The following is a 57,671-nucleotide window of genomic DNA, read 5'->3' as shown; positions in this document are numbered from 1 at the left end:
CGCTTCGCTGCCTTCAGCGCGGATGGTAGCCGGCGCGACTCGGGAATTTGGGCATCATCGCTGCTGGAGGCAACATACACCGTTTTTGCCGGACCGCTGTAGCCCTGTAGCATGGCCTTAGCTTGGTCTACCAACTGGCCCTTGTTCCACCACAGGCTAGGGTCAAAGGCAATGTACGTATCGAAGAGCTCGGGCTCCAAAAACAGTGTTTCCAGCACAAACAAGCCCGCTAACGACTCCCCCATGATGGCCGTTTCGGCAGCGGTGTGGTATCGCTCCCGGATTAGGGGCATGAGCTCCGTGCGAATAAACAGCCGAAATGCGGCCGACCCGCCTACCTGAGGGGCAATCTTCCGATCTTCTTCGCTGTTGGTGGGGCCGGTTAGGTCGCGCCGGCGCTGGGTATTTTCAATCCCGACCAATATAAACGGGCGCATGGTTCCATTGCCCGTGAGCACCTGCACCAAACCTGCCACGTGCAGGAAGTCTTCTTGCTGCCCGCCATCGGGCATGTACAGCACGGGCAGCCGGATGGCGGCTGAATCGGTATAACCCGGTGGTACATACACGTTGATGCGGCGCGTTTCGTGCAGCGCCTCCGACGGCAACGTGAAGGTTTGCCCAATGGTCAGGGGCGTGGATGCTGTTTGGGCCTGCGCCGCTGGGTAACAGCTCACAAAGAGCAACAGGGCGCAGAGTGCAAGGAGACGACTAGCTTTCACAAGAAAGAGAATAGTATAAGATACCGGAAGGAGCCGCGAAGGTACGCGAATGAGCCAAGGGCCCGCTAGGCCTCGCGCTTATCCCTTGTATTCTAGGCATGAGAAGAATCGGTTATTGCTGCTAGCCTTTCCCTGCTCGTGCAGGTACACGTCGTACCAAACTACATGCTTAGAGCAAAGAGGCCTACCCCTACTGCGCCTTTCATCTGCTCGGTTTATATACTTTGCCAAAGATTTATCTTCTCGCCTGTATAGCCGATCTGATGCCAGGAACACACAACAAGGAGCTAGCCACTCCACCCCACTACCCCGTCTTAGACGGTCTTCGCGGGGTTGCGGCCATCATCGTGGTTACCTTTCATCTGACCGAGCCACTGGGAACCGGACACCTGGATATTCTGGTCAATCACGGCTATTTGGCGGTCGACTTCTTCTTCCTGCTATCTGGCTTCGTGATTGGCTACGCTTATGATGACCGTTGGTACAAGATGAGCGTAGGCGGTTTTCTAAAACGCCGGGTCGCACGCCTCCAACCTATGGTAGTGCTGGGAATGACCCTCGGCGCCATCGGCTTCTATTTCACTGATTCTACCATCTGGCCACTCATTCATACGGTCCCCGTCTGGAAGATGCTGCTGGTGCTGCTCATTGGGTATACCATCCTACCCGTGCCGCTGTCGCTGGATATACGGGGCTGGCAAGAGATGCACCCTTTGAATAGCGTGGGCTGGTCGTTGTTCTTCGAATACGTGGCGAACCTATTGTATGCCATCTGGATCCGGAAGTTTTCCAACACCGCTTTATGCATCCTGGTCGGCATCGCGGCTATTGCCCTAGCTCATTTGGCCATCACCAACGGCGACGTTAGTGGCGGCTGGACGCTGAATGTAGAGCAGGTCCGCATTGGCCTCACCCGTACGATGTTCCCTTTCAGTGCTGGTCTGTTGCTTTCTCGGGTAGCTAAGCCCACGGGGCGCATACGCAACGCCTTTTTCTGGTGCAGCCTGCTACTGGCCACCCTGCTGTATATGCCGCGCCTGGGCGGCGCGACGCATCTGTGGCTGAACGGACTTTATGAATCGGTATGCATTATTCTCCTTTTCCCGCTCATCGTTTACCTGGGTGCCAGTAGCGCGGTGCAAACGCACCACGAGAGCAGACTATGTAGGTTTCTGGGCGACCTATCCTACCCGCTTTACCTGGTGCACTACCCGCTGGTCTATTTTTATGTTGCCTGGATCAGCAATCATCCAGGCACCACGCTCGCGCAGGCGTGGCCCTATGCGCTACTTATCTTACTAGGCGGAATCGTGCTGGCTTATGTTGCCTTGAAATGGTACGATGAGCCAGTTCGCAAGTGGTTACGGAGAAAACTTGTGTAGGCTCGGACTATTGGAATACGTGTGGCCAAGGCGCTGGCATCAGCCACCTACCGCTGTATGTCCTTATTCTACAGCACTCGTAGCGAGGCGCTTGAACTGCTTTTTTGCTTAGGACTAGTTTCGTAGGCAGCAAAAAACCTGTACCTTCTCCGGCATCGTACCGCAGCGCACGCTTTGTAGCGCGTTGGCTGGCTGGCCTACTCCGGCCACCAGATCACGAAGCCGCTCGTCACTAGGACTACCTTCCCACCCATACTCCACATCCTATGCAAACGAACCACGTTACGTACCGCCCCCACCCCCAGGTCTCCGTGCCTTCTAGCCTAAGGCACACTCTGCGCCGGAGTATTCTGCCAGCCGTGCTGCTGAGCCTGCTTTCGGGCTGTCAAGAGGAGGTTTTCACCGACAGTGACGCAACAGGCGGAATAGCCCCTACCCAGGTCAGCGCGCTGGCCGTCGTGCCCAAAAGTGAAGCCCTGCTGGCGCTGACTAGCTACGACAACAAGTACTACAACCAGTACGGCACGTATGGCCCTACCTTCAAGGCCAACTACTGGTTTGATCTGGCCAAGACCCGGCGCATGGATTTCTGGACCCAGGCCGAAGCCATCGAAACCGTCATTGATGCCTATAATGTAAACCCTACCACTGAGTACAAAAACAAAATCCAGTACCTCTACAACGGCATGCGCGATGCCCACGGCCTGCTGTGGAGCAGCAACGAGTTCAACGACGACATCATCTGGGGCTCTCTGATGTGCATCCGCGCCTACGAGATCTGGAACGACGGGGGCATGCTGGATATGGCCCGGCAGAACTTTGACCTGGTGTGGGCCCGCGGCTGGGACACCACGCTGGGCGGGGGCTTGTGGTGGAAAACCGACAAGCTCTCCAAAAACACCTGCGTGAATGCGCCGGCCGTGATTTGCGCCATGCGCCTCTACAAAGCCACCGGCGACGTGAGCTACCGTAACAAAGCCAAGATGATTATGGACTGGCTGGTGCCGCAGATGTATGTGCCCGCCACCGGCGAAGTGAAAGGGGCGGTGAACAAAGCCGGCCAAATTACGGAAGGCGCTTTGCTGTATACGCAGGGCACCTTCATTGGAGCAGCCAATGAGCTGCGCCCCTACTACAGCAGCCCCGACTACCGGAGTATGGGGCTCCAGGCCATGAACTATGCCCGCACCAGCTTATCCAAGTCGCCCGGCGGTATTTTACAGGACGAAGACGCCGTACTGGACATCCAGGGGGGTAAGTCCATCTTTGCGCGGTGGGCCTGCATCTTCGTGAAAGACACCGGCACCGCCTCCACGTACGGTCCGTGGCTGGACCTAAATGCTAGCCAGGCGTGGTCGATCCGCAACTCGAACGGGTTGATGTGGAATTTGTGGAGCACGCGCACCTCCGACACGGACAACCTGAACTCGTGGCGCACGAATGGCGGCGTGTCTATGATGCTTAACCTCTATCGCTTCCGATAGCATAAGTAGGTAGAAAGTCAGATAAAAGCTACCCCTAAGAGAAGCATGAAAGCCCCTCCGACGAGGGGCTTTCTCGTTTTTATGGTGGAATGATGTGACCCGAAGTAGCGCTTTGTTAGCTCTGAGTTCAATTCCCATTAGATAAGCCCGAGAGGAAAGCTGCCTTAAATGAAGATTACATGAAACATAGTTGCATATCTAACATTAATTGTCTTAATATTGCATCAATGTTTCATGTAATATTCATTCAAGGCAGCTTGCTCTTATGAAATTCAACCTTTCCACCTCTACCTTTTTACTGGCGTTACTTGCCACGGCAACATTGTCTTCGTGCGACGACAACGACTCAGATGCCGCACCTGACGTAGCTGCTACTGAGCAGGAGCATCGTTACGTACGGGTATTGGTAAGCGACGAGCAAGACACCAAGCTCACGCAAATAACTCCCTTCGATGCTTCGGTGACCTCCTTCAACACCAAGTTTCCGCTGGCCAACCTGTACACCACGGCTTCTGGTCGTTTTGCAACGGTGCTGTATCAGAGTCAAAACATGGTGGAAGTATTTGATACGGGGCTAGAGTCGCACGTAGACCATGTGGATGTGAAGGGTACGCCGAAATGGGCTGCCATTACGGCCAATGGCGCGAAGCCTACCCATTTCAAAAGCAAAGGCACTGAGTCGCTGATTTTCAACGACGGCGACGGCACCCTCAGCGTCGGTAATGACGCCGATTTTCATACGCCTGGCGCAACGTTCAAGACCATCAATGCTGGACTACTGCCACACCACGGGGCTATGGCCCAGTTCGACAATGGCAACTACGCCGTCACGGTTGCCCCTACCTCTGGTGCCAGCCCTACCAGTGTGCGCGTAGTCAGCAGCACGGGTAGCCTGGTGCACGCCTCCACGCTGACGACTGGCAGCATCCACGGCAACGCCACCGATGGGCAGAACGCCGTATTTGGCTGTTTTACTACCTCTGCTAATACTTCGGGCAGCGTGTTGGTGGTGAAACAGTCGGGCGAGCAGCGCCTGATTGCTAACCCAGCCGATTTTGGCGCTTTCCGTCTGGCCAGCGTCTATTATGCCAAGGCAGCCAATAAGTTTATTGGCTACGTGGCCACTAAAGGCGCCTATTTCATCGACCTGGGCACCGACCGGATTACGCCCATCTATACTGGCAATGATGCTATACAGTGCAAGGTAGACCAGGCGGGCAGCAACCTGCTAATTCTTACCCTTGATGGAAAGCTGCGCGTATACGACCTCGCCACCGGCACCCTGAAAAAGGAAGGCCAGGCCATTCCCGCTACCCCAGCCGCCGATACCTACAAGCCGGTTTTGGAAGCTACGGAGCGCTACGCTTACATTGCCGTGCCGACGCTGGGCGAGGTGCACCAAGTGAAGCTCACGGATTTTGGCAGCGTGACGAAACATAAAGTATCGGCCCGGCCGGTGCGCCTCACTGTGGCTGGCTTCGAGAGCAGCACTTCACACTAACTCCTCGTGGCCTACCCGGCCAGCGACAGATAGAGTAGTATATTTGGCAAAGACTTCCGTGGCGGAAGGATATAGCAGGCCGTGCCTGCCGTATTCCGCACACGGAAGTCTTTTGCCGTCTACCCTGCCCTTCTCTATTCTATGCTCGAACAGCTTTGGCACCGCTTGCTGGCCCCTTTCCTGGACGCGTTGCGCTACTCTACGCTGACGGGCTACACCTGGCAGGAGCCGCGCTTGTTGCTCCTGGTGCCGGTGGTGCCGCTGCTCTTTGTGGTACGCTGGGCGCTGACCTACCGTCGCCGGGCCCGGCTGGGAGTGGCCTTTGTGGGGGGTAGGGTGCGCCAGGATTGGTCGGCGCTGCTGCGTTTTGTGCCCGATGTGGTGCTGGCCCTCAGCCTAATGTTTGGCCTGGTAGCCCTGGCCCGCCCCCAGCGCACCGACGAGCGCGTGGTGCAAACAGGAGAAGGCATTGACCTGCTGCTGGTGCTGGACGTATCGGGCTCGATGGAGCTGGGCGACCTGCGCCCCAACCGCCTGGAAGCCGCCAAGCGCCTGGCTCGCGAGTTTGTGGACAGCCGCGCCGGCGACCGGGTAGGGCTGGTGGTATTTGCCGGCGATGCCTACTCCCTGGCCCCCCTCACCACCGACTACGACCTGCTGCGCGACGAGCTGCGCAACCTACACTTGGGTATGATTGCCAACGACGGCACGGCCATTGGCTCGGCGCTGGGCGTGGCCACCAACCGCCTTCGGGCTTCGCGCAGCCGTACCAAAGTGTGCATCTTGCTTTCCGACGGCGAGAATACTGCCGGTAGCCTCGACCCACTCACGGCTGCCCAGCTGGCCCACGCCTACGGCCTGAAGATCTACACCATCGGCCTGGGGCGCGACGGCACCGTGCCCTTCGGCACCGACCCCGCGGGCCGCACCCGCTACGTGGAAACCCGCCTCGACGAAACCACCATGCGCCAAATTGCGCAGGCCGGCGAAGGCCAGTTCTTCCGTGCCACCGACAACGCCGGCCTGCGCCAGGTGTTTCGGCGCATCAATCAGTACGAGAAGTCCGAAATCAAGCAAACACGCTACCGCAATACCAAGGATTACTACCGCATCTACCTGGGGTGGTGCGTGTTGCTGTGGCTGGTGTGGCTGGGGCTGAAGAACACGTTTTTGACGAATGCGTTGGAGGATTAGGTAAGCATGCATTAGACCTTATTTATTTTAACTACCTATCTTACAGGATTGTCCTTTTATTCTTATTATCCGATGAAAAAATATCTACTATCCCTTCTCCTATTAGCACCAGGCATAGTAGCCGCGCAGAAACCCGAGAAGCCCGTTTCGTTCGTACTGAAAGGTCAACTAGGCTCACGCCTGAATGCCCCGGATAAAATATATCTGCGTTATGGTAGAAAAACAGATTCGACTGAAATACGAAACGGACACTTTCTGCTGAAAGGCAGCGTAGACGAGCCCAAAAGGGCTTGGCTGTATCTGAGCAGGGACGGCGAAAAGCCAACGGATTACAAGGGGGACTTCTACCTTGAAAAAGGCACGCTCACCTTCACCAGCCCAGACTCCCTGAAAAATGCCACTGTCACTGGTGGCAAGCTCACGGCGGAGTATCAGTCGTTATTCGCAGCTAAGCAGCAGCCCGTGTATGAGGTATTAAAAACGCTGGAGAAAACCTTTTGGGCTGGCACGCCCGAGCAGCGGCAGTCGCTTGAATTCAAGCAAGGGCTGCGGGCGCGCCGAGCGGTTGCCTTGAAAGAGGACGCTCGGTTGGATTCCGTGTTTATTACAACCCACCCCAATTCGTTGGTTAGCCTCGATCAACTAGATGTGGTGAGCGATGACAAAGCCCGTCATCCATTTGTCGAGGCCATGCTCCCTACCCTCTCCCCAGCGTTGCGCGACAGCCCACAGGCCGTGGATATACGGAACAGAATGCGCAAGGCAGCATTGGGGCTAGATGCTGCACCAACGTTGAAGGTGGGAATGCAGGCTCCCGACCTTATGCTACCAACTCCCGATGGTAAGCAAGTGTCGCTGAACGATTATCGTGGTAAGTACGTGTTGGTTGATTTCTGGGCCAGCTGGTGCGGCCCCTGTCGCGCCGAAAATCCGAACGTGATACAGGCTTACAATGCCTACAAAAACAAGAATTTCGACATTCTGGGCGTATCGCTCGACGAGGCGCGGGACCGTGCCAAATGGCTGAAAGCCATTCAGGATGACCAACTGGCCTGGACGCAGATTTCGGACCTGAAAGGCTGGCAAAGCGCGGCTGCTACCGCCTACCTCGTACGGGCCATTCCGCAGAACTTTCTGGTAGACCCTACCGGCAAGATTATAGCCATGAACCTGCGAGGCGAGTCGTTGCAGCAGACGCTGGCGCAACTGGTGAAGTGATCGGGACAGTAGCGCACCCTACCCCACCGCAGCAGTGCCTACCTTTGCCGCATGAGCATTGCCGAGAACATTCAGCACATAGAAACCGAGCTGGCCGGAACGCCGGCCCGCCTGGTAGTCGTCACGAAAACCCACCCGGTAGCGAAGCTGCAAGAAGCCTACGACGCCGGCGCTCGGCTGTTTGGCGAGAACAAGGTGCAGGAGATGGTGGCCAAGCAACCCGAGCTGCCCGCCGATATTGAGTGGCACCTCATTGGGCACCTGCAAACCAATAAGGTGAAGCAGCTGGCGCCCTTCGTGCATACCATTCAGAGCATAGACAGCTTAAAACTGCTGTTGGAAATTGACAAGCGGGCCGCCCAGCACGACCGGGTGGTAAATGGCCTACTGCAATTCCACATTGCCGACGAGGAAACCAAAACCGGCCTCAGCTTCGCGGAAGCCGAAGAAATGCTGCAATCCGACGAGTACCAGCAGCTCCGTCACGTGCGCCTAACGGGCGTGATGGGCGTGGCCACTTTCACCAACGACCAGGCCCAGCTCCGCCGCGAGTTCCAGACGCTGCGCGGCTACTTCGAGCAGCTCAAGAGCCGCTTTTTCGCCGATGCCGACCATTTCCGGGAAATCTCCATGGGCATGAGTTCCGACTACCCCCTGGCCATCGAAGAAGGTAGCACCCTGGTGCGGGTAGGCAGCGCTATTTTTGGCGCACGGGGGTAAACTCGCATGCTTCTAACGATTGTCATTTCGACCAGCGGGAGAAATCTCGCGTGCTGACGCAAGAACGTTATGCTGAGCGTATGCGGAGCCGTAGTCGAAGCATTTCTCCTGTAAGCAATTACTACCACACGAGATTTCTCCCGCTGGTCGAAATGACGCTCTCCCCATTCAACATTCAACCCTTAAAAATCAACACATCAACATGACTGCCCGACTTATTCTACAACTTGCTGCCCTGCTTGGCGCTCTGGGCGTGGGCATTGGCGCGTTTGGCGCGCACGGCCTGCGCGCGATGCTGGAAGCCACCGGCCGCTTCGATACGTTTGAAACCGCCGTGCGCTACCAGTTCTACCACACGCTGAGCCTGTTGGCAGTGGGCGTACTGCTGTACGTGCGGCCCGAGTTGCGCTTACTGGGCACTACGGCTGGGCTGTGGCTGAGCGGCGTCCTGATTTTCAGCGGGTCGTTGTACGTGCTGTGCTTCACGGGTATCAAATGGCTAGGCGCCGTTACGCCGCTAGGTGGCCTGCTGTTCATTGCCGGCTGGATTACGCTGTTGCTGGCTGCCCGCCAGCTGTAGACGGCCACACTACCAATGCAAAGCCCCCTGTACGACCAGTTGCCAATACAACCGGTCGTGCAGGGGGCTTCGTGCTGCCAGCTAGTTCAGCCCTACCTTCCCCTTCACGGATTCAAACAGCTTTTTCGAATCGAACCCTACCCCTTGCTTGAACACGAGTTCCGTGTTGCGCACCTGGCGGATGTCCTGCTCCACGTCGCCAGCCACCAGCACTAGGTCGGCCTGCTTGCCTACTTCTACAGAGCCGATTTGGGCAGCCCGGCCGAGGTAGGTGGCACCGTTGAGAGTCGAAATCTTGATGGCCTGCACCGGCGTAAAACCAGCTTCGACCAGCAGCTCCACTTGGCGGCGGTTGGCGTAGCCAGCCACCGTGCGACCGGCGCCGGTGGGGTCGGTGCCGGCCACCAGCAGGCCGCCAGCGTCGTAGAACATCTTTTCCCAGGCCATCTCCTTTTTGAACAGGGACGCGCTGGCTGAGTCGCGGCCCTGGTTGCGCTGCCAGGTGGTTTGCTCGCGCTCCTGGAGCTGTGGAATCAGCGCTTCCAGGCCGCCACCCAGCACCACCTCGCGGCCCGTGTAGGGCTCAAATACGGGTAGGGTTGATGTGAGGGCCACCTTCTTGCTGATCAGAAACTGAATCAGTTCCTTCATTTCGGGGCTGTTTTGGGGCAGGTTTTGCAGGCCGCGGTGCGAGGTAGGGTAGTCGCACACATCGGGCTGGTGGTTGGGCTCGAAGTCGGAGCTGGCCATGAAGCCGTGCTCCAGGTTGTCGATGCCCAGTTCGGCGGCCTCGCGGTAGGTGATGGCGCACAGGTGACCCGTTATTTTGAGGTGGCGCGGGTGCGCCACGCTTACCACGGCGGCTAGGTCGGCGCGGGTGGCATGCATGTACATCTTGAACGACGTGCAGCCCCGGTCGGCCCAGTAGGTGGCGGTGCGGGCGGCGTCTTCGGGGCCGTGCACCGTGTTTAGGGCCGGAATATCCATGCCGGGCTCCTCAATGTAGGGCGCCGTCACGTCGATACTCGGCCCAATGAGTTTGCCTTCCTCGATCAGGCGCTGGATGGCCAGGTCCGTTTGCGGCTCTACGCTGCCGGCCGTGCGGATGGTGGTAGCGCCTCCAGCCAGGTACAGGCGCGGAAACGAGTAGGGCATCTCGGCAATGTTGAAGAAGCTGCCCGCCGGCATGGTGTAGTAGAGGTGCTCGTGCAGCATCACGAAGCCCGGCAGCAACGTTTTGCCCGCCCCACTAATGATTTCGGCCTCCTTCGGCACATTCACTTTGCCGGCCTTGCCTACCTGCGTGATGCGGCCCTCCTGAAACACCACCGTCTGGTGTGCCTGCGCTGGCCGACCGGTACCGTCGATGAGCTTCACGTCGGTAATGGCTACCACATTGCCTTTCACCTTGATGTATTCGCTGACTTGCGGCGTGAACGTGGTTTGCGCGTGGGCCGACACGGCGAAGACAGTGGCTGAAAGAAGTAGAAGTCGTGCAAGCATAGGAAGAGGGATTTGGCGAGGAAGATAAGGAGCGGAACTCCAACCATGACAACCGACTCGGAACACTGCCACATCGCCACCGAATCAGATTGTGCGTAGAAGCCTACCACGGCTGTTTACAGGCCACCTCTTCTCTCGGCTTATCGGCTTACATGACCATTCCTGTTCTTATTATTTTACTGGGCTTCCTCATCTTTCTGGGGCACTACCTGGCGCAGCTGTTTGAGCGCACACGCATTCCGGATGTGTTGGGCCTGCTGCTCGTGGGCGTGTTGCTGGGGCCCATGCTGCACCTATTAAATCCCGCAGATTTTGGGCAGGCCGGTCGTGTGTTCAGCAACGTGGTGCTGGTGTTCATTCTGTTTGAAAGCGGCCTGGAAGTGCGCTTCGAGCAGTTGCGGGCGGCACTCCGGGGCACATTGACCCTCACCACGCTCAACTTTATCGTTACTACAGCACTCATAGCGGGTCTGGCGCAATTGTTCACCCCACTCGATGTGCTCAGTTCCTTTATTCTGGGTTCTATTTTGGGGGGAACTTCCTCGGCAGTAGTGACCACCCTCGCCCGCCAAGCGGCCGTAGAGGAGCGCACAACGACTACCCTGGTCATGGAATCGGCGCTTAGCGACGTGTACACGCTGGCTATTCCTATTGCCCTCATCAGCTTTTACACGGGCTCAGCGCTGACGGCTCGTACTATCTTCGACCATATACTGGCTTCCCCCGTGGTAGCAGTAATAGCGGGCGTGGGTGGTGGCTACTTGTGGTCGGTACTGCTGAACCGAATTCCTACCCTGCACAAAACCAGCTTCTCCACGCCCGCCTTCGTTTTTATTCTGTACGGCTTGGTCGAGCTACTAGAGTTCAGCGGTCCGATTGCCGTGCTGTTTTTCAGCATCACGCTGGGCAATGTGGCGCTATTGCGCCCTAAGCCCTTGCCCCACTACTTCGCGCCGCGTCAGGTAGAGCTCACAGCGGCTGAAAAGGTTTTTTTTGCAGAAATCGTGTTTTTGCTACGCACGTTTTTCTTCGTGTACGTGGGTGCTTCCATTGTTTTCGACAATATCAACTTACTGCTACTCGGGGTAGGCTTCACGGTGCTACTATTTCTGGTGCGCATCCCGGTGGTGTGGCTGTCAGCCGATGCCACCACGCCTGTATTAGACAAGTCGGTGATGAGCATCTTAATTCCGAAAGGACTGGGTGCGGCCGTGTTGGCTACCCTACCCTTACAGCGAGGCATGGCTACGGGCGCTGCTATTCAAACCATTGTGTTTGCCGTTATCATGGCTACCACTGTGCTGTGCACCATCCTTTTCTTCTTGCTTGAGAAAGGCTGGTTACTACCTTTTTACCGCTTGTTTTTCAAAGCACCGCCCGTTACCGACGCAGCCCAATCGTCGTCTCTACTACCTTGACTAGGGCGCCCAGCCTCCTACTTCCAGTTTTTCAGAAGCCGCCGCATCATCACAATCTCGCCGGTATGGTAGGCGGTGTGGTCGGCAATGAGTAGGGCCTCACGCAGTAGCGTTTGGCCGGTGCCGTGCGGAATGGGCGCCAGCAGATCCTGCGCGGGGTCGCGCAGCAAGGCGATGAACCGCTCCCGGTCTTCCCGAATTTGCGTGAGCGTTTGCTGCCATTGCTCCTCCGTGGCGTTGGCGTCGCGGGCGGGCCAGTACCCATCGGGCCACTTGGGCGACTCGTGCGTTTCCTGCATCGAAAACTCCAGAATATCCCACTGCGCAATGCGCACATGCTCAGCTAATTGCCAGATGGTGTACGGCATATCCGGCACGTGCCTATTGAAGACCAGCAGCGGCACATCGACGCAGGCTTCTTCAAAGGTGATGTGGGCGTTAGCCTCTGTTAGTAGGCTAACTAGGTGGTCTACGAGGGCTTCGCGGGTGTTCTGTTCCATAGCTAAGAAGTTGAAGGAGTGTGAGGCAGTATACGCAAAAACGACCACGACAGAAACCAAAAATGGCCCGACTCATTTCTGAGCCGGGCCATTGGTAGCCACAAGCAGTTGTCTTACGACTTCTTCTTGGCTTTCATTTTAGCGTCGCCGATTTTGGCTTTCTCCTTGCCGTCGGTAGACATGGCAGAAGTGGTCATGGCGGCGGCGTCTTTCACCTCGCCTACCAACGATACCATGGCATTGCCAGCGGCCGAGTTCGACTCGATGGTCAGCACTTTGTTCTGCATGCCCATTTTGCCGGCACTGTTGAATTTGGCCGTTACGGAGCCAGTTTTGCCGGGCATCACGGGGTCACGGGTCCAGTCGGGAGTGGTGCAGCCGCAGCTCACGCCGATGTTGGAAATCACCAATGGCGCGGTGCCCGTGTTCTTGAACTTGAAGGTGTGTTCTACGATGCCGCCTTGCGCCACGGAGCCGAAATCGTACTTCGACTCTTCGAATTGAATATTGGGGCCGGCTACTTTAGCCTGGGCGTTGGCAGGGGCAACTGTTTGAGCCTGAGCCGCGAAGCCAGCCATCGACAGCGACAAAGCAAGGAAGAGTATCTTTTTCATGATGCTAGAACGTTTGGTAGGTAGCGTAGAACAAAGTTAAGATTTTCACACTGACAGCCAAGAACTTTGCCAGTTTGGGGGTGTAACCAAGGTAGGTCGGTTGAAGTTCAGCGAAGTAGGGAAATGGTGAAGTTGTGAATTGAAAAGTATCTGTCATCCTGAGCCTGCGAAGGACCTTATGCCAGTTGACCGACTATCGTAACAACGACTCGTTCTCATGTGATAAGGTCCTTCGACACTGGCTTGATGCGCCACATGCTCAGGATGACAGATATAGAATGACAGACGCTTTCACCACTCCCCTACTCTTTACTCTTCACTCTTCGCATCGGCAATCAGCTTCTGGTTGAAATTCAGCAGAAATAACCGCTCCGAGGCGCGGGTGATGGCCGTGTAGAGCCAGCGTGCAAACTCGGAGTTGACCATATCTTCTTTCAAAAAACCGTGGTCGACGAACACGGCCTGCCACTGGCCGCCCTGGGCTTTGTGGCAGGTGAGGGCGTAGGCGAATTTCACCTGCAAGGCGTTCAGGAACGGGTCTTTACGCAGGGCCGCCGACTTGTCGCGCTTGGTAGTGAGGTGGGCGTAATCTAAGCCCACGGCGTCGTAGAGGGCTTTGTTGCGGTCGGCGGGTAGGGCGGGGCTTTCGGTGTGCAGGGTGTCGAGCAGCAGCTTCACCTCCTGCTCGGGCTCATCGGGGTAGTCCACGAAGCGCACGCGGGCGTCGGCAAAGTGAAACCCGAACTCCTCCGTGCGCCGCACGATTTTGGTGACCTGCACGAAGTCGCCGTTGGCCAGAAAGCCCATTTCGGAGTCGTTGGGCAGCCAGAAGTAGTTGTTGCGCACCACCATCAGGTAGTCGCCCGACTCAATCTCGTCCTCGGCCTCAAACAGAATGCGCCGGATGTACTGGTTGTACTGGTTGGCGTTTTTGTTGGAGCGGCAAATAATGGTGGTGTTTTCGTGGCCGAAGTTCTTGTAAGCCCAGCGCAGACCGTCTTCCAGCTTGTCGCCGCCCATCTTGAAGATGTCGCGGTAGCCACTGGTAAAGAACTGAATATGCGGCGCTTCCTCGCGCAGTTCCTCGCGCAGGATGGTAGCATTCACCAAGATACCTGACTCCTCGGCCTGGCGCATCACCTGGCGCAACTCCACCGAATCGACGGCAGCGCGGAAGCGGTGACGCAGCAGTTCGGGGTCGAGGGCGGGGCTCAGGAGCTGGCCCACCGGCGGCAGCTGGGCCGTATCGCCAATGAGCAGCAGGCGGTTGGTGGGCTTCTCGAACACGTAGCCCAACAGGTCGTCGAGCAGACCGTTTTCGCCGAACGCCTTTTCATCGGAAATCATGGAGGCCTCGTCCACGATGTAGAGCATGTCGGCGGTGCGGTTGGGCTGGCGCTGGAAGTTGAGGCGGTCGGAAGCCGCGCCGCCGGTCTGGCGGTAGATTTTCTTGTGGATAGTGCTGGCTGCCACGCCCGAGTACACGCTCATCACCTTGGCGGCGCGGCCGGTGGGCGCCATCAGGGTGTATTTGCGGCCGCGCTGTTGCAGCCATTGCACGAGGGCGCTTACCACGGTGGTTTTGCCGGTACCGGCGTAGCCGCGCAGCACAAAGGCCTTGCGGCCGGGCAGCTCATCTTTCAGAAACACATCGAGCTTCTGAAAAAGCAGGGCCTGATCCTGGGTAGGCTCGTAAGGAAAATAGTCGCGGACGGAAGGAATTCTGACGGATAGCATAGAGGGCAAAGATACGGTATATAGCAAGGGCAGCTACGGCAGCGGCACCATGTCGATGGTTGCCGGGTACGTGTATTTCTGCCACAACCGAAATCCTTGTTGCAAGCAGCGCTTTAGCATTTTGCGCTCCTGTAGTCTCCAGCGCGGTATCCAGGGCTTCGTAGTAGCGTTACGAAATTCCATTCGTCCTTCCTGATTGATCTGAATGATGCCATCATTCAGGTAGAGCTTGTCAAAAACCCGGTTTCGCACTGGACTTTTCCGGTCACCATCAAATAGATTTCCTACCCCTGTACCCACGTCACTAAACATACCCCAGATAGCTAAACTCTCTTTGGGCGGAAGCTTTTGTGTCTGTTGCAGCCATTGCCGCACAAGATCTAGATCGTGCATGATGAGTTTTTCTACATACACCTGCACGCCTAGCTTTGCTGCTAACGTAACTACCTCATCCTTTGTCGAGAAAAACGGAATACGGCCTTGACTGTCTGTCCAATAAAATTCCTTATCGGGTGTATCTATCCAAAGTGCATACCTATCCTTCCCTTCCCAGCGCACCCAACTCCCGTAAAAAGTTGCTTTCTCTGTTTCCATACTTAACTATATGCTTTCTGCTTTGACAGTGACAAAGTCAGCTATTGGGTTGAGCACAAAATCAAAAGTAGCACTAACGCAGACCGTACAATTCTTGCCCCGCACAGCGGCAGCCGTAACTTGGCGCATCCAACTACTACCCTACCCGCCGCCTAAGCTACAACGTCTCACCAAACCGCATGCAGCAGCCATCAAGAAGAAAGTTTTTGAAGAATAGCACGGGCGCCCTGCTCGGCACGATGGTTCCAGGGCCTATTAACTATGTATGGGGTGCGCCCGTTGCTACCCTCACGGTGCATCCAGACCAGTCTTTAGGGGAAATATCACCCCTTATTTACGGTCAGTTCATCGAGCACCTGGGTAGGGCCATCTACGGCGGCATCTATGACGACCAGAAGCACCGCTTCCGGCCCGATGTGCTGGAAAAAGTGCGTGACCTGCACCCGCCGTTGCTGCGCTACCCCGGCGGCACCGTCACCAAAATCTACCACTGGAAAGATGGGGTAGGCAAGCACCGGCCGGTGCGCAAAAACCTGATTTGGGGCGGGCTCGACAACAACCACGTGGGCACGGACGAGTTTATGCAGTACTGCCGGCAGTTGGGGGCGGCTCCATTTCTGACCGTGAATATGTCGACGGGCACGGCCGAGGAAGCCGCCGAGTGGGTGGAATATTGCAACGGCACAGGCACCTATTACGCTACCCAACGTCAGAAAAACGGCCATGCCGCGCCCTACCAGGTGCGGTACTGGGGCCTGGGCAACGAGGAGGCCGCGAAGGAAGACGCCGGCACCCTGCAAAACCCGCAGGACTACATCAAGAAAGCCTGGTACTACGCCAAGCTGATGAAGCTGCAAGACCCGTCTATCCAGCTGATACTGGTAGGCGACAAACCCGACTGGAATCAGCAGATCTTACAGGAGCTGCACCCCATCTGCGACTACCTTTCCCTGCACCTCTACGCCAGCTCCAAGCCCGGCGACCCGGCCTCGCTGTTCACTTCCATTGCGGCCATGGAAGCCAGCATTAAAGCCACGGCTGCTCAGATCAAGGAGTATGCGCCGGCTACCGTCGAGACGTTCAGCAAGTGGTACCGCTTCCCGCCGCGGCAGCAGCCGGTGAAGATTGCCATTGATGAATGGGGCATTTGGGAAGCCGGGGGCCGCGGGGCCTACAACCTGGAAATGGACTACACCTGGAACCACGCGCTGGGTGTGGCGGCTTTTTTGAACATGTTTCAGCGCCACGCGGCGGCTATTGGCCTGGCTACCTGGGCGCAGACCGTGAACGTGCTGGCCCCCATCATGACCAACGAAACCACCAGCATCTGCCAGACCATTTACTACCCCTTGGCCTTGTACCGCAAGCTGTGTGGCCCTACCAGCGTGGCCGCCACAATTGCAGGCGCGGAGCACCTGGACGTGGCCGCCTCTACCGACGGCAAGACGCTTACCGTGGCCATTGTGCAGCCCCGCGGCCAGGCCATCGACATCCGGCTTGACGCGCCTACCACCGGCAGCTGGACGGCCCACGAGCTAACGGCTCCTTCCCTAGAATCGATGAACACGCTGCAAACGCCCGACACGAACGTGGTCAGCTACCAGAAGCGGGCCCTACCCTATGGCACCACCACCTACACCGTGGCCGGGCACAGCATTGTGCTGCTGCAAGCGCCGCTCCGGTAACCGGAGCCGTATGTGTTGCTACTTCCACTAAGCCTATGGTCTTTCCTGCTCCCGTCCGTGCGTTGCGCTATCTAGTGGTAGCGGTGCTGCTGTCTGCCTGCGCCGGCGCGCGGCAGTCGGGGCAATCGTTGCGCGTGGAAGCGGGCTACTGCGACCCGCCCCACCTCATTGCCGACGACCCAGCTTTTCTGCCCCTACCCAGTATGCAGCTCCTGCTGCGCGACAGCCTGCTATCGAAGCGGTTTTCGCAGCGCAGCTTGCTGCTGGCCAACGCGGCCGGCGTGCTGCCGCAGCTGCACGAGCTGGTGCGCCTAGAGCGCGCCACGCCCACCGGCAACGCCCGTAGCGAGCAGTACCAGGCTCAGCAGCAACGCATTCTAACGCGCTTGCTCCTCCTCTCTACCACCATTGCCAGCGTGGCCGCCGAGCTGGACTGCGAAGGCGAGCGGGCCGACCAGGTAGCCAGCTACCTCACTGAGCACGCCAACCGGCGCGAGCAGCGCCTTACGGTGCTTTCCATTGCTGTGGGGGCGGTTTCGGGCATTGCCACTACCGTACTAGAGGGGCGCACGGCGCAGTATGCTTTTGGCATTGGAGGCGGCCTGGCCACAGCTATTCTGGGCGTGCTCACGCTCACTTCAAACCCCACGGTGCTCTTCACGCATCCGCGCAATTTGCTGGCCGATATCTGGCAGGAAGCGCCGCAATCGAATGCCTACCCGCCGGCGGTGTGGTATGTGCTCACGGAGCCGGCGTTCAGTAATCAGGGGCAGTCGTCGCTGGCGCACAATGCGCGCCGCCGCTGGCAGCACTACGGCCAGCTAGAGCGCCCCGACTCCCGCAAGGGCCGGGCGCAACTGGAGCTGCTCTTCGGCGGCGGCGGACACTACGATGCCAACGCCCTGCACCTGCGGGCCGATATGCTGAACGAGTTGCAAGCCTCGGTGCGGCTGATCAATCAGGATTTGCGGGGCCTGCTGCAAGAGCTGACGCCCCCTGGGCAATAACCTACCATCAGTACAAGAAGTTATTTTCCTACCCTACTTTTTTCAGGGCATCTCTAATGGTCCTCTAATGTTACGCTTTGGGTAGGGTCGTACCTTTGTAGTGAAATTATCCGATGCTGATAGCCAACGTTTTGTCTATTATCAGCATCTAGTTACTACGCGTAGCGACGACTAGCCTATGAAGATTTTGTTGGTAGAAGATGAGCTGAAGGTGGTCACGGTCCTGAAAAAAGGATTTGAGGAGGAAGAGTATGCCGTAGATGTGGCATTTGATGGCAAAACAGGCCATTTAATGTCGCTGAGCAATCAGTACGACATCATTGTACTTGACATCAGCCTACCCATCTTCAATGGCTACGAGCTGTGCGAGCTGATCCGTCGGCGTAACGTGCACGTGCCCATCCTCATGCTCACGGCCCTGGGCACTACCGACAACAAGGTGGAAGCTTTGAACCTGGGCGCCGACGACTACGTGGTGAAGCCCTTCGAGTTCAAGGAACTGCTGGCCCGCGTGCGGGCACTCACCCGCCGCGCCAACCCCGACTACGGCCCCACCCTGCTGCAAGCCGACAACCTGGAACTGAACACCCTAACTAAGGTAGTGCGGAGCGGCGACACCCAAATTAGCCTCACGGCGCGGGAGTTTTCGTTGCTGGAACTGCTGCTGCAACACAAAAACGAAGTGCTTTCCCGCACCTACATTGCCGAGCAGGTGTGGGCGCTCAACTTCGATACGGGCACCAACGTGGTGGATGTCTACATCAACTACCTGCGCAATAAAATCGACAAGCCCTTCAAGCGCCGCCTCATCCAAACAGTCGTAGGCATGGGCTACAGTCTGCGGGATAGTGAGTAGTGAAATGGTGAAGTTGTGAGTTTGTGAAATGGTGAGTGAGAATACGGCTGTCATTCTGAGCATTCCGCGCATCAAGCGGCGACGAAGGACCCTCTCACGCTAAAACGACCAACGTTGCAACGACTTGTTCTGCGGGCATAAGGTCCTTCGCACGCTCAAGATGACAGCCGTATTTTCACTTACCACTTCACAAACTCACAACTTCACCATTTCACATATGACCATCCGAAACCGACTGGCGCTGCAATTTACCCTGCTGGTAGGGCTGCTGCTGGGAGGCGGTTTGGGCACGGTCTACTACCTTTCCTGGCAGAATACGCACAAGCTCTACGAGCAGCGCCTGCAAGAGCGCGCCTACACGGCGGCCACCCTGTTTCTGGAAGCCGACGAGCAAAGTCCGGTTAGTATAGAGCGGGCGCGCACGCGTTTTCAGCGCAACCTAAATGCAGAAGTCGTTGGTATTTACGACGATAAGAACCAGGCACGCTTTGGTACCGCGCCCAACGCGGCCTTCACCTCGGCCCTGCTGGCGCGCGTACGCCGCATTCACCACGTGAGCCAGCGCCGCCACGAGGAGCAGTTGGTGGGCATTTACTACCCCGATAACCAGGGCAACTTCTGCATCATGGTGGCGGCTGTAGACCGCTCTGGTCAGCAGCGGCTGGCGCACCTGCGCCTGGTGTCGGGTGGGGTGCTGCTGATGGGAATGATCCTGAGCTTTGTGCTGGGCCGGTGGTTTGCGCGTACGGCCCTGGCGCCTATCAGCCAGCTGGTGCACCATGCCCAGCGCGTGGGCGCATCAGACTTGCACCTGAACCTACCCGGCCCACCGCCACCCGACGAGCTGGGCGAGCTATCGGCTACCCTCGATTTGATGCTGCAACGCCTGAAGCACTCCTTTGAGCAGCAGCAGAGCTTTATCAACAACGCCTCGCACGAACTGCGCACCCCGCTCACGGCCATGATTGGCGAACTGGAAATTACGCTGGCCCGCCCGCGCCCGGCCGACGTGTACGCCGACGCGCTCCGCTCGGCCCTGGCCGATGCGCATAAGCTGAAGGAAATCATCAGCCGCCTCTTGCAGCTGGCGCAGTTGGGCTCGGGCGAGGCGCGGCTGCCGGAGGGCGGCACCGTTCGGCTCGATGAAGTGCTGTTTGAGGCCTGCGAGGAGGCTACCCTGCTACAGGAAAACAACCGGGTACGCATTACGCTAGGTGACCTGCCTGAAGACGCGACCCTCCTAACCGTGCCCGGCGACCGGCACTTGTTCCGGCTGGCGCTCAGCAACTTGATCGACAACGCCTGCAAGTTCTCGGAAGGCCCCGTATTGTGCTCCCTAGCCTACGCGCCGGGGCGGGTGACCTTTGCCATTACGGATAACGGCATCGGTATTGCGCCGGCCGATTTGCAACACGTGCGGCAGACGTTTTTCCGGGCGGCCAATGCCCACGGGTTTCGCGGGTACGGGGTAGGACTGGCTTTGGCCGCCAATATTTTCAGCCTACATGGCGCCACACTGGAAATAGAATCGGAGTTGCACAAAGGCACCACCATGCGTGTGGTGCTGGCGGTGTAATGCGGGAAAATCGGTGGGTCATTGCTAGGGTGTAGAGACGCATACTTGCGTCTTGTCGTTGAACGATTTCGGCCATCTGGCGCGGGCGACGAGACGCAAGTATGCGTCTCGTCGCCGTTCAATAGGTAACGCAAACGGCTCTAAGGGTACCGGCTTGGCACTTGGTTAGAGACGCTGGAGGGTAGGCGTTTCGTGGCTGCCACTCTAATCTGATTCTAATACACTTCTAATAAGCTTATAATTTCTGCCCCCTATATAGCTGGTAATTTTGCATTGTCCTTTGGATCCCCTCCCAAGATCATGCAAATACACCTGTTTATTAGCGTTTTACTAATCAGCCTGCTTGGTATTTTACCGAGCCGCGCGCAGTCGCCGGCATTGCCAGGGTCGGCAATGGCCTCGGTTGCTACCGATACCTTGGCGCTTACCCTACCCCAGGCTGAAGCCGCCTTCCTGAATACCAACTTTGCCTTGCTGGCCGAGCGGTTCAACATTCCGGCGGCCCAGGCCGACGTGGTGCAGGCCCGCTTGTTCGACAACCCGGAAATCTCGCTGGAGCGCAACCTGTTCAACCCCTACAACGGCCGTTTCTTCGAAGGCAACGAGGATCGGTTTCAGGTGGTGGGCGGTATCGAGCAGCTGATTCAGCTGGGTGGCAAGCGTCGCAAAGCTGTTGACTTTGCCCGCACCGGCGTGGCCATTGCCGAGCTGGAGTTTACCGACCTGGTGCGCACGCTGCGCTACGAGCTGCGCGAAAACTTCGTGACGCTGTTCTATCGCCAGCAAACGCAGGCCATGTACGCCCGGCAGATCGACGCCTTGCAGCAGACGCTCAACATCACGCAGCGCCAGTACCAACGCGGCAACGTGGCCCTAAAAGAGGTAGTACGCCTGAAAACGCAGCTATTCGAGTTGGAAAGCGAGCTGAAAGACCTGCGCAACGACATCTCCGAAGACCAAGCCGAACTGAACCTTCTGCTGGGCAGCCGCCAGCCGCGCTACCTGCGCCCCGCCCTACCCGCCACGGCTCCTAACAGCCTGCGCCTGAACACGCTCCCGCTCGCGCAGGCCCTGGAAACGGCCCGCGCCAACCGTCCCGATCTGCAAGCTGCCGCCGCCACCGTGCAACAGCAGGAGCAGAACGTGCGCCTGCAAAAAAGCCTGGCCGTGCCCGACCTGAACGTGGGCACGTTCTACGACCACAATGGCGCTGTGGGCAAGCACTACACCGGCCTCACGGTGGGCATGCCCCTACCCCTGTTCAACCGCAACCAGGGCGGCATCAAGCTGGCCGAGGCGCAGCGCCAGGGTAGCGAGCAAGCTCTTAATCAGCAGGAAGCGGCTGTAGTGAACGAGGTGACGCAGGCCTACCGCAAAGCCCAGGAAGCCGAGCGCATTTCCGATGCCTTCCCGCCCGAGTACTTCACCGATGCCGATGAGCTGCTCGACGGTGTGCTGCGCAGCTACCAGCGCAAAGCCATTGGCCTGCTGGAATTCCTCGACTTCCTGGACTCCTATAAATCAGGCGTCATTCAGCTAAACCAGAGCCGCGCCGAGCGCCTCAACGCCTTCGACAAGCTCAATGAGCAGCTTGGCCAGCAGGTGTTTAACTACTAACTCTACTCCGGTTACCCCACCCCCGGCCCCTCCCCTCCGGGAGAGGGGTGCCAGACGACTGATTTGCCAGAACGCACCCCTCTCCCGGAGGGGAGGGGCCGGGGGTGGGGTCAACCTTTGAACTTCTATGCAACTCCCTTCCTACTTTTCTATGCGCCACTTTACCCTGAGCCTGCTGCTGGCAGCCAGCCTCGCGGCCTGCTCGGAGCACAACCCCGACGCGCCCGCGGCTGCCACTGCGGCATCTGTGCCCGTTGTTTCCGATTCGCTGCTGGCGCGCATCACGCTGGATACCGTGCGCCAGCGTCCCGTGATTAACGAGCTGAAGCTCACCGCCAAAATTGCCTACGACGAGTCGCGGGTGAACAAGGTGTTTCCGCTGGTGGGCGGCATCGTGACGAAGGTGAACGTGTCGCTGGGCCAGTACGTGAAGGCCGGGCAGGTGCTGGCCGAACTGGAAAGCACCGACATTGCCAACTTCCGCTCCGAGTCGACCACGGCCACGGTGGAGCTGGCCAAGACCCGGCAGGAACTGGCTTCTACCAAGGAACTGTACGAAGACGGTCTGGCCTCGGCGCGCGAGTACCAGCTGGCCCAGCAGGAAGTGCGCCGCGCTCAGGCGGAGGTGCAGAAAAACCGGCAGATTGGCACTATATACGGCACCCAGCAAACCCAGGGCGCCGCGCGCTACCTGGTGAAGGCACCAGCAGCGGGCTTTGTGGTGGAAAAAACCGTGAACCCACGCACCCAGCTGCGCTCCGACAACGACCAGCCGATGTTCGTCATTTCGGACCTGGACACGGTGTGGGCGCTGGCCAGCGTGTACGAAGACGATATTTCCCGCGTGCAACCTGGCACTGCGGCCGTGGTACGCACCCTAGCCTACCCCAACGAGCCCATCGAGGGCAAAATCGACCCGGCCTTCAGCTCCCTCGACCCCGACAGCCGCGTGCTGACGGTGCGTGTGCCCTTGCAAAACCCCGGCAACAATCTGAAACCGGAGATGTTCGCCACCGTCACAGTGTCGGCGCCCACGGGGGCCAGCAAGCTCAGCGTGCCGTCGTCGGCGCTGGTGTTTGAGCGCAGCCGCAGCTACGTGCTCGTGTTCCGCGACCGGGAGCACATCGAAACCCGCAACGTGGAAACCACCGGCATCGCCGGCGGCTACACCTACCTCAACGGCGGCGTAGAGCCCGGCGAACGGGTCATTTCGCGCAACGCGCTGCTGCTCTTTCATACACTGAATCAATAGTTTCTTTTAGCTGCTAGCTATTGGCTGTTAGCTGATAGCTAGCAGCTTGAAAGACGGCTTGGCAGCTAACAGCTAAAAGCCAGCAGCTAACAGCTAAATAATCATGCATAAATTCATCCACGGCATTCTGGGGTTTTCGCTCCGGAACCGCTACTTCATTTTCTTCTGCACGGCCCTGGTGGTGGCGGCGGGGCTGTATAGCTACCAGCGCACGCCCATTGATGCCTTCCCGGACGTGACCAATACGCAGGTCACGATTATCACGCAGTGGCCGGGGCGCTCGGCCGAGGAAATCGAGAAGTTTATTACGCTGCCCATTGAGGTAGCCCTGAACCCTGCTCAGAAGAAAACCAACATTCGCTCGACTACCCTCTTCGGGCTGTCGGTGGTGAAGGTGGTGTTCGACGACGATGTGGACGACGCTTTTGCCCGCGTGCAGGTCAACAACCTGCTACCCTCGGCTGAGTTGCCCGAGGGCATCGACCCCGAAGTGGAGCCGCCCTACGGCCCTACCGGCGAGATTTTTCGCTATACCCTAGAAAGCGAGAAGTACGATGTGCGCGAGCTGAAAACCATTCAGGACTGGGTGATTGACCGGCGCATCAAGGCCGTGCCCGGCGTGGCCGATGTGAACAGCTTCGGCGGCGAGGTGAAGAGCTACGAAATCAGCATCAACCCGCGCCGTTTGGCTGAGTACGACATCACGCCCTTGGACGTGTACGAGTCGGTGGCGCGCTCCAACATCAACGTGGGCGGCGACATCATCGAGAAAAACGACGAGGCCTATGTGGTGCGCGGCATTGGGCTGCTGGGCACGATGGAGGACATTCGCACCATCATCATTAAGAATGTCAATGGCACGCCCATTCTGGTGCGCAACGTGGCCGAGGTGCGCGAGTCGGCCCTACCCCGCCTGGGCCAGGTAGGCCTGGATATGAACCCCGACGTGGTGGAAGGCATTGTGGTGATGCGCAAGGGCGAAAACCCCTCGGAAGTCATTAAGCGCCTGAACGATAAGGTAGATGAGCTGAACGACAAAATTCTGCCGGCCGGCGTGAAAATCCGCACGTTCTACAACCGCGAAACGCTCATCGGCTTTGCCGTGGGCACGGTGCAGCACAACCTAGTGGAGGGCATTGTGCTGGTAACGCTGGTGGTGCTGCTGTTTATGGCCGACTGGCGCACCACGGTGGTGGTGTCGGTGGTGATTCCGCTGGCTTTGCTGTTTGCCTTTATCTGCCTGCGGCTGAAGGGCATGAGTGCCAATCTGCTGAGCATGGGCGCCATCGACTTCGGTATCATTGTGGATGGCGCGGTGGTGATGGTGGAGGGCATCTTCGTGGCCCTCGACCACCTGGCGCACAAGGTAGGGATGGCGAAATTCAACCGCCTGGCCAAGCTGCGCCTCATCCGCAAGACCGGCACCGAGATGGGCAAAACCATCTTCACGGCCAAGCTCATCATTATCACCGCCCTCCTACCCATTTTCTCCTTCGAGAAGGTAGAGGGCAAGATGTTCTCGCCCCTGGCCTGGACGCTCGGCTTTGCCCTGCTGGGCGCCCTTATCACCACGCTCACGCTGGTGCCGGTGCTGGCGAGTATGCTGCTGAATAAGAACGTGCGGGAGAAGAACAACCCGTTTATCAACTTCGTGACGCGCAACAGCCTGCGTATTTTCCGGCGCGTGTACCGCAACAAGGCCGTGAGCCTGGGCTTTGCGGCCGTGTGGCTGGTAGTAGGTATCGGGGCATTTCGGCTGCTGGGCACCGAGTTCCTACCCCAACTCGACGAAGGCTCGCTGTACGTGCGCGCCTCACTGCCGATGAGCATTTCGCTGGAAAAATCGGTGGAGCTGACGCAGGAAATGCGCAAAACGCTGGGCTCATTCAACCAAGTGAAGCAGGTGCTCAGCCAAACCGGCCGTCCCAACGACGGCACCGACCCCACGGGCTTCTACAACGTGGAGTTTCACGTGGACACCAAGCAGCTACCGGAGCTGAAAAAACCAGCCTACCGCGAAGCCCTCATCGACAGCATGCAACACAAGCTGCACGCCATTCTGCCCACGGTGGTGTTCAACTTCTCGCAGCCTATTCAGGACAACGTGGAGGAAGCCGTATCGGGCGTGAAGGGCTCCATTGCGGTGAAGATTTTCGGCGACGACCTACCCTTCATCGACCAGAAAGCCGACAGCGTGTACGCCATTCTGAAAGGCGTGCGCGGCATTGAGGACCTGGGCGTGGTGCGCAACCTGGGCCAGCCCGAACTGCACGTGGAGCTGGATGAGCAGCGCATGGCCCGCTACGGCGTGAGCAAAGCCGACGCCAACGCGGTGGTGGAGTTGGCCATCGGCGGCAAGGAGGCCTCGCAGCTTTACGAGGGCGAACGGCGCTTCAGCATCCGCATTCGCTACCAGCCCGAGTTCCGCAAAACCGAGGAGGAAATTGGCCGCCTGATGGTGCCTACCCTCAACGGCTCGCAGATTCCGCTGCGCGAAATTTCCTCTATCAATCTGCTCACCGGTCCGTCGCTCATCTTCCGCGACGACACCGAGCGGTTCATCGCCATCAAGTTCTCGGTGCGTGGCCGCGATATGGGCTCTACCATTGAGGAGGCGCAACAGAAAGTGAATGCGCAAGTGCCCCTACCCAAGGGCTTTTCCTACGCCTGGGCCGGCGACTTCGAAAACCAGGAGCGCGCCACCCAGCGCCTGGCCGTGGTGGTGCCCATCTCGCTGCTGCTGATTTTCTTCATCCTATTTGTGCTGTTCGGCAACATGAAGGACGCCGGACTGGTGCTCCTGAACGTGCCCTTCGCCATTACGGGCGGCATTGCGGCCCTGCTGCTTACGGATACCAATTTCAGCATCTCGGCCGGTATTGGCTTCATCGCCCTGTTCGGTATCTGTATCCAAGACGGCGTGATTCTGATTACCGTCTTCAAGCAGAATATTCTGAAGAAAATGCCGCTGGATGATGCTATTTACGAGGGTGTTACCTCGCGTATCCGGCCGGTGCTGATGACGGCCATGATGGCGGCCATCGGTCTGTTTCCGGCGGCTATTAGCACTGGCATTGGCTCCCAGACGCAGAAGCCACTGGCCATTGTGGTGATTGGCGGGTTGGTGACTTCCACCATCCTCACGCTGTTCATTTTCCCGCTGATTTTCGAGCGCACACACCAAGGCTACCGTCGTCGCCAGGAAAAATTGGCTGCGGGCTAGTCTCTGGCGCCTACCCCCAACGCCGAGTAGTATGCGTAGCTACGCGTACTACCCGGCACTGTCTTGCAACACCTTCCGCCTCTAACTTTCTAGCACTATGATTCTTGCCCCTTTCGTCTTCCTACCGCCTTCCTTGCAAATGCAGGTTGCCGGCACGCTCCGCGCCGAAGTTGACGCCCACCCCAATGCCCCCGACACCGCCACGGATTGGGTAGCGCTGCTCAAGGCCGTGAATCCGGTGCTGCGTTGGAGCCCCGCCAGCAACAGCCTGGAGCTATCCGACGACAGTTGGCAGCAACTGCTTCACTACGCCGCGCCCTCGTTGCACACTGCCTCGGCCTCGTCGGCGCAGTAAAAAGTAGCCGGAAAGTTGTTCGCATTGCTCATTGAACGGTGTACAGACGCATACTTGCGTCTCGTCGTTGCACGATTTAAGCGGCCGACGTTCAACGACATTGTACAGGTAGTCAACCCAAACAGCCTATAAACAACCAGAAATGTCCCTTTTCAGCATCATATAGCTCCACTGCAGTGAGAATAGTTGGACGAAAAAGGGTATTTAAACTGAAAAATATAACAATTCCGTAAAGACTAGAGAATATCCAAGTAATCCTGAAAAAGGAAGTTTGAGGTAGCTCCAAGTAGCTGATTATCAGCAGAGCGCCACCGGGCATTTTGTCCAGTAAAAGGCGGCTTCATTTTTACGGATTTGTGTTGATGGATTTATCTTCTAGCCTACAACTACCCCTACCCACCACCCGCCTTTTACGCTTGCGGCGGGTAGCGTTTCCGCTGCTGCGGCAGCTGGCACAGCTGCGCCAGTTGCAGCGCCTGTATAATGAGGTAGAGAACTGCTCGGGCCTGGAATTTGTGGCGGCGGTGCTCACGCAGTTGCGCATTGAGGTGCGCGTAGAAGCCGCCGAGTTGCGCCGCCTGCCCACCACGGGTGCCTTTGTGGCTGTGGCCAACCACCCCAGCGGCCTGCTCGATGGGCTGGTGCTGCTGCACGTGCTGGGCAAGGTACGCCCCGAGCTGCGGGCCGTAGCCAACGAGGCCCTGGCGCCCTTACTGACCCAGCTACGCGAGCATCTTGTACTGGTGAAGCCCGATGCAGGACAGTTTCAGCGCAACGTGCCCAGCGTGCGGAAGCTGCTCCGGTTTCTGCAAAATGACGTGCCCCTGCTGCTGTTTCCGGCGGGTGCCGTGGCCCACCGTACTACCCCCTTCGGGACGGTAGCAGAACCGGAATGGAACCCGACGGCCGAGCGCCTGCTGGTGGCCGCCCACGTACCCGTACTACCTGTTTGGGTGAGCGGTCAAAACAGCCTGTCGTTTAGCTGGCTGGGGCTATTGCACCCATTGCTGCGCACGTTGCGCCTACCGGCCGAGCTCCTCAACAAGCAAGGCACCACGGTGCACGTGCGCCTAGGGCGCCCCTTGCTTCCCACAGAGCAGCAGCGTTTTGCGCAGACCGAGCTACTACCCTTTCTGAAGGCGCAGGTGCACGCCTTGGGTTCGGCAATGGCGGCACCTACCGTGGCCCTACCCTGCGCCCCGCCCGTAGTGGCCGAAACCTGCGCCACCCTAATCGCGAACGAACTAGCCGCCCTACGACCTAAGCGCCGCGTGCTGGTGAGCGGCCCGTGGGAAGTGTACGTAGCCAAAAGCCGTGAAATACCCAACGTACTCCGCGAAATTGGCCGGCTGCGCGAGTTGACATTCCGGGGCATTGGCGAAGGCACACAGCAGCCCACCGACCTCGACTCCTACGACACCTATTACCGCCACCTATTTCTCTACGACCGGCGGGCGGGCTGCCTGGTAGGAGCCTACCGCGTGGGGCCGGGCCGCAACATTCTGCGCCAGCACGGCCGGCGCGGGTTCTATTTGCATTCGTTGTTTCGGCTGAAGAAAGGGCTGAAGCCGCTGCTGAGCGAGTCGCTGGAGCTGGGCCGATCGTTTGTGCGGCCCGAGTACCAGCAGCAGCCCCTACCCTTGCTGCTACTCTGGAAAGGCATTGCCGCCTACCTCGCAGACCACCCCGAGTACCGCTACCTGATTGGCCCCGTGAGCATTAGCAACAATTTCTCACCCGTGTCAAAAGCGGTGATGGTGGATTTCATCCGTCGGCATTGCTTCGATGAGGAACTGGCGGCCCACGTGCAGCCGCGCAAGCAGTTCCGCTACCGTCCCCTCACCGGCGATTCCGACACAACGGCCACCCTGCAACAAGGCCTCGACAGCGTGGAGGCACTCAACCAACTGATCGGGGCGCTGGAACCCAGCGGCCTGGGCGTGCCGGCGCTGCTGCGGCACTACATCCGCCAGAATGCCCGTTTCGTGGGCTTCAACCTCGACCCCGCGTTCAGCAACGTCCTCGACGGCTTCGTAGTCCTCGACGCCTACGATCTCCCCGAGCGCACGCACCGTTTGCTGGAACGGGGGTAAAGTTTAGCGGTTAGCTGATGGCTGTTAGCTGATAGCTTTCCGTTGAATAAAAGCTATCAGCTAACAGCCATCAGCTAACCGCTAAATCTATATTATATATGACACAACCGTAACGCCCCCATAACACCTAATTCATAGTAGAACAGGACCTTTGAGTTGAATCAACGGACTGACGCTATGCATGCTCCCACCACGATTCCGCTCCTGCGCCGGCTATTGAGCTGGCTGGGCTATGTGCTGTTCCAGCTGGTGCTGGTGGTGCTCTACGGCCTGCACCTCATTCGGGCGTTTCGTTCACCGTTTCGGGCCAACGAGCTGCCGCCTCGCCAACTGCGCCCCCGTTTCTGGGCCCGACCGGCTATCGGATGAGTAAGGCCACGCCCCGTCGCCGGCTTGATGTCGTCGTTATTTCCGACGTGCACCTGGGCACCTACGGCTGCCACGCCGCCGAGCTGCTGCGCTACCTACGCAGCGTGCGACCCAAAGTACTGGTGCTCAACGGTGATATTGTTGACATCTGGCAGTTCAGCAAAAACTACTGGCCCCCGGCGCACATGCGCGTGGTGCGCCACCTGACGGGCTTGCTGGCGAAGGGCACCCGCATTCACTACCTCACCGGCAACCACGACGAGCTGTTACGCCGCTTTGCCGGCACGCGCCTCGGGGCGCTTTCCATTGCCAACAAGGTAGTACTAGACCTGCCCCACGGCAAAACCTGGCTGTTTCACGGCGACGTGTTCGACGTAACCATGCGCCACGCCCGCTGGCTGGCCCGACTGGGCGCCCACGGCTACGACACGCTGATTTTGCTGAATCGCTTGGTCAATTTTTTACTGGCGAAGGTAGGCCGGCCGCGGGTGGCGCTGTCGAAGGCGGTGAAAAACCGGGTGAAGGGAGCCGTGAGTTTGATGGGCGACTTTGAGCAGACCGCCGCTACCATCGCCGCCGACGCGGGCTACCGCTACGTGGCTTGCGGGCACATTCATCAGCCTACCATCAAACCAGTGCACACGGAGCGCGGGGAGGTAACCTACCTCAACTCCGGCGACTGGGTAGAGAACCTGACGGCCCTGGAGTACACCGCCGCCACCGGCTGGCAGCTCTACCACTACGCCCTCGACCCCGCCATGCAGCTACCGGCCCTCCCCGACCCCGACGACCTGGATACCGACGATACCCGGCTCACAAACCTGTTGGCTGAATTCAACATACCGCAGGGGTAAGTAGAGACGCATACTTGCGTCTCATCGTCCGCACCGCTTGGCCGTAATCGTTCAACAACGAGACGCAAGTATGCGTCTCTACATCGCATTCTGATAATCAACACGCTTCTATGCCCCGCATTCTCTACGCTATCCAAGGCACCGGCAATGGTCATCTGAGCCGCGCCCTTGATATCGTGCCTTTGTTGCAAGAACGCGCCAGTCACCTCGACGTGCTGGTAAGCGGACCTGCTACTGACATTTCCCTACCCTTCCCGGTGCAGTACCGCTGCCACGGCATGGGCTTCATCTTTGGCAAAAAAGGCGGTATCAACTTCGCCAAAACGTTTTGGCAACTGAACTCGGCGGCCTTCGTGCGCGAGTTGCGTGCGCTGCCGCTGGATAAGTACGATGTAATTATCAGCGACTTTGAGCCAGTTTCGGCGTGGGCGTGCCGGCTACACCACCGGCCATGCGTGGCGCTGAGTCACCAGAGCGCCGTGCTGCACCCGGCCGCACCCCGCCCCAAGCGCCCCGATCCGGTGGGTAGGGCAGTGCTGCGGCACTACGCGCCTGCCACGGCCCACTACGGCTTTCACTTTGCGGCGTATGCGCCCGGCATTCATACGCCCGTTATCCGGCGGCAAGTGCGGGAGCTAGTGCCCGAGCAGCGTGAGCACTACACGGTGTATTTGCCTGCTTTTGAGGAAGAATTGCTGGTGACGAGGTTGCGCTACCTAAGCCGCACCGTACGCTGGGAGGTGTTCTCGAAACACAGCACCCGCGAGGCCGAGTACGGCAACGTGCGCGTGCGCCCCGTGAGCGGCGCGGCCTTCACCCAAAGCCTGGCGCACAGCGCGGGCGTGCTCTGCGGCGCCGGCTTCGAAACGCCTGCCGAGGCCCTATACTTGGGCAAGAAGCTGTTGGTGGTGCCTATGAAGAACCAGTACGAGCAAGCCTGCAACGCCGCCGCGCTGGCCAAAATGGGCGTACCCGTCGTTAAAAATCTGAAAGACAAGCACCTCGACGCGCTCGACCATTGGCTGCTCCAGGGCCGCCCCATCCCCGTGCACTACCCCGACGAGACCAGTCGCATTCTGGATACTCTGCTGCAAGAGCACGCGCCCGTGTCTGCGCCTACTATCTTTATATAGAGTGGTTTCGGAGACGCTGTGCACGGTGTAGAGACGCATACTTGCGTCTCGTCCTTGCTGATGTTGTTGTAACCGCGCAGGTATGAATAGTCTTGGTCGTTCAACGACGAGACGCAAGTAGGCGTCTCTACACCGTGCAACGGTCATTTAGTTTGATGCAAACAGCTTCTGAAGGTATTGCCTTCCCATCGTTTCGTTCATGAGTACCTTACCCACTGCGTTTTTCCCCTCAACCACTCCACCGCTTTACTCCCGCCCCGATTTTGGGCCGGATTTTCAGTGGGGTGTGTCGACGGCCGCCTACCAGATAGAAGGTAGCTGGAATGCCGAAGAAAAGGGCTGGAGCATCTGGGATGCGTTTGTGCGCGGCCGCCGCGCCATCAAAGGCCGCGAAACCGCCGACGTAGCCTGCGACTTCTACCAGCGCTGGCCCAGCGACCTGGACCTTATGCAGCAGTTGGGCATTCCCAACTTTCGCTTCTCAGCGGCTTGGTCGCGGGTGCTGCCCGCGGGAACCGGCCCAGTAAATAACAAAGGGTTAGATTTTTACGACCGCCTGGTGGATGGCTGCCTGGCCCGCGGCATCACGCCCTGGCTCACCGTGTATCACTGGGATTTGCCCCTGGCCTTGCAGCAGCAAGGCGGCTGGACCAACCGCGCGGTAGTGGGCTGGCTGGCCGACTACGCCCAGGTGCTGGCCCGCCGCCTCGGCGACCGGGTGCAGCACTGGATGGTGCTCAACGAGCCCATGGTTTTTACTGGAGCGGGCCATCTGTTGGGCATTCATGCGCCGGGCCGGCGCAGTCTGGGCGCGTTTCTGGCCGCTACCCACCACGCCACGCTGGCCCAGGCCGAAGGTGGCCGGGCGCTGCGGGCAGCGTTGCCTGCTTCTGCCCAAATTGGCACTACCTTCTCGTGCTCCTACCTTACGCCCTGGCGGCCAGGCCTGCCCCGCGACGAGCGGGCCACCCGCCGCGCCGATGCCATTCTCAACCGCCTGTTTGTAGAGCCTACCCTGGGCCTAGGCTACCCCACCACCGAGGCGCCCTTGCTCAACCGCTTGGAACGCTACATGCAGCCCGGCGACGAGGAACGCCTCCCCTTTGCGTTTGACTTTTGGGGAGTGCAGAATTACACCCGCGAGGTGGTGCGGCACTCGCCCTACGTGCCGCTGCTGTGGGCCAACCTGGTAGGTGCGGCCCGACGCGGCGTGCCCTACACGCAAATGGGCTGGGAAGTATTTCCCGAAAGCCTGTACCACATGCTCCGGCAGTTTAGCGCGTATCCGCAGGCCCCGCGTCTACTGGTTACCGAAAACGGCGCAGCCTTCCCCGATGTAGTAACCTCTGATAAGCAAGTACACGACGTAGCCCGCCAAGCCTATCTGCAAGCCTGCATCGGGCAGGTGTTGCGGGCCCGGCGCGACGGCGTGCCTGTTGAGGGTTACTTCGCGTGGTCTTTCACCGACAACTTTGAGTGGGCCGAAGGCTACGAGCCGCGCTTCGGCCTGGTCCACATCGACTACGCTACCCAGCAGCGCATTGTTAAGGACTCGGGCTGGTGGTATCAGCAGTTGCTAGCAGGCGAGACAGTTGCCACTACTCCTACTTTTAGCAGCGCCGCAGAGCAGCCGTCTATCTATTGATTGGTCTTTATAACCAAGCTATTCAAGAAGCCTCTAGACGGTCATTCCTAAACCCTTTTAACGCCATCCGCCCTTTGTTCCAGCCGCTTCTAAAACAAAACCCCGACGTTGCAGCGTCGGGGTTTTTCGTTGAAAAAGCACTGGTGTCATTCACCTAGCACCCTGCTTTTTCCGGTGGCAAAATTGCCATTCTTGTATGACGCCTGTGTGAAGCTCAGATTAATCTATGTAGAAGTTAGTACCCTGTATTCTGCTTCAGCTGACCGTTCAGCGTCAGCTCCGTAGTTGGAATGGGGTAGATACGGCGGTAGGTTTCGGCATTGGTTTTCATGCCCTGTCCCCACACCGATTCCCACTTGCCGAAGCGGATCAGGTCGTTGCGGCGCCAGCCTTCCCAAGCCATTTCGCGGCTGCGTTCCTCAAACAACGTGTTCAGGTCCACCGTGGGTAGGGCCGGCACCTGGGCGCGGGTGCGGATCTGGTTTACGAGGTTCTTGGCCGTGGCGCCGTCGGGGTCCTGGCCGCCGCGCAGGATGGCTTCGGCTTTCATCAAGAGCACATCAGCGTAGCGGAACAGCACCAGGTCGTTGCCCTGGTCGCGGGAGGTGGAGGACTTGTCGGGGTAGTATTTGATGTTGCGCGTGCCCTGGGCTTTGCCCAACTCGTCGTTGCCGACGTCGAACTTGGCTGCGTCGCGGAAGGTGAGGCGGTCCGATAGCTCCAGGTGGTAGCTGATGGCGGCGTTGCCATCGGCGCCGGTGTAGCGCGAGTCGAGGCCCTTCTTGGTGGTGGCAATCAGGATGGGCGTACGGCCGTCGTTGAGGTACTGCTTGCCGGCCAGCCACTGCTGGTTGCGGGTGTCGGTGGGCTCTTTGTAGAGGGCGTAGAACTCAGGCCAGGTCAGGCTGGCGTTGCTGGGCGTAAAGAGCAGGCCGAACTTGTCCTTCATCTGCTGGTGCAAGGCAAAGCGCGACATCATATTGCCCTGCGCCAAATTGGCATCAAACGGCACGGCAAAGATGATTTCCGCTACCTGCGGCCCATTTTCCACCGCAAACACATCCAGATAGTTAGCGGCCAGGCTGTACTTTTTGCCTTTGATGATGGCGTTGCACGCCGCAATGGCCTCGGTGTAGCGCGGCTGCCCAATGTATACCTCCGCATTGAGGTAGAGCTTGGCCAGCAAGGCCTGGGCCGTGCCTTGGGTAGGGCGGCCGTAGGTCTGGGCCGACACGGTGGCCGACAGGTTGGGTAGGGCCGCCTTCAACTCGCTTTCAATGTACTCGAACACCTGTTGGCGGGTAGCATTCGTCGGCTGCTCGGTGCTGCCAAACTCCGGCACCAGCGGAATATTGCCGTACAGGTCCATCATCAGGTAGTAGTACAGCGCCCGCATCGTGCGCAGCTCGGCCGTAAACTGCGTCTTGAAATCGCCATCAGCTGTATTCTGAAACAAGGCCAGGGTGCGGTTGCAGGTGCTGATGCCGCTGAAACCCCACTCCCACGCCGTGCGCACAAACTGGTTTTGGGGGTCCCAGGTGTGTAGGCTGAGCTGCTGGTAACGGGCACCGTCGTAGTAGTTGCCGTTGCGGGCTACAATCACGGCTTCGTCGGTGCTGAGTTCCTGGAGGTTCCAGTAGGCCTTCGCCACTTCGTCGCGCATCTGACTGTACACTGGCCCCGAGGCGGCAATAAACTGCTCGGGCGTGGTGAGGAAGTTACTGGGCGTGTATTCCGATTCGATGGGCGCATCAAGGTCGGTGCAGCCGGCCGAGAACAGCAGGGCCGTGAGGGCGCCGGCCAGGGGAAGACGTATAATTTTCGTAGTCATGGGTAGTCGATGGTTGTGTGGACCCCACCCCCGGCCCCTCCCCTCCGGGAGAGGGGTGCCAGTCGTCAGCTGTTAGCTACCAGCTAGTACCTACTAGCTTTTGTTGAACGAAGCTAACGGCTAACAGCTATCAGCTAATAGCTCTGATAAAGGCTCCCCTCTCCCGGAGGGGAGGGGCCGGGGGTAGGGTCTCGCTTAAAATTCCAGGTTCACGCCCAGCACGTAGGAGCGGGTTTTGGGGTAGAAGTTGTTGTTGTCGAGGCCGGGCGTGAGGCCGCCCAGGTTCATCTCGGGGTCGATGCCGCGGTATTTGGTGAGGGTGAACAGGTTCTGGGTGGTGATGTACACGCGGGCGCGCTTCACATACTCGTTCTGGATGGGCAGATTGTAGCCCAGCGTGGCGTTGTCGAGGCGCAGGTAGGCGCCGCTTTCCAGGTAGCGGTCGGAGTAGTAGTTGGCGCGGTTGTCGTTGTAGGGCTCGTTCAGCGAAAAGACCGGCAAGTTGTTGGCCGTGGATTGAGCCGGAATGTTCTGGTTGGCCAGCGTGGCGTTCAGAATCTTGTTGCCCGTCACGCCGCGCAGGAAGAAGTTGAGGTCCAGGCGTTTCCAGCTCACGGTGTTGCTCACGCCGTAGAGCAGTGTGGGCTGGGCGTTGCCCTGGTAGCGGTAGTCGGCCAGGGTAGGCGAGCCGGTGGTGGTGCCGTCGGCCTTATAAAACAACGACAAGCCGTTCTCATCGCGGCCCGCGTACTCGGGCAAAAAGAACTGCCCGATGGGGTAGCCCGTTTTCACGATTTGCGTGGAAATGCCGCTCTGGCCCGAGCCGCCGGGGTAGGCCGTGTACACCTGGTCGAGGCGGAACTGGTCGTTGGCGAGCTTCTCTACCTTGTTCACGTTGTGGGCCAGGTTGCCGCTCACGGTCCACTGAAAATCAGCCGTTTGCACGGGCGTCGCGTTCAACGTCAGCTCTACCCCGCGGTTGCTGATTTCGCCCACGTTGGCGTAGAGCGTGTTCACGAAGTACTGCGTCGTCGAGACGGGGTAGTTCCAGATCAGGTCGGAGGTGCGCTTGTCGTACACCTCCACCGTGCCGCTGAGGCGGTTGCCCAGCAGGCCGAAGTCCAGCCCTACGTTCAGCATGGCCGTCGACTCCCACTTCAAATCGGGGTTGGGGTTCTGCGTGGGGCCGATGGCCTTGATGAAGCTGCCGTTATAATAGAAGGTGCCCACGCTGCTGTAGCGCTGGGTGGCAATCAGCGGGTCGAAGCCCAGGGAGTTGCCGGTGATGCCGTAGCCCACACGCAGCTTCAACTCGGTGAGCTTGTTCTGACCCGCCAGAAAATCTTCGCGGGCGATGTTCCAGGCTAGCGAGGCCGCCGGAAACGTGCCCCAGCGGTTGTTCTGCCCAAATGCCGACGATCCATCGCGCCGCACCGACACTTGCAGAAAGTAGCGGTCCAAGAGGCCGTAGTTCACGCGGGAGTACAGCGAAATCAGCCGCAGGGTAGAAATGCCCAGGCTGTAGCCGGCAATGGCCGCGTCGTAGTTGGGCGTCACGCCGTTGGGGTTGCCCAGGCCTAAGTTGTTGTAGCCCAGCTGGTCCGACACAAATCCGCGGGTATCGGTCTGGAAACCATCGCCGTTTTTATCCTCCTGCCAGGAGTAGCCCACCAGCAGCTTCAGGTCGTGGGTGGTGGTGTTGAGTGGGTTGTAGGTCAGGTAGTTTTCCAGAATCTTGCGGGTGTTTTCCAGGCTGTAGCGCCGGGCCAGGCCCTTGGCCGCCAGGCCGGTCACGTTGTTGGCGTTCGGCACCGGCGACTCCCGGCTCTGGTAGGCCCCGCCCTTCACCGACTCATTCTGCATGCTCAGGCTGAGCGTGTTGGTGAGGTTGGGTAGGATGGTGAGCTGGGCGCTGGCGTTGCCGAGCAGGGTGTTGATTTTGCGCTCCTCGCTGTTCTGGTTCAGCAGCGCCACCGGGTTGTAGTACTGCGTGCGCGTCAGATTTTCCTTGTAGGTACCGTCGGGGTTTTGGATGTTGGTGGTAGGCAAATGGTTGAACATGTTGCGGTACACCAAGTCCGAAATCAGGTGCTGCGTGAGCAGGGAGTTGGTCAGCGTGAAGCGCAGTTGCAACTTATCCTTCAGCGTTTTCTGATCGAGGTTGATCTTGCCGATAATCCGCTCGCTGTCGGAAGTCTTCATCACGCCCTGGCGCTTGAAGTAGTTGACGCTGGCGTTGAAAGCCGACTTCTCGGAGCCGCCGCCATAGCTGATGGTGTGGTTGTGGCTGATGCCGGTGCGCATCACCTCCTTCTGCCAGTCGGTGTTGGTGCCCTCGTCGTTGTCGGCGGGGCTGAGGCTCTTACCGTTGGCCTCCAGGTAGTTGCGCAGCTGGTCGCCACTCAGCATGTCGATGGTATTCGACACCTGCTCTACCCCCACGTAGCCGCTGTAGGTCACGGCTGCGCTGGGCTTCTGCCGCCGCGTGGTGATGATGATAACACCGTTGGCGGCCCGCGCCCCGTAAATGGCGGTGGCCGAGGCATCTTTCAGCACATCAATGCTCACAATATCGTCGGGCGCTACCAGGTTGATAGAGGCTGCCGGCACGCCGTCAATCACATAAAACGGCTCCTGCGCCTGCCCCGTCCGCAACGACGACGCCCCGCGCAGTACCACCGTGGGCGTGGCGTTGGGGTCGCCGCTGCGGGTGATGTTCAGGCCGGCCACCTTGCCTTGCAGCACTTGGTCGGGGGTAGCCACCACGCCGCGGTTGAACTCACGCGGCTCCACGTTGGTGATGGAACTGGTCACCTCGCCCTTTTTCACCGCGCCGTAGCCAATCACCACCACGTCGTTGAGCAGCTTGTTATCCTCGGACAAGGCCACGTCGATGCTGGTTTGCTCGCCTACCGTCACTTCCTTAGCCACGTAGCCCATAAAGGAGAAAACCAGCGTCGTGGCTTCCTCGGGCACCACCAGGGCGTAGCGGCCCTCGGCGTCCGTCACGGTGCCGGTGGAGGTACCCTTGGCCATCACCGTGACGCCGGGTAGAGCCGTGCCCGAACGGGCATCCGTGATGCGGCCCTTCACCTCCCGCGCCGCTTTGCGCGGGGTGCTGGGCGCAGGCGGGGCCGTGTCAGGTGTCAGAATGATAACGCCCTGGGTTTCTTCCAGGTGCAGGGGCGTGCGGCGCGTCATCTGCCGGATGATGTCGCCTACCTTGGCCGCCCGGAACTCGGCCGCTTCCACGCGGGCCTGCTGCACATCGCGGGCTTCGTACACAATGTTGACGCCGGTTTCGCGCTGGAGGCGCTGCAAGGCCGTCGCCAACGACCCCGCCGGTACGGCGAAGTAGGCCACTTCGGTAGTGGCTTTCTGGGCAAACCCCAGGTGGGGCAGCGTGGTGGTGGCCCCCAGCAGGGCGCCCGTGAGCAGCAGCCGGCGGCCGCGCTGCCGGCAATACGTCAAGAAGTCGAGGTGTAGCATAAAAGGTCGGTTTTGGGCAAGGCGTGGCCCGGCAGGCTGGTTTGCCCGAGGGTGAAAAGCAGGAAAAGGAAGTGCTACTGCGGCCCTACTCTACCCGGTAGGTAGTGGCCGAAACTTTGGTGATGCGCAGGTGGTGGCGCTGCAACAGCACATTGAGCACGTCGGTAATCTGGTCGGCGGAGAGCTTCGGGTCCAGTGTGCCCGAGAGGGCCACGGCCGGCACCCCGGGCCGCACCTGAAACCGCACGGGGTAGTAGTTTTCCAGCAGCAGCAGAATTTCGGGCAAGGAGGCTTGCGCAAACGTCAGCAACTGGCTGGTAGGCAGGGCGTCGGTGTATTCGTTGTGGGTAAGCGTATGTTGTTGATTATTCGATGTATAGACAAGCTGATCGTGCGGGTGCAGCACGCCCAGCACGGTATCTTGGCGGGCTACCTGCACCCGGCCGGTGCGCACCAGCACGGTAGTAGCCAGGAGCTGGGGGTAGGCCTTTACCAGGAAAGATGTGCCCAGCACCTTCACCGCCACTTTGCCCGTGCGCACCACAAAAGGCTGCCGTGGATTTTTAGTGACGGCGAAAAACGCTTCGCCGCACAGTTGCACGGCGCGCACGGCACCAAAGCGGGTCGCGCACGTCAGCTCCGAGCGTGGCCGCAGCCACACGTGGCTGCTATCGGGAAGCACGATTTCGCGCTGCTCCCCTACCCCCGTGGCGTAGTGCAGCTCGCCTGGCAACGAGCGCCACCACGCCACAGCGCCCAGCAGCAACAGCGGCACCAGCACTGCCGCCATCCGCAGGGCCGGCCACAGCGGACGAACCCGCGCCACCGGCTGCGTACGGGCCTGGATTCCCGCCAGAATCCGGGCCCGCCGCGCCGCGTCTGCTTCCTGATCGATGAGCGCGTCATCGTCGGGGGTAGCAGCTACCAGCGCATCCAGCCACTGCTCCCGTTGCTGCTCAGCTGGTTGCGAAGTGAGGCGGCTTCGCAGGTAGCGTTGCAGGCGGGAAGGCAGGCGACGGAAGCGGGAATGCGAGTGCTTCATAAGAGAGTTGCACAAGCCCGCGGCAGTAACCATCCGCCAGGCCCGATGTAACGAAAGCTTAATATTCGAGGAGGGATACCTCACCCCTAGGGGGCGGGGGAGCCTAGTAGGCAGCAACGATTATACAAGAAACTATCTGTGTTACTTACTGCACGGTGTAGAGACGCATACTTGCGTCTCGTCGTTGAACGATTTCGTGCATATGGCGCAGACGACAAGACGCAAATATGCGTCTCTACACCATTTCGGCCACCTTTTTAGCTAAACCAAACAGCTCCGGAACTACCGGTATTTCTTGTTGGATTTAGAACTCAGTACCTCCACGATGGGCTGGCCGGTGCAGGCGCTGGGTAGCTTGCTACCTACCAGCAGAGCAGCGGTGGGGGCAATGTCGGTGATGGAGTGGGGTTCGTAGCTGATGCCGGGCGCGATGCCGGCCCCAAACCACAGTAGGGGCACGTGGCTATCGTAGAGGTAGCCCGAGCCGTGGGTGGCCCCTACCCCCAGCTCCCAGGTCCAGCCGGGTTCCAGCTCGAAGCGCACATCACCAAAGCGCTTGTAATAGAGGCCATTCTGAAGCTTCTTTTCGAGGAACGCGCCGGTGCTGCTGGTGAGCAGCTGCGTGGTGGTATTCACCTGGGCAATGCCGTCTTGGTCGCGGAGGTAGTCGGCCAGGAGGTTTTGCACGCGGGCCAGCTCCAGCTTGCGGCTGGCAATGAGGGGGCGGTTGAGGTAGTACATGTTGTTGCGTTCCATCTCAATCCACTGGCCTGGCCCTAGCTGCTGGGTGAGGTAGGCTGCTGCGCCCTGGTTGAGGGTAGCGTGGTGCTGTGCGCCGCTGGGGGCGTGGTGCTGGGCCAGGTACTTTGGCACTTCGCTGGCGCCGTGGTCGGCGGTCAGGAAGATGGTGTAGTTGCCCTTGCCCACGGTTTTGTCGAGGGCTTGCAGCAGGCGCGCAATTTCCAGGTCGAGGCGCAGGTAGAGGTCGTTTTCTTCCTTGGAAAGCGGCCCGAAGGTATGGCCCACGGCATCGGGGCTGGAGTAGCTGATGGCCAGCAGATCGGGCACGTCGTCGCGGCCCAGGTCGGTGCTGGCGAGGGCCGCCAGGGCCAGGTCCGTGAGCAGGTTGTCGCCGAAGGGCGAGACGTTGACCGCCTCGTAGGCCGGCGGATTTTGCGGGGCCAGCTTGCCCAGCTCGTAGGGAAAGGTAGCGGCGATTTTACCCTTGAATATTTTCTCGTAGGCGTTGGAATCGGCCACGCTGTTGAGGTAGGCCTCGGGGCCGCGCAGGGGCGTCCAGGTTTGCTGGCGGTAGTAGTCGGCCTTTTTCTGGGCGTTGAAGTCGGCTACCCATTTGGGCAGCGTGGGCATGTAGTAGGTGCTGGAAATGAAGTCGCCGGTGTTGATATCGAACCAGAACGCGCCATCGGCCATGTGCCCGGCCGGCAGCGCCGATGCCCGGTCCTTCAGCGACAACGCAATCACCTTGCTACGGCCATTTGACACCATCTTCATCTCGTCGCCCAGGGTGGTGCTCACCTGATTGCGGGCCGAAACGCCCATGCTCTTGGTGGTCGTGCCCACCAGTTGCACGGTGGAGTCGTCGGTGCAATACACGTCGTGGCGTAGGCGCCTATCGTACCACGAGTTGCCCACAATGCCGTGGTAGCGCGGCGTGGTGCCCGTGTACACCGAGGAGTGACCCGGCCCCGTTACGGTCGGGATGTAGTTGTAGTGGGTGTTGCGGCACTGAAACCCCTCGCGCAACAGACGCTTGAAACCGTCGTTGCCCATTTGGTCGAGGTAGCGCGGCAGGTAATCGGCCCGCATCTGGTCGACCATGATGCCCACCATCAGCTTGGGCTTTTTGGTGCCTTGGGCGAGCAAAGCAGGGGCGCTACCTAGCAGGAGCGCAGAAAGAACTAGTTTTCGGAACATACACAGGATGAGGCACTACTGCGCAGCTATACGCCACGCCGCAGGTACCAGAGCAGGGAAAGAAAAATGCGCAACACGACTGTTGCGGCGGGTAGGCGGCGGACTGCTTACTTTCCCGGCCGGGGCGGCCGCCTACCCGTATCAGTTGCAGTCCGCGGCATTTTCAACCATCGCCTACCCCTGATTTAACGAAGAGGTAACATGGGGACCTCCGTTCTATCCCACCATTAGCTCAACAGCTTGACGAGGTAGGGAGAAAGCTTATGCAGAGCGCTGTTCATCTGGTTGCGCACGGTTTGCTCAGACGTAGCGAAGCGCTCAGCAATTTCCTTCACCGAAAAATCGTGGAGCATGCTTAGCAGAAACACTTCTTTTTCCTTAGGCGGTAGCGCCTGGGCCTGTGCCTGCACGGCGGCCAGCGTATCGTGGCTCACGAGGTGCTTCAGGGTAAGCTCGGCGCTGGCTTCTTGGGCGGCGCCAAAGTGCTGTAAGTGACGGCTGCGGATGTCGGCGTCGCGGAAGCGGGTGAGGATTTTCTTGCGCAGTGCGCCCAGCAGGTAGCCCTGGGCGTTGGTTTGCACGTGCAGCTGGGCGCGGTTGGCCCACAGGTCGCAGAATAGCTCCTGGGTGATATCCTCGGCGTCGGGGGCGTGGCGCAACACCTTATGGGCGTACCGGTACAACTCCCGCCAGTGCGCTTCGAACAGCTGCTCGAAGGCTTGGTAGTCGTTGGTGCGGATTCGCTCCAGTAGCTCAAGTAGGGTATCAGTAGCCACAGCGCATTCTTTGCGCCAAAGGTAGAAGGCCATGCATGCGATAAGAGGGGCGATACGCAGATATCACACAGGCTTTACCGCCCGGTAACACGACCGTAACACAGCCAAAAGGAGGCGCTAGGTCCGACAACCGTTGGTAACAATTACTTGATAACGGCGAAATATATACGACACAACGCGAGCCTTCCTTTGTGGCGTCCAAAGACCTCCCGGAGCTACTCCGCCGCGAATAGCCACCGCAAAACCGCTTGCGACCTACGCAGATTTAGTTCGATAAATCATTAGTAAACAGCCTTATCCGATTACACTACCACGAATCTTGTTGGTGGTTTTCGCTGATTTGCTTGCTCTGCGCGCTGATACGTTTCGGGGGTCTTTTTGTTTCCGCCACTTCTCTCTGCTTCTATGCCAAAACACGTACAGCTACGACCACACCGAGCCGCAGGCAAGCGGACGGTTGTAACGCTTGTTGCCCTGAGTTTAGCGGGTTCGGCCGTGGCCGCCCGGCCCCTACCCTACTCGCATGGCCAGCCAGCAACGGAAGCGCTTCCGCTGCTGGTTGCTACCCCGGTTACCGGCCGCATCACCGACAAAGCCGGCCAGCCCCTACCCGGCGTGACGGTACTGGTGAAGGGTACCAACACGGGCACGACTACTGATACCGACGGCCGTTTTCAGCTGACCGTAGAAGACCCTACGCAGGCGGTCTTGGTGGTATCATTTATCGGCTACGAAAAGCAGGAGCTGCGCGTGGCCGACCAAACGGATTTCACCATTACGCTCTCCGATGCCACTACCGGTCTGGATGAGGTGGTCGTAATCGGCTACGGCACAGCGAAGCGCGAAAACGTGACCACGGCCATTGCTACCCTGCCCAACCCCGAAAAACAGGCCCAGCGCCCTATCTCCACGGTGCAGGATATGTTGCAGGGCAATGTGGCCGGTGTGACGGTGGTGCAAAACGGCGGCGACCCCTCGGCCACGGCGCGGGTAGTAATTCGCGGAGCGGGCTCGATTAATGCCGAAGACCCACTGTATGTGGTGGACGGCATGCCCTATTACGGCGGGCCAATTAACCCCAACGATATTGCCAGCCTCACGGTGTTGAAAGACGCGGCCGCGGCCGCCATTTATGGTGCGCAGGCTGCTTCGGGCGTTATCGTCATCACCACCAAGAGCGGTAAGGCTGGCGTGCCCCGCGTGACCATCGACACGTACCAGGGCTGGCAGTCAGCCTACAAGCTGCCCCACGCCCTGAACGCCGCCGAGCAGGCCGCCGCCTACAACCAAGCCGCCGACAACGCCGGGGTAGGCCGCCCCGCCGCCCACGACGCCACTAAGAACCCCTGGGGTCAGATCACGCGCACCGACTGGATAGACGAGATTTTCCGCACCGGCAGCATCTACAACCTGAACGCCACCGTGAGCGGGGGCAACGAGCGCGGCCGCTTCCTGACCTCCTTCGGCTACCACAACCGCGAGGGGTTGCTGCTGAATACCAATCTGAAGCGCTACACCCTGCGCCTGAAATCGGACTACGACATCAGCCCCAAGATTACGGTGGGCCAAAACGTGTACGTGAACCAGCGCAATGCCCGCGGCACCAACACCAGCAGCAGCTACTCGGGCAGCATCATCAACGCCATTTATATGCCCTCGGCAGCACCCGTGCGCAACGAGGACGGCACGTTTGGGGGCGTCACGCCGATGTCGCCGGCACCGGAGTTCAAATTTGCTGGTGCCTACGGCGACGTGTACAACCCGGTGGCCCTACTGAAGCGTCCTACCGTGAACAGCCCGTTGCTGAACCTGAATGGCATTGGTTACGTGGAGTACAACCCGCTGAACAATCTAAAATTCCGTAGCAGCTTCAGCCTGGATTTGCAGCGCGAGTCCTACAAGCGCTTCGACCCGCGCATTCCGGAGCCGGGCCGCTCCAACACCATGAACTACCTGACCCAGAGCCAGGGCGACCGGCGCCGCTGGATTTGGGACAACCAGGTGAGCTACCAGAAAACGCTGGGCAAGCACTTCTTCGACCTCACGGCCGTATACTCGGCCCAGCGCACCAACTACGAGTACTACTCGGTGCAGGCGCAGAACTTCGACCGCGAAGACGACTGGTACCAGTACATCGGCAACGCCAAGGAGTTTGTGCAGCGCCCTACCAGCGACGTGTGGCAGGACGCCCTTACCTCGGCCATCGGCCGCCTCACCTACAGCTACGACGACCGCTACTTCCTGACCGGCAGCGTACGCCGCGACCAGACCTCGCGCCTCTCGCGCTACAACTCCGACTACTTCCCGGCCATTTCCGGTGCCTGGAAGATTTCTTCGGAGTCATTTTTCCACGTGGCACCCATTCAAACCCTGAAGCTGCGCGGCTCGTGGGGGCAAATCGGCAACATTCAGTCGGTGGCCTACTACGCCTACAACGTGCCGCTCGTAACGGGGCAGTCCTACCTGGGCAGCACGCCGGGGTACAGCACGGGCTATTATATTAATAAGCAGTCGAATCCCAACCTGAAATGGGAGCGGTCCGAGACGTTTGACGTGGGCCTGGACATGGGTATGCTGGATAATCGCCTGACCATCACCGCCGATTACTTTCAGAAATACACCCGCGGCCTGATCTTCGCCGTGGCGCCCAACACCAGCGCCGGGGTAGGCGAAGGCGCTACTTCCAACGTGGGCACTGTGCTGAACAAGGGCGTGGAGTTGGGTATTGGCTACAACGACCAGGTAGGCGACTTCCGCTACCAGCTGAACGGCAACATTGCTACCCTCAAAAACCGCGTGCAGGACCTCGACGGCTACGGCGCCGACTTCATCCAGCACGGCGACAACGTGCGTAGTCAGCTTTACCCCTACCGCTCGGCGCCGGGGCAGCCGCTATATTCCTATTATTTGATTCCCAACGAAGGCCTGTTCCAGTCGGCGCAGGAGGTGGCGGCCTACACCAACGGCGAGGGCAAGCAGATTCAGCCCAACGCCAAGCCCGGCGACCTGAAGTTCCGCGATGTGAACGGCGACGGCCGCATTGACGACAACGACCGGGTATACAAAGGCAACGGCATGCCCAAGCTCACCTACGGCCTCACGCTGGGCGGGCAGTGGAAAGGCTTCGACCTGAGCATGTTCTGGCAGGGCGTGAGCGGCGTGGAGCTGTTCAACGCCTACAAGTTCTCGACCTACAACGCCGGCCTGCAAGGCTACAACCTCGACCGCCGCGTGCTGAACGCCTGGACGCCGGAGAACACCGACACCGACATCCCGCGCCTCTCCACCAACGACGCCAACCAGAACTTCAGCCGTGTATCGGACTGGTACCTGGAAAACGGCTCCTACCTGCGCCTGAAAAACCTGAGCATCGGTTACACCCTACCCGCCGCTCTTACGGACCGCGTGCGGACCGGCGCCAGCCTGCGCTTCTACGCCACCGCCGAAAATCTGGTAACCTTCACCAAGTACTCCGGCCTCGACCCCGAGGTAGGCGGCATCGGTCTCGACGTGGGCACCTACCCCCTCCCGCGCACTTTCACCATTGGTTTGAATTTGGGGATTTAGTAGTCACCCCACCCCCCCGGCCCCCTCTCCCGGAGGGGAGGGGGCCGGGGGGGTGGGGTCCACACCAGCACAACTCTCATGAAACGCACATACGCTACCCTTCTCTTTACCTCGCTCCTCCTCGGTGTCGCTACCAGCTGCCAGGACGAGTTCACTGACCTCACGCCCCAGGGCACCATCACGGACGCCAACTTCTGGAAAACCGACGCCGACGCGGTGGCCGCTTCCAACGCGCTGTACACCTACATGCGCGACGACGACATGTTTGGGCGCGGGTTTTTCTGGCTGATTAATGCCTCCGATGACATGGTGACCGGCCGCGTGCGGGCCACCGCCGCCAACGTGCGCAACTTTACGGCCACCGGCAACGAGGGCGACACCAACAAGATGTACGGCTACTCCTACCGGGTTATCCGCCGCTGCAACGAGATTCTGAAGAACGTGCCCGGTATGAGCATCAGCGAGAGCCTGAAAAACCGGGTGCTGGGTGAGGCCTACTTCATGCGGGCTTTCACCTACTTCCACATTGCTACCCGCTACGGCGACCAGCGCGCCGGCGTGCCCATCGTAACGGTGGACAACATGGACCAGAACGAGTTTCCGCGTCCTGCCAGCGTGGTAGAAAACTACCAGTTGATGGAGCAGGACTTCAAGAAAGCTGCCGAGCTGCTGCCGCTGGTCACCGCGTATTCCGGCGCCGATTTGGGTAGGGCGCATAAGGACGCAGCCATGGCTTATCTCACCAAAACCTACGCTTTCTGGGCGCAGTACGACAAGAGCAAGTGGGCCGAAGCCGAGAAGGCTGCCGATGCCGTGGCCAATTCCGGCTCGGGTAGGGCACTGCTGAACACCGGCCAGCCGCAGCAGGACTTCCACAGCGTGTTCACCATTCCCAACAACTGGTCCACGGAGTACATTTGGTCGGTGGTGTCGGGCAAGCAGGATGGGAGCATTTTGCCGGGCGTGCTGCTCGAAAACAAGGGCTGGGGCCAGTACAACGGCTGGGGCTACTTCCAGCCTACCCTGGAGTTGTACCAGGAGTTTGAGGCCAACGACCCGCGCCTGAAAGCCACTATTCTCACCTTCGGCGACGAGTTTACCTACCTGGGCGCCACCAAGCGCTACTCGTCTACCAACTCGCTCACGGGCTTTCAGTTCAGCAAGTACATGCAGCCCTACGAAACACCAGTGGCTGCCCACCTGAACGCCAACGGCGACAAGCCCACCACCGACCTGAACGTGCCGCTGATGCGCTACGCCGAGGTGCTGCTGCTGAAAGCCGAAGCCCAGATCATGCAGGGCAAGAGCGGCGACGCGGCCCTGAACGCCGTGCGTAGCCGTGCTGGCCTTACCCCCAAAACCGGCGCTACCCTCGCCGACCTCAAGCACGAGCGCCGCGTGGAGCTGGCCGGCGAGTTTGCCGACCGCCACGCCGACCTCGTGCGCTGGGGCGACGCCCGGGCCACCTACGCCAAGCCCCAGCACGGCCGCCAGTACGCCGACCAATCTAATCCTGCTTCCACTTATAAGGTAGTAGAAGTGTGGCCCGCCCGCACTTTCAACCCCGCCATCCACCACGTGTGGCCCATCCCCCCTACTGACCTTGCCAACTCAAAGATTGCGCAGAATCAGGGGTGGTAGATGCCCAAACGTTGTAGAGTCGATTGATGTAGAGATGCATACTTGCGTCTCGTCGTTGAACGTCACCGCTCAGATCGTTCAACGGCGAGACGCAAGTATGCATCTCTACATCGTTCTTATGCAGTACATGATAAAAACCATTGCCTCCGCCAGCCTAAGCCTGCTGTTCGCCACCGCCGTCCACGCCCAAACGCCGCGCTTTCAACCCGCGCCACCACTGGAGCAGGGCCATTCTCACAACGACTATTGGCGCCCGCACCCACTATTTGATGCCTTGCAACTATGCTTTAAGAGCGTGGAAGCCGATGTATTCCTGATTGACAGCACCTTGCAGGTAGGCCACGAGCGCGCCGCTCTGCGCCCCGACCGGACCCTGCAAAGCCTCTACCTCGACCCGTTGCGCCAGCTCAGCGGCCAGCACTATACAAAGCCTGCCGAGCTGTGGCTGTACGTTGATATCAAGAACGATGGTCCCGCTACCTACGCCCGGCTGCAACAGGTACTCAGCCGCTACCGCGTACTGCTCTCGACACCGCAGCAGCCCCGCCCCGGCGGCGTGCGCGTCATCCTGACGGGCGACTACCCCCGCCAACAGGTTCTCGCCGACCCCAACCGGCTGGTGTTCCTCGACGGCCAGCTCACCGACTTACAGCCTGACCTCGCCGCCGCCATTCCCGCCGTTAACGGCAACTGGAAGAAAACCTTCCGTTGGGATGGGGTAGGAAAGATGCCCGCCGCCGAAGTGGCCCGCCTACGTCAGCTCAACGACCAGGCCGTGCGCACTGGCCAGAAAGTACGGTTCTGGGATTTGCCCGCCGCTACGGCTGCCCAGCGTCAGGCCGTGTGGCGGGAGTTGCTGCGCTACCCCGCCCTTCTCGTCGGTGCCGATGAGCTGACGGAGCTAAAGGAAGTCATTGACGCGCAACGCGGCTCCGCTCCGTACAAGTAGTATCTTTTGTAGCCCTTCCTCTCCAGCTTGCCATGATTTCTTCACGCTACCTCCTACTGCTTAGCGGTAGTCTGTCCCTGTGTGCTTGCGGATCTTCTCAGTCACAGTCGCCGCCGTCCCGCATTGCCGTGATTGAAGCTATCAAGCACCTGCCTGCCCAAGTTTCGAAGGCTGATGAGCCGTTGTATAAGCGCGAGTATCAGTCGCCTGGCCCCTACCCTGTGCCAGACTTGGTGCCCTATGCTGGTCCGCGCAAGCCTATCAAGAACATCATTCTGATGATTGGCGACGGCATGGGACCAGCGCAGGTTACGGGCGGGTTGCTAGCCAACCACGGCCGCTTATTTATGCAGCAGGCGCAGGCCACGGGCTTCAGCATCACCCAAAACGAGTACGGCAAGATTACTGACTCGGCAGCCAGCGCTACAGCTATGGCTACTGGCCACAAAACCTACAACGCTGCCATTGGCGTGGACTCGCTGGGGCATGAGTTCCGCTCTATTATGTGGGATGCGCGGGAGCACGGCAAATCCACCGGCATGGTAGTGGCCTGCGAGCTGACCGACGCTACTCCCGCCTGCTTCGCCGTGACCCATCCCAACCGCAACGACCAGGAAGCCATTGCTGCCAAGTACCTTTCAGCTCCCATCGACTTCATGTACGCCGGCGGCCTGCGCTACTTCACCCAGCGCCAGGACCACGCCGATTTGCTACCGCAGTGGCGCCAAAAAGGCTATCAGGTAGTCACCAAACCCAGCGACATAGCTACCATCACCGGCCCCAAAGCCGTGGCCCTGCTTGCCGAAAATGGCCCACCCGCTGTGGCCGAACGCACCGCCGCCTACATCAACCAAGGCGTGGACAAAGCGCTGGAAGTGCTCAGCAAGAATGACAAGGGATTTTTTCTGATGATAGAAGGCTCGCAGATCGACGACGCCGGTCACTTCAACAACGCTACCCAAAACGTGCAAGAAGTATTGGACTTCGACCAGCAGGTAGGCAAGGCGTTCCGGTTTGCGGCCGCCAACGGCGAAACCCTCGTCATTGTGACGGCCGACCACGAAACCGGCGGCTATAGCATTGTGGGCGGCAGTTCAACGAGCGGCAAGATAGCGGCCAATTTTGCTACTAATAAGCACTCCGCCGTGATGGTGCCCGTGTTTGCCTATGGAGTAGGCAGCGAGTTATTCACGGGTATGTATGAGAACACCGAAATCTATTATCGAATTAAAAAAGCACTAGGCTGGAATACGGTTGAAAATAATTGATTTCGAACTTATTCAGAAAATGTGTTTAGATATAGTTAAAACGCCATCTGAGCTTATCGAAGCATGGCGTTTTAACTATATCTAAACACATTTTTTATTTATCAAATTATGATGATTCTCAAGAATGTTTATTGTTTAAATAATATAAAATACAATAGAGTAAGGATGGTAAAATAGATATTTGCTCAAGCTCTATTCTATTCACCTTTCAAGCGCTTGAGCATGAAACATTCCTTACCCTTCCTTTCCGCCATTGCCGCCACGCTATCGTTGGCTTCTTGCGACAAGCAGGAAATTATGGCCCCTGCTGCCGGACCCGGCGCCACTGCTACTACCCAGTCAGCCGTGGCCTACTCCTTGAATAATTGGATGGGAGCCGTTGACGCTAACCTGTCTCTGTCGCAATTGAGCATTCCCGGCACCCACGACTCGGGGGCACGGTTTGAGCCGATTTCTGGTACGGCTAAATGCCAAACCTTGACCATCGGGGAGCAGCTCACGGCTGGGGTACGCTTCCTCGACATTCGCTGCCGCCACATCGACAACAGCTTTGCCATCCATCATGGTGCTGTGTACCAAAACCTGAACTTCGACGATGTGCGTGCGGCCTGCCTGGCCTTTTTGCAGGCCAACCCCACGGAGTGTATCATCATGTCAATCAAGGAGGAACACACGCCCAGCAACAATACCCGCACCTTCGAGCAGACGCTGAACACCTACCTGCAACAGAACCCCGACAAGTGGTACCTGAGCGCTACCGTGCCCACGCTAGGACAAGTGCGCGGTAAGATTGTGCTGCTCCGTCGCTTCTCTGCTACTACTACCCCGAAGGGCATCGACGCTACCGCCTGGGCTGATAATACCACCTTCAGCATCAATACGACGCAGGCGCAGCTGAGGGTACAAGACCAGTATAAAGTACCCGACAACGCCGCCAAGTGGACGGCTATGGCGACCCTGCTTAATGAGGCCAAGGCCGCGGCGCCTGGCCGCCTCTACCTCAACTACGCCAGCGGCTACAAGCCCGGCTTGTTTGGCATTCCCAACATCAACACGGTGGCCAACGATATCAACCCGCGCGTTTCCACCTTTTTCAGTGCACAAACTACCGGGCACTTCGGCATTATCCCAATGGATTTCGCTGAGGCCAGCCGAAATAATTTAATTGTTAAGACCAACTTCTAACAGAATTTTAAAAGCACGTTACGTGTATATTTTATACACGTAACGTGCTTTATCATTTTATTATCGCAAAGTCAATTAATTACTAATAAATAATCAATTGCAAAAGAAAAAAGCCATGCGAAATATTTTGTTTCCTTCCTGCCCGCTCACGACAACAGATAAGCCCGCGCCGCTTTCTGCGCCGCCGCAGCCTACTACCATACGCCGCCTCCTGAGCATTTCTATGGCACTACAGCTAAGTGGAGCGCCTGCCCCTACCGCCGCCACCCGAATTTTGCTGGCCCGCTACGTGGCCGGCCACCTCTCCCTCACCGACATCTTGCCTGAGCTCTGGTAGAGTGATAGTCCGGCCACGCCTGTTAGCCTATGTACCGAGTGAGAAGTCGAATACCACCCGGGAACCATCGGGCGCAATGGCCAGCACCTGAATGATGCCGTTTTGGGCGGAGAGCAAGGCCCGATCTATATCCTGGGGGCTGTCAACGGTTTTGCCGTTGATGAAGGCAATGATAGTACCGCTGGGAATCCCTACCTGGTCGAAGAAACCGCCCCGCCGGACTTCCCTTACCAACACACCTGCCTGTAGGTTCAGTTGCTGCTTTATAGCATCGGGCACGGGTGCAAAACTGGCCCCGAGCTTGTTGTAGATTTTTTCCAGATCGGCGTTGCCCCTGGCCGTAGCGGTGGCCTCTTCGCCTTTGAGCGTGGCCGAGGCAGTGCGGCGCTGCTTGTCGCGCAGATACGTGAGCTTCACCACATCGCCGGGCCGGTGCCGGGCAATCCTTTCCGAAAACTCAGCCGACGAATTCAGCTGCACACCGTCGATGCTCTGGATAACGTCGCCTTCCTGCAAGCCGGCCGCAGCCGCCGCGCTGTTGTCGAGCACTCCTGTTATATAGACACCCTTCACCACGCCCGGCTGAAGCCCCTGCTGGAGCAAATACTGCGCTTCGACGGCCGGCGCAGGGAACGACACGCCCAATAAGCCCCGCTTCACGGTACCGTACTTGCGCAAATCACCCAGAATTTTGCGGGCCAGGTTCACGGGGATGGCAAACGCGTAGCCGGCGTAGCTGCCGGTTTGCGAGGCAATAGCCGAGTTGATGCCAATCAGCTCGCCATCGGTATTTACCAGCGCACCGCCACTGTTTCCAGGGTTAATGGCCGCATCAGTCTGAATAAACGACTCGATGCCGGTGTTGCCGGAGGGTGCCGCGTAGCTGTTCTGGCTGGGCCGATTGATGATGCCGATGCTACGGGCCTTGGCACTCACAATGCCAGCCGTAACCGTGGTGTTTAGGGAAAACGGATATCCTACGGCCACTACCCACTCCCCTACCTGCACGTTGTCGGAGTTGCCTAGCCGGATGCTTGGCAGGCTATCGGCCTCTATTTTGAGTAGGGCCAGGTCGGTGTTCGGGTCGCGGCCAATTAGCTTGGCCGGGAACTGCCGGTTATCGGGCAACACCACTTCAATCTGCGAGGAGTTTTCTACCACGTGGTTATTGGTGGCAATGTAGCCGTTGCCGGTAATCAACACCCCCGAGCCGGACGCCATAGCCGGCCCACGCCCGGAGGGTGCACCGTAGCCCTGTCCAACCCCGGTGGAATAGCTACCGGAACCTTCGTAAGTAGTTTTGATGTGGACTACCGCCGGCGTGGCGGCCTTGGAAGCCTTTACGAAGTTACCCATGCCGCCGGCGGTTGCACTGGCAGGGGTGTCGTCTGACGTGGGAGTGGCTCTTACGGTATCGTCTGCAAAAAACGCGGTGGTGTTGCGCTCGTTGGTATCCCTGCTCTCCTCCTGGTCTTGTCTGTTGGTGCAGCTTACAGCTGCTAACTGCGCCAGGTAGAGGCTACTAAGAAGTAAAAGAGTCGCTGATTTTCTCATGAAATTGGTACTGTGTATAGCCCTGAAACCTCCTGTCTGACTCGAGTGCCAAGCAAGAGCTACCCATACCTGAGATAGAGGCTAACCATCTGAACGCAATTTCTTCTGTATAGGGTGCGTCTGTTAGATAAGGTAGGGAAGTACTATTCAGCATAGGTGAACAGCTTACAATTATCTTTTTCAACTATAAAGTACAGTTTACCAACATAACAGAGCCAGAAGAAATGGGTTCGGGAGATACGTACTATAACTCCCTGTATTTAAGCATACAAGCTTTTATATAAGAAGTCACTATTCTAAGGAGGGATCTACTTAATAGGGCGCAAATAGATGAATAATGAATATTATTATAATACAATTACAACTTGATTTATAGATAGTTAGAAGCACTTAAATGTTATCATTATATAAAGTAGCCTATTTTTTCTCTATTTCCTGCAACCTATTAGAGCTAATCAAGTATATGGACTCAGATGTTGAATCAATATGATTTATCACAGATACTATTCTAAAGTCAAATATAATAGTCATATTTTTTAACAAATAAACTATATTTGCCTCAGTATTAGTGATTCATCATTAACAGTACTACTTCCGACCTTTCCTTAGTCCATACCACCCAGGATTGCTTCAGTCGCCAACCTTTCATTTTGATGTATGGAACGTTACACTTACTACAGTAACTCACAAAGGCTCATTTTACCCATCGTTGACAGCCTGATTATTTTCGGGGTTTTTCGCTTGACGGCGCACCAACTGCTAGGCACTTGGCAGTTCGACGGGTACTACTCGCTGTTTTTTGCGGTGTTTGCCCTGCTCTGGTGGATTATCTCGGGTCAGTACGCTAATATCTACCGCGTCGACCGGCTGATTTCTTACCCGGAGAAGCTGCGCAACCTGCTACTGGCCTTCATGATTCATGCCGCCGTGCTGATGTCCGGCGCTCTGGTTTTGAAGGTGTACTGGCTGCCCATGTCCTACCTGATGGCCATGTATGGCGCTATGATGGTGGGTATTGTAGCAGGTCGTTTCCTGCTAGCCTTCCTACGTCGCACTTACCAGCAGCACTTTGCCCGCCCGCACAGCCGCTTCGTTATTGCAGGCACTAGCAGCAGCGCCCGGCAGCTTCAGGAGTTTCTGACCGTGCACGACCCAGTAGGCAACCAGTTCATGGGCTTCTTCACCGACGATACTGTGCCCCAGGGTATGGAGCACATGATGCGCGGCGGCGTTGATAACCTGAAGGACTTTTGCAAGCAGAATCAGATTGACGAAATCTACTTTGCTATGCCACTGGACCAGCACGACCTGATCCAGGACCTCTCGGGCTTTGCCGACGACCACTTCATTTCTTTCCGCATTATTCCCGACTTCCAGGGCACCATGCGGCAGGACATCAACGTGTACTACTACAACCACCTGCCTATTCTGACCGTGCGTCAGCATCCACTGGGCTTCCGGCCCAACCAGTTGATGAAGCGTGCCTTTGATATTGCCTTCTCGGGTGCGGTTATCTTGCTTGCTTTCCCGATTATCATGCCTATCCTGGCGCTGATCATTAAGCTGGATTCGAAAGGCCCTGTGTTTTTCAAGCAGATGCGTCCCGGCAAGCGGAACCAGCTATTCCCATGCTACAAGCTGCGCACCATGCGCACGGATATGGTAGTGGAGCTACAGGCAACGAAAGGTGATGCTCGTATCACCCGTGTAGGTCAGTTCTTGCGCAAGACCAGCCTCGACGAGCTGCCACAGTTCTTCAACGTACTGTTGGGCCACATGTCAGTGGTAGGGCCACGCCCTAACATGGTGTCGCAGCTGGAAGAATACTCCAAGCAGATTCGTACGTATCCGATGCGTCACACCGTAACGCCGGGTATCACGGGCTACGCTCAGGTAAACGGTTACCGCGGCGAGACCCGCGCCGATGGCGCCATGGAGAAGCGCGTGGAGTACGACCTGAAATACGTAGAGAACTGGTCGTTCCTACTCGATCTGAAAATCATTGGTAAGACGGTTTGGAACATGGTACACGGCGAAGAAAACGCCTACTAGATTTCCTGCGCCTCCTGCTTTCGTATGTTACCCAAACGTCTTGTTTTAAATTCCGGCATCTCCACGGGCACTTTCCCAGAGTTTGTCGATACCATTCTGCAATTGGGCGCGGCCCGCACCTCGGCCTACGTATGTTGCGCTAATGTGCACATGCTGGTAGAAGCCCACCGTGACGCTGAGTTTCGCCAGGTACTAGCTGATGCCGATGTGGTAACGCCCGATGGCAGCCCCGTAGCCGGGGCCGTAGGGTGGTTCCACGGCAAGCGCCAGGAGCGCGTGGCTGGTATGGACCTCACTCCTGCCCTACTGGCCGAAGCTGAACGTCGTGGGCAATCGGTATACTTCTATGGTACTACGGATGCCGTCCTAGCTAAAATCAGGGAGCGGATTGAGCGTGAGCTGCCTAATTTGCGCATTGCGGGTATGGTGTCTCCTCCCTTCCGCAAGCTGACGCCAGAAGAAGAAGAAGCGCACGTAGCTGCCATCAACAAAGCTGACCCCGACCTGCTCTTTGTAGCCTTAGGTTGCCCGCGCCAGGAAAAATGGATGGCCGCCCACCGGGGCCGTATCAAAGCCTGCATGCTGGGGGTAGGACAAGCCTTCCTGACCTACGCTGGCCTGGAGCAACGCCTACCTGCCTGGGCACGGCGCTTGTGGCTGGAATGGGCCTACCGCCTGTGGCTGGAGCCGCGCCGCCTATGGCGCCGCTACTTGATTACCAACTCACACTTCATCTACCTGATAGCCCGCAAGGCACTAGCCCGTAGCTAGATAATAAGTATTCTACCTCTCTAAGTAGACACAAAAAAAGGTCGTCCGTTTGGACGACCTTTTTTTGTGTAGCTACTGGTTGATTAGCGGCTAATCACCAAGCGCTTGGTGTAGTTGTGCCCAGGACCAGCTACACGCAACACGTAGTTACCAATTGGCAGGTTTGCCGTAGACAGTGGCAAATAGTTACTGCCACTCACCACCGACTGCACGTAATGCGCTATTTCCTGACCTTGCAAGTTGAGTATGCTGATAGTGACACTACCTGCTTGCTCGAAGGGAGCTGCAATGGTCGTCTGCACGTTGGCTGGATTCGGGAAGACGCTGAATTCCGTTACGCTTGCGGCAACATTGTTTTCGGCACCCGTAACGGATAGCCCCGAGACGGTGCTGTTGCTGCTGCTTACGGCGCTAAAGCTGTTCTGTACGCGTACCAGCTCCACATCGTCAAAGTAGAGCCACTGCCCGCCGGCACCGGCCTTCGAATACACGCCTACCTCGCACTGCCCGTTTGTAACTTGAATGCCGCTTATTTCTATCTGCGTCCAGTTGTTGTTGGCACCGATATTAGCCGTGCGCGCGGCCCCGCCGTAGTTCCGGGCCTGTAGCTGTACGGTGTTCTGCCCGCCGCTGCACTTGGCCCATACCCGCAAGGTATAGGTACCGTTGGCCAGTCCGCTCACCATCTGGTAAGTATACACCTCGTAGGCCTCGGGCCGGTAGTGCGTGATGTGGTACAGCCCCGAGTGTGCCCCCGGATAAATTTCTGTGTAGTCGGCGTTGTCGCTGCTGCCGTTGCCAGGCGTCGTGCTCCAGCGGCTAGGGGTTTGGGTAGGGAATAAGTTATCGTCGAAGCTTGCGTTCAGGACAGTGTTGCTACCCTCGCTGGTGCCACCACTGGTCTGTGCTACGAATTCCACATCGTCGAAGTAGATCCACTGCCCACCGCCACCGGCGTTGGAGTAGAAGCCAATCTCGCACTCGCCTTTGCTGACGGTGATGTCCTTTATCTCCACCTGCGTCCAGTTGCCATTCACTCCGCCGTTCGTGGCCCCAATGCTAGCCGTGCGCTGGCTGCCGCCGTAGTTCTTCACCAGCATTTGCGCTGCGTTCTGTCCGCCGACCCCTTTCACCCAAGCGCGCAGTGTGTACTGGCCCGCGGGCAGGTTGCGCAGGGTCTGGTAGGTGTAGACCTCGTAGCTACCCGGCCGGTAGTGCGTGCCGTGGTAAGTGCCCGTGCGGGCCGTGGGGTAGGTCTCGGTGTAGGAGGCGTTTGTGCCCGTGCCGTTCCCGGTCCACGTCTGCCAGCCCGTGGGCGACTCTGTGCCCCGGCCATCGGCGTCGAAGCTCGGGTTCACCACGTAGTTGCTACCCGTAGACGGTGCCGGCGCGCTTGGTGTAGGTAGTACCACTGTGCCCACTACTGTAACTGTTACGGCGCTGGAAGTGGTAGTAGCCCCGTCATCGTCCGTTGCTACGGCCGTCAACGACAGCGTACCGATGCCAACTGGCTTCCAGCTAAGCTGATAAGGCGCTGATGTCTTCTCTCCTATCTTAGTGGTGCCGCTATAAAACTCTACCTTTCTAATAGAGCCATCCGAGTCGCCGGTGTTGGCCGTTAGCGTTAGAGAATTGCCGAGCGTCAGGTTGTTGACTGTAGCGCTCAGGGCTACTTTTGGAGACGCGTTGGGTACTGCAGGTGTACCAGATTGCGCTACGAATTCCACATCGTCGAAGTAGATCCACTGCCCACCGCCACCGGCGTTGGAGTAGAAGCCAATCTCGCACTCGCCTTTGCTGACGGTGATGTCCTTTATCTCCACCTGCGTCCAGTTGCCATTCACTCCGCCGTTCGTGGCCCCAATGCTAGCCGTGCGCTGGCTGCCGCCGTAGTTCTTCACCAGCATTTGCGCTGCGTTCTGTCCGCCGACCCCTTTCACCCAAGCGCGCAGTGTGTACTGGCCCGCGGGCAGGTTGCGCAGGGTCTGGTAGGTGTAGACCTCGTAGCTACCCGGCCGGTAGTGCGTGCCGTGGTAAGTGCCCGTGCGGGCCGTGGGGTAGGTCTCGGTGTAGGAGGCGTTTGTGCCCGTGCCGTTCCCGGTCCACGTCTGCCAGCCCGTGGGCGACTCTGTGCCCCGGCCATCGGCGTCGAAGCTCGGGTTCACCACGTAGTTGCTACCCGTCGATGGTGCTGGTACACTCGGCGTGGTATCTCCATCTCCATCCTCGGGCCCGACGGTGATGTTGCGCTGCTGTAGCTTTTGCTGCCAGCGCACGTCCTCGCCCCGCTCCGTGTCCACCGTCACCGGGTTGGGCAAGGCCTCCACCGCGCAGCTCGCGCACGCCCCCGGACTCATGTCCAGCCGGCCGTTCTGCCCCCCCTTGCTCATGTACCCCACCACCGTACGCTCCACCCGGTTGTTGAAGAACACGTTGCCC

43 protein-coding genes (1 of these 43 running past the window's edge) are annotated in these 57,671 nt (G+C 58.6%); 30 read left to right on the top strand and 13 right to left on the bottom strand.

Annotation, left to right across the window (positions count from 1 at the left end; translation table 11 throughout):
• Positions 1-677: the 5' portion of an alpha/beta hydrolase gene (locus J4D97_RS00210; protein WP_208305877.1), read on the bottom strand. The gene continues 121 nt to the left of window position 1, outside the view; the window shows 677 of its 798 coding nt (coding positions 1-677); it begins with the start codon at positions 675-677; its stop codon lies beyond the left edge, outside the window.
• A gap of 308 nt (positions 678-985) precedes the next feature.
• Between J4D97_RS00210 and J4D97_RS00205 the strand changes: the two genes are divergently transcribed.
• The 7 genes from J4D97_RS00205 (at position 986) to J4D97_RS00175 (ending at position 8,801) form a co-directional block, all read left to right on the top strand.
• Entirely contained in the window at positions 986-2,104 is a 1,119-nt protein-coding gene (locus J4D97_RS00205; protein WP_208305876.1) for an acyltransferase family protein, read from the top strand.
• 266 nt (positions 2,105-2,370) lie between these two features.
• Positions 2,371-3,588: a glycoside hydrolase family 76 protein gene (locus tag J4D97_RS00200; protein ID WP_208305875.1), complete on the top strand. Its 1,218-nt coding sequence runs from the start codon at positions 2,371-2,373 to the stop codon at positions 3,586-3,588.
• Between the two features lie 265 nt (positions 3,589-3,853).
• Positions 3,854-5,089, top strand: a complete 1,236-nt coding sequence (locus J4D97_RS00195; protein WP_208305874.1) for a hypothetical protein — start codon at positions 3,854-3,856, stop codon at positions 5,087-5,089.
• Positions 5,090-5,230: 141 nt separating this feature from the next.
• Positions 5,231-6,283: a vWA domain-containing protein gene (locus tag J4D97_RS00190; RefSeq protein ID WP_243900068.1), complete on the top strand. Its 1,053-nt coding sequence runs from the start codon at positions 5,231-5,233 to the stop codon at positions 6,281-6,283.
• Positions 6,284-6,355: 72 nt separating this feature from the next.
• Positions 6,356-7,501, top strand: coding sequence for a TlpA disulfide reductase family protein (locus tag J4D97_RS00185; RefSeq protein ID WP_208305873.1), 1,146 nt, complete (start codon positions 6,356-6,358; stop codon positions 7,499-7,501).
• A gap of 51 nt (positions 7,502-7,552) precedes the next feature.
• Positions 7,553-8,221 (top strand): YggS family pyridoxal phosphate-dependent enzyme, encoded by a 669-nt coding sequence (locus tag J4D97_RS00180; protein WP_208305872.1) that lies wholly within the window; start codon positions 7,553-7,555, stop codon positions 8,219-8,221.
• Positions 8,222-8,423: 202 nt separating this feature from the next.
• Positions 8,424-8,801 (top strand): DUF423 domain-containing protein, encoded by a 378-nt coding sequence (locus tag J4D97_RS00175; protein ID WP_208305871.1) that lies wholly within the window; start codon positions 8,424-8,426, stop codon positions 8,799-8,801.
• An 81-nt stretch (positions 8,802-8,882) separates the two neighbouring features.
• Here the strand turns inward: J4D97_RS00175 and J4D97_RS00170 are convergent, their stop codons facing one another.
• Positions 8,883-10,304, bottom strand: a complete 1,422-nt coding sequence (locus tag J4D97_RS00170; protein WP_208305870.1) for an amidohydrolase family protein — start codon at positions 10,302-10,304, stop codon at positions 8,883-8,885.
• 152 nt (positions 10,305-10,456) lie between these two features.
• Between J4D97_RS00170 and J4D97_RS00165 the strand changes: the two genes are divergently transcribed.
• Entirely contained in the window at positions 10,457-11,722 is a 1,266-nt protein-coding gene (locus tag J4D97_RS00165; RefSeq protein WP_208305869.1) for a cation:proton antiporter, read from the top strand.
• 17 nt (positions 11,723-11,739) lie between these two features.
• Here the strand turns inward: J4D97_RS00165 and J4D97_RS00160 are convergent, their stop codons facing one another.
• The 4 genes from J4D97_RS00160 to J4D97_RS00145 all read right to left on the bottom strand — a co-directional run bounded on the left by J4D97_RS00160 (position 11,740) and on the right by J4D97_RS00145 (position 15,167).
• On the bottom strand, positions 11,740-12,222 hold the full coding sequence (locus tag J4D97_RS00160; protein ID WP_208305868.1) for a DinB family protein: 483 nt from the start codon (positions 12,220-12,222) through the stop codon (positions 11,740-11,742).
• Between the two features lie 113 nt (positions 12,223-12,335).
• Positions 12,336-12,836 (bottom strand): DUF1573 domain-containing protein, encoded by a 501-nt coding sequence (locus tag J4D97_RS00155; RefSeq protein WP_185283013.1) that lies wholly within the window; start codon positions 12,834-12,836, stop codon positions 12,336-12,338.
• Positions 12,837-13,145: 309 nt separating this feature from the next.
• Positions 13,146-14,573 (bottom strand): ATP-dependent DNA helicase, encoded by a 1,428-nt coding sequence (locus J4D97_RS00150; protein WP_208305867.1) that lies wholly within the window; start codon positions 14,571-14,573, stop codon positions 13,146-13,148.
• A 33-nt stretch (positions 14,574-14,606) separates the two neighbouring features.
• Positions 14,607-15,167, bottom strand: a complete 561-nt coding sequence (locus tag J4D97_RS00145) for a hypothetical protein (RefSeq protein WP_208305866.1) — start codon at positions 15,165-15,167, stop codon at positions 14,607-14,609.
• Between the two features lie 179 nt (positions 15,168-15,346).
• On the opposite strand from J4D97_RS00145, the gene J4D97_RS00140 reads away from it, so the two are divergent.
• From J4D97_RS00140 to J4D97_RS00080, 13 genes are all read left to right on the top strand, one after another.
• Positions 15,347-16,852, top strand: coding sequence for an alpha-L-arabinofuranosidase C-terminal domain-containing protein (locus J4D97_RS00140; RefSeq protein WP_208305865.1), 1,506 nt, complete (start codon positions 15,347-15,349; stop codon positions 16,850-16,852).
• A 35-nt stretch (positions 16,853-16,887) separates the two neighbouring features.
• Complete coding sequence (locus J4D97_RS00135) at positions 16,888-17,859, top strand: hypothetical protein (RefSeq protein WP_243900067.1); 972 nt, start codon at positions 16,888-16,890, stop codon at positions 17,857-17,859.
• 178 nt (positions 17,860-18,037) lie between these two features.
• Complete coding sequence (locus tag J4D97_RS00130) at positions 18,038-18,715, top strand: response regulator transcription factor (protein WP_185283010.1); 678 nt, start codon at positions 18,038-18,040, stop codon at positions 18,713-18,715.
• A 217-nt stretch (positions 18,716-18,932) separates the two neighbouring features.
• Entirely contained in the window at positions 18,933-20,291 is a 1,359-nt protein-coding gene (locus J4D97_RS00125; protein WP_208305864.1) for a HAMP domain-containing sensor histidine kinase, read from the top strand.
• A gap of 393 nt (positions 20,292-20,684) precedes the next feature.
• On the top strand, positions 20,685-21,908 hold the full coding sequence (locus tag J4D97_RS00120; protein ID WP_208305863.1) for a TolC family protein: 1,224 nt from the start codon (positions 20,685-20,687) through the stop codon (positions 21,906-21,908).
• Between the two features lie 151 nt (positions 21,909-22,059).
• Positions 22,060-23,160 (top strand): efflux RND transporter periplasmic adaptor subunit, encoded by a 1,101-nt coding sequence (locus J4D97_RS00115; RefSeq protein ID WP_208305862.1) that lies wholly within the window; start codon positions 22,060-22,062, stop codon positions 23,158-23,160.
• A gap of 103 nt (positions 23,161-23,263) precedes the next feature.
• Complete coding sequence (locus tag J4D97_RS00110) at positions 23,264-26,383, top strand: efflux RND transporter permease subunit (protein WP_208305861.1); 3,120 nt, start codon at positions 23,264-23,266, stop codon at positions 26,381-26,383.
• Positions 26,384-26,480: 97 nt separating this feature from the next.
• Complete coding sequence (locus J4D97_RS00105; protein WP_208305860.1) at positions 26,481-26,738, top strand: hypothetical protein; 258 nt, start codon at positions 26,481-26,483, stop codon at positions 26,736-26,738.
• Between the two features lie 362 nt (positions 26,739-27,100).
• Complete coding sequence (locus J4D97_RS00100; RefSeq protein ID WP_208305859.1) at positions 27,101-28,831, top strand: lysophospholipid acyltransferase family protein; 1,731 nt, start codon at positions 27,101-27,103, stop codon at positions 28,829-28,831.
• Positions 28,832-29,008: 177 nt separating this feature from the next.
• Positions 29,009-29,200, top strand: coding sequence for a hypothetical protein (locus tag J4D97_RS00095; protein ID WP_185283004.1), 192 nt, complete (start codon positions 29,009-29,011; stop codon positions 29,198-29,200).
• On the top strand, positions 29,197-30,054 hold the full coding sequence (locus J4D97_RS00090) for a UDP-2,3-diacylglucosamine diphosphatase (RefSeq protein WP_208305858.1): 858 nt from the start codon (positions 29,197-29,199) through the stop codon (positions 30,052-30,054). The genes J4D97_RS00095 and J4D97_RS00090 overlap by 4 nt, the downstream gene beginning before the upstream one ends.
• Before the next feature lie 110 nt (positions 30,055-30,164).
• On the top strand, positions 30,165-31,187 hold the full coding sequence (locus J4D97_RS00085; RefSeq protein WP_208305857.1) for a glycosyltransferase family protein: 1,023 nt from the start codon (positions 30,165-30,167) through the stop codon (positions 31,185-31,187).
• A 199-nt stretch (positions 31,188-31,386) separates the two neighbouring features.
• On the top strand, positions 31,387-32,832 hold the full coding sequence (locus J4D97_RS00080; protein ID WP_208305856.1) for a GH1 family beta-glucosidase: 1,446 nt from the start codon (positions 31,387-31,389) through the stop codon (positions 32,830-32,832).
• Positions 32,833-33,067: 235 nt separating this feature from the next.
• On the opposite strand, the gene J4D97_RS00075 is transcribed toward J4D97_RS00080, so the two are convergent.
• The 4 genes from J4D97_RS00075 to pafA all read right to left on the bottom strand — a co-directional run bounded on the left by J4D97_RS00075 (position 33,068) and on the right by pafA (position 41,132).
• On the bottom strand, positions 33,068-34,663 hold the full coding sequence (locus J4D97_RS00075) for a RagB/SusD family nutrient uptake outer membrane protein (protein ID WP_208305855.1): 1,596 nt from the start codon (positions 34,661-34,663) through the stop codon (positions 33,068-33,070).
• 195 nt (positions 34,664-34,858) lie between these two features.
• Positions 34,859-38,152 carry a SusC/RagA family TonB-linked outer membrane protein gene (locus J4D97_RS00070; protein WP_208305854.1) on the bottom strand — a complete coding sequence of 1,098 codons (3,294 nt, stop codon included), beginning with the start codon at positions 38,150-38,152 and terminating at the stop codon, positions 34,859-34,861.
• A gap of 85 nt (positions 38,153-38,237) precedes the next feature.
• Positions 38,238-39,194, bottom strand: a complete 957-nt coding sequence (locus tag J4D97_RS00065; RefSeq protein WP_208305853.1) for a FecR family protein — start codon at positions 39,192-39,194, stop codon at positions 38,238-38,240.
• 282 nt (positions 39,195-39,476) lie between these two features.
• On the bottom strand, positions 39,477-41,132 hold the full coding sequence (gene pafA / locus J4D97_RS00060; protein WP_208305852.1) for an alkaline phosphatase PafA: 1,656 nt from the start codon (positions 41,130-41,132) through the stop codon (positions 39,477-39,479).
• Positions 41,133-41,198: 66 nt separating this feature from the next.
• On the opposite strand from pafA, the gene J4D97_RS23690 reads away from it, so the two are divergent.
• Positions 41,199-41,321, top strand: a complete 123-nt coding sequence (locus J4D97_RS23690) for a hypothetical protein (RefSeq protein ID WP_279592399.1) — start codon at positions 41,199-41,201, stop codon at positions 41,319-41,321.
• A 38-nt stretch (positions 41,322-41,359) separates the two neighbouring features.
• Here the strand turns inward: J4D97_RS23690 and J4D97_RS00055 are convergent, their stop codons facing one another.
• The gene (locus J4D97_RS00055; RefSeq protein WP_208305851.1) at positions 41,360-41,941 is read right to left on the bottom strand and encodes an RNA polymerase sigma factor; all 582 of its coding nucleotides are present in this window, start codon (positions 41,939-41,941) and stop codon (positions 41,360-41,362) included.
• 372 nt (positions 41,942-42,313) lie between these two features.
• Between J4D97_RS00055 and J4D97_RS00050 the strand changes: the two genes are divergently transcribed.
• The 6 genes from J4D97_RS00050 (at position 42,314) to J4D97_RS00025 (ending at position 50,855) form a co-directional block, all read left to right on the top strand.
• Positions 42,314-45,475, top strand: a complete 3,162-nt coding sequence (locus J4D97_RS00050; protein ID WP_208305850.1) for a SusC/RagA family TonB-linked outer membrane protein — start codon at positions 42,314-42,316, stop codon at positions 45,473-45,475.
• Positions 45,476-45,553: 78 nt separating this feature from the next.
• Entirely contained in the window at positions 45,554-47,116 is a 1,563-nt protein-coding gene (locus J4D97_RS00045; RefSeq protein WP_208305849.1) for a RagB/SusD family nutrient uptake outer membrane protein, read from the top strand.
• 118 nt (positions 47,117-47,234) lie between these two features.
• Positions 47,235-48,065: a hypothetical protein gene (locus J4D97_RS00040; protein WP_208305848.1), complete on the top strand. Its 831-nt coding sequence runs from the start codon at positions 47,235-47,237 to the stop codon at positions 48,063-48,065.
• A gap of 32 nt (positions 48,066-48,097) precedes the next feature.
• Positions 48,098-49,333, top strand: a complete 1,236-nt coding sequence (locus J4D97_RS00035; protein ID WP_208305847.1) for an alkaline phosphatase — start codon at positions 48,098-48,100, stop codon at positions 49,331-49,333.
• A 222-nt stretch (positions 49,334-49,555) separates the two neighbouring features.
• Positions 49,556-50,518: a phosphatidylinositol-specific phospholipase C gene (locus J4D97_RS00030; RefSeq protein WP_208305846.1), complete on the top strand. Its 963-nt coding sequence runs from the start codon at positions 49,556-49,558 to the stop codon at positions 50,516-50,518.
• 115 nt (positions 50,519-50,633) lie between these two features.
• Complete coding sequence (locus J4D97_RS00025) at positions 50,634-50,855, top strand: hypothetical protein (protein WP_208305845.1); 222 nt, start codon at positions 50,634-50,636, stop codon at positions 50,853-50,855.
• A 27-nt stretch (positions 50,856-50,882) separates the two neighbouring features.
• On the opposite strand, the gene J4D97_RS00020 is transcribed toward J4D97_RS00025, so the two are convergent.
• On the bottom strand, positions 50,883-52,211 hold the full coding sequence (locus J4D97_RS00020; protein ID WP_208305844.1) for a trypsin-like peptidase domain-containing protein: 1,329 nt from the start codon (positions 52,209-52,211) through the stop codon (positions 50,883-50,885).
• A gap of 855 nt (positions 52,212-53,066) precedes the next feature.
• Here J4D97_RS00020 and J4D97_RS00015 point away from each other — a divergent pair.
• Positions 53,067-54,461 (top strand): undecaprenyl-phosphate glucose phosphotransferase, encoded by a 1,395-nt coding sequence (locus J4D97_RS00015; RefSeq protein WP_185282989.1) that lies wholly within the window; start codon positions 53,067-53,069, stop codon positions 54,459-54,461.
• Positions 54,462-54,485: 24 nt separating this feature from the next.
• Positions 54,486-55,232, top strand: a complete 747-nt coding sequence (locus J4D97_RS00010; RefSeq protein ID WP_208305843.1) for a WecB/TagA/CpsF family glycosyltransferase — start codon at positions 54,486-54,488, stop codon at positions 55,230-55,232.
• Between the two features lie 83 nt (positions 55,233-55,315).
• On the opposite strand, the gene J4D97_RS00005 is transcribed toward J4D97_RS00010, so the two are convergent.
• On the bottom strand, positions 55,316-57,671 hold a 2,356-nt coding region (locus J4D97_RS00005), incomplete at its 5' end, for a T9SS type A sorting domain-containing protein (RefSeq protein WP_208305842.1).

Source organism: Hymenobacter defluvii, assembly GCF_017589435.1.
Lineage (GTDB): Bacteria > Bacteroidota > Bacteroidia > Cytophagales > Hymenobacteraceae > Hymenobacter > Hymenobacter profundi.
This window is presented reverse-complemented; position numbering and strand designations above follow the sequence as displayed.

Coding starts and splice junctions, on each gene's coding strand:
- J4D97_RS00120 (WP_208305863.1), top strand. CDS start 20,685: ATGGCCTCGGTTGCTACCGATACCTTGGCGCTTACCCTACCCCAGGCT.
- J4D97_RS00155 (WP_185283013.1), bottom strand. CDS start 12,836: ATGAAAAAGATACTCTTCCTTGCTTTGTCGCTGTCGATGGCTGGCTTC.
- J4D97_RS00200 (WP_208305875.1), top strand. CDS start 2,371: ATGCAAACGAACCACGTTACGTACCGCCCCCACCCCCAGGTCTCCGTG.
- J4D97_RS00165 (WP_208305869.1), top strand. CDS start 10,457: ATGACCATTCCTGTTCTTATTATTTTACTGGGCTTCCTCATCTTTCTG.
- J4D97_RS00080 (WP_208305856.1), top strand. CDS start 31,387: ATGAGTACCTTACCCACTGCGTTTTTCCCCTCAACCACTCCACCGCTT.
- J4D97_RS00160 (WP_208305868.1), bottom strand. CDS start 12,222: ATGGAACAGAACACCCGCGAAGCCCTCGTAGACCACCTAGTTAGCCTA.
- J4D97_RS00045 (WP_208305849.1), top strand. CDS start 45,554: ATGAAACGCACATACGCTACCCTTCTCTTTACCTCGCTCCTCCTCGGT.
- J4D97_RS00205 (WP_208305876.1), top strand. CDS start 986: ATGCCAGGAACACACAACAAGGAGCTAGCCACTCCACCCCACTACCCC.
- J4D97_RS00090 (WP_208305858.1), top strand. CDS start 29,197: ATGAGTAAGGCCACGCCCCGTCGCCGGCTTGATGTCGTCGTTATTTCC.
- J4D97_RS00140 (WP_208305865.1), top strand. CDS start 15,347: ATGCAGCAGCCATCAAGAAGAAAGTTTTTGAAGAATAGCACGGGCGCC.
- J4D97_RS00075 (WP_208305855.1), bottom strand. CDS start 34,663: ATGACTACGAAAATTATACGTCTTCCCCTGGCCGGCGCCCTCACGGCC.
- J4D97_RS00050 (WP_208305850.1), top strand. CDS start 42,314: ATGCCAAAACACGTACAGCTACGACCACACCGAGCCGCAGGCAAGCGG.
- J4D97_RS00100 (WP_208305859.1), top strand. CDS start 27,101: ATGGATTTATCTTCTAGCCTACAACTACCCCTACCCACCACCCGCCTT.
- J4D97_RS00150 (WP_208305867.1), bottom strand. CDS start 14,573: ATGCTATCCGTCAGAATTCCTTCCGTCCGCGACTATTTTCCTTACGAG.
- J4D97_RS00195 (WP_208305874.1), top strand. CDS start 3,854: ATGAAATTCAACCTTTCCACCTCTACCTTTTTACTGGCGTTACTTGCC.
- J4D97_RS00190 (WP_243900068.1), top strand. CDS start 5,231: ATGCTCGAACAGCTTTGGCACCGCTTGCTGGCCCCTTTCCTGGACGCG.
- J4D97_RS00105 (WP_208305860.1), top strand. CDS start 26,481: ATGATTCTTGCCCCTTTCGTCTTCCTACCGCCTTCCTTGCAAATGCAG.
- J4D97_RS00010 (WP_208305843.1), top strand. CDS start 54,486: ATGTTACCCAAACGTCTTGTTTTAAATTCCGGCATCTCCACGGGCACT.
- pafA (WP_208305852.1), bottom strand. CDS start 41,132: ATGTTCCGAAAACTAGTTCTTTCTGCGCTCCTGCTAGGTAGCGCCCCT.
- J4D97_RS00185 (WP_208305873.1), top strand. CDS start 6,356: ATGAAAAAATATCTACTATCCCTTCTCCTATTAGCACCAGGCATAGTA.
- J4D97_RS00170 (WP_208305870.1), bottom strand. CDS start 10,304: ATGCTTGCACGACTTCTACTTCTTTCAGCCACTGTCTTCGCCGTGTCG.
- J4D97_RS00115 (WP_208305862.1), top strand. CDS start 22,060: ATGCGCCACTTTACCCTGAGCCTGCTGCTGGCAGCCAGCCTCGCGGCC.
- J4D97_RS00085 (WP_208305857.1), top strand. CDS start 30,165: ATGCCCCGCATTCTCTACGCTATCCAAGGCACCGGCAATGGTCATCTG.
- J4D97_RS00055 (WP_208305851.1), bottom strand. CDS start 41,941: ATGGCCTTCTACCTTTGGCGCAAAGAATGCGCTGTGGCTACTGATACC.
- J4D97_RS00040 (WP_208305848.1), top strand. CDS start 47,235: ATGCAGTACATGATAAAAACCATTGCCTCCGCCAGCCTAAGCCTGCTG.
- J4D97_RS00020 (WP_208305844.1), bottom strand. CDS start 52,211: ATGGGTAACTTCGTAAAGGCTTCCAAGGCCGCCACGCCGGCGGTAGTC.
- J4D97_RS00025 (WP_208305845.1), top strand. CDS start 50,634: ATGCGAAATATTTTGTTTCCTTCCTGCCCGCTCACGACAACAGATAAG.
- J4D97_RS00180 (WP_208305872.1), top strand. CDS start 7,553: ATGAGCATTGCCGAGAACATTCAGCACATAGAAACCGAGCTGGCCGGA.
- J4D97_RS00095 (WP_185283004.1), top strand. CDS start 29,009: ATGCATGCTCCCACCACGATTCCGCTCCTGCGCCGGCTATTGAGCTGG.
- J4D97_RS00070 (WP_208305854.1), bottom strand. CDS start 38,152: ATGCTACACCTCGACTTCTTGACGTATTGCCGGCAGCGCGGCCGCCGG.
- J4D97_RS00035 (WP_208305847.1), top strand. CDS start 48,098: ATGATTTCTTCACGCTACCTCCTACTGCTTAGCGGTAGTCTGTCCCTG.
- J4D97_RS23690 (WP_279592399.1), top strand. CDS start 41,199: ATGCGCAACACGACTGTTGCGGCGGGTAGGCGGCGGACTGCTTACTTT.
- J4D97_RS00125 (WP_208305864.1), top strand. CDS start 18,933: ATGACCATCCGAAACCGACTGGCGCTGCAATTTACCCTGCTGGTAGGG.
- J4D97_RS00145 (WP_208305866.1), bottom strand. CDS start 15,167: ATGGAAACAGAGAAAGCAACTTTTTACGGGAGTTGGGTGCGCTGGGAA.
- J4D97_RS00130 (WP_185283010.1), top strand. CDS start 18,038: ATGAAGATTTTGTTGGTAGAAGATGAGCTGAAGGTGGTCACGGTCCTG.
- J4D97_RS00110 (WP_208305861.1), top strand. CDS start 23,264: ATGCATAAATTCATCCACGGCATTCTGGGGTTTTCGCTCCGGAACCGC.
- J4D97_RS00030 (WP_208305846.1), top strand. CDS start 49,556: ATGAAACATTCCTTACCCTTCCTTTCCGCCATTGCCGCCACGCTATCG.
- J4D97_RS00015 (WP_185282989.1), top strand. CDS start 53,067: ATGGAACGTTACACTTACTACAGTAACTCACAAAGGCTCATTTTACCC.
- J4D97_RS00175 (WP_208305871.1), top strand. CDS start 8,424: ATGACTGCCCGACTTATTCTACAACTTGCTGCCCTGCTTGGCGCTCTG.
- J4D97_RS00135 (WP_243900067.1), top strand. CDS start 16,888: ATGGTCTTTCCTGCTCCCGTCCGTGCGTTGCGCTATCTAGTGGTAGCG.
- J4D97_RS00065 (WP_208305853.1), bottom strand. CDS start 39,194: ATGAAGCACTCGCATTCCCGCTTCCGTCGCCTGCCTTCCCGCCTGCAA.